Raw genomic sequence first — 57,671 nt, 5'->3', positions numbered from 1 at the left:
TCGCGAGATCAACAATCGACTCATGGAAACAGGCGACTTTATCGGTCGCAACCTGACCAATGCCGCGCTGTACGCCCGACCGGACATCGCGCCGGAGTTGGTGCCGGCCGAGGGCAGCGGTGAATCCATGGTGTTGAACGTGGCCCGCCAGCAAAACGCGCAGTTCGTGCTGTCCGGCGTGATACGCGATTTTCGGATCGAATCCACCGAGTACGTGCGCGGCACCGGCGTGTTGGCCGATCTGAAATCGTTGGTCCGCGATTTTGTCGGTCGGCGCAGCGTCGGCATCGACGTATTCGTTTACGACGGCTTTACCGGGGCGCTGTTGTTTCAGCAGCGCTACACCGACTCCATCGTCGGCGATGTCAGCCTGCCGACCGGCTACACGGTCGGTAGCGACCGCTTCAACGCGACGCCTGCCGGCCATAAGATCGATGAGATCATTACTCAGGCTTCGGAAGACATACACAAAATGTTCGGCTGTTACCCGTTCGCTACACGGGTGGCGCGGGTCGAATCCGGTCGTGTCGTGATTGCCGCCGGGGCGCAAGATAAGGTCAAGGCCGGCGACAAATTGATGGTGTATCCACTGGCCCAGAATCGGGCCGATACCGGCTTGGGTGATCCCAGCGGCATTTTGACTATCGTCGACGTTAGCGCCGCGACCGCCGTCGGTCAAATGGACGCCGGCGCCGCCATTGTCCGGCCCGGCGACTGGGTCAAGAGTTTTCAGTCGCGTTAAACGTTTTCCGCCAATAAGGCTTCGATGTCGCCGCGCAAGGTCTCCGGAGCGGTCAGTGGCGCGTAGCGTTGTTTGACGCAACCATCCCGGCCGATCAGAAATTTGGTGAAATTCCATTTGATCGCTTCCGAACCCAGCACGCCCGGCGCGCTAGCCTTCAGAAATGCGTACAACGGATGTGCGCCGTCGCCGTTGACTTCGATTTTTTCGAATATCGGGAAGTCGATTTGATAATTCATCGCGCAAAATTCGCCGATCGCCTGGCTGTCGCCGGGTTCCTGGGCGCCGAATTGATTACACGGAAAGCCCAACACCGCGAAGCCTCGGTCTCGATATTTGCGGTATAGCGCTTGCAAGCCTTGGTATTGCGGGGTGAAGCCGCAACGGCTCGCGGTATTGACGATCAACAGTACTTGGCCGCGGAAGGTGTCGAGTGCCAACGGCGCGCCGCTCAGGGTGACGGCTGAAAACCGGTAAATAGTGTCCATGGTAGCTTTGTCGATGAATGTGGCTGGCCCGGACCGGCGGGAGCCGGTCCGGGGCGTTGACCCTCAGGCCGGAAAACCGCCGGTTAGGCGTTTGTCCAGTTCGGTTTGCAACAGCGCCGCGTAATGCCGCTTCAACGCGGAGTCGGTCGGTTGCGGCGGCAATTGGGATTGTATATCGGACAGCAATTGCGTCAGTACGTGCCGTTTCAACACCGAGTCCTCGGGCAGCTGCGCTGATTTGGGTATGGGGCGGGCCGGCTGGTGGCCGGCTGCCGACGCCGGTCGCACTGCGGATGCCGTTTCGAGTGCCGCTTTTTGCATTGCGTCGTAGTGTCGGCGCAGCACGGAATCGGTGGGATAAGGTCTCGCCCGTTGCTCGCGCTCGGCGAGGCGCATCGCCAGAAAATGGCGGCGCAGCACCGAGTCTTCCGGGATCGCCGTATCGCTCGCGGTATGCGGCAAGGGCACCGCGGAGACGGCGCCGAGGTTGACAGGCGCGGCGCTCGGTTTTGCAGGCTCGGCGCATGTCGGTTCCGCCGCGGGCGGCGCGTTCAGGTGTTGTGGGTTCGCGTCGGCTGGCATTGCCGAACCAGGCGTTGCAATTTGCGCGGTTTCCAGCTGCCGGCGAAGGGCGATCTTGCGTTTGATCGCCCAGACCAACAGACCCAGCAGCAATAGCGAAAAAATGGTTGAGACGACGATAATTTGGATCATGAGCTTTCCCCTGGTTATTGTTGTTATCGATCCGGAATGGACGTCGGGCCTGCAGTGGTTTCAGGCTGAGATCGGCCCAGCGGCACGGTCCGGTTCAAAGCATCGTTGCGCTTCCGCGTTCCGTTCGTCCTGGTGCCGGCGTTACCTTGGCGGTAGCGCTTTCGGGGCGCGGCGATCGGTCGGCGGCTGGCCGGCCAATCGGGATGATTTATATCATAAATCCTTGAAAAACTTATGAAGTCTATTTAAGTGGCGTCCGCGTTACTCTATCGACGGTACGCTCACTTGGGTCTGTCGGTATGCGCTGACAAAGGGCGCGGTATAGTTGGTCGTGGCGGTCTGGTCGGACGAATGTATCGACCCGGCCGGATAGCCGCAGGGGCCGCCGGCGCATTGAGTGCTCAGGGACGGCGACGAGAACAGCAGGATTTGCGGGCTGTAATAGCTCATGATCGTGCCGAACAGGTTGTCTATGCCCCAGGCGTAGGAATATTCGAACTTGCCTTGCAAGTTGCTAAACTCCCGGTCGTGGACGTTACCGAGCGTATGGCCGATTTCGTGGGCGAAACTGCCGGTGGTGCAATAGTAATTATCCGATTCCAAGGAATACCCGTCGCCGACCACCGCATAGGCCAAGAACGGATAGGCATCGCCGCCGTTGTAAAATCCCTGGTAGGCGATGCCGCACATCTGGCCGGAGGCCAAATGGTAGAAGGGACGGAAAAATACCACCACATCGGCGCCGTAGCGGTTGCGCAGAGCCTCGACATTGGCAAACGCGCCGTTCCCCGCTCCCAAATCGTCCAATGCGGTGCTGTCGAGGTTGGTTTCGGTATAGGCGCTGGCTTCGGTATGCACCAGGCGCAGACTGGCGTGGATGCCCGAGTCCCGATAAGCCTGGTTGCTGACATCGACCAGATATTGAATGCGCTGCTTGGCGTAATCGGCGCTTTGCCCAACCGTGGTGTAGAGCACCATCACGTCGACGATGTTGGTTTCGGTGGTATTGCCGCCGCCGTTTCCGTTATTACCGTTATTTTCGGTATTGCCTCCGCCGGTCTCGTTCAGTCGGGCGGCGTAATCGGCTTCGGCTTTTTCGGCCTTGGTATTGGCCTTTTTATACGCGGCGATCTTTTTGTTGTAGGCGGACAGTGCCGATTTTTCGAATTTCTTGACCGCCTTGAGGTTGGTGTTGGCCTGTTTTTCAGCGGCTTTGGCGGCATTCAGCGCGGATTTGGCGCTGGCGACCGCCGCTTGCAAGGTTGCGTCCTTGGGTGCCGATTTCAGAGTCTGCTTTCGGCTTGCCAGCTCGGCTTTCGCGGTTGCGGTGTTTGCCTTGGCCGCGGTCAAGGCGGTTTGAGCATTGGCGACCAGTTGTTGGTTATCGGTGTAATTGCCGTACAGATTCGTGGCTTCCTGATTCAGCGCGGTGGCGTCCACCCTTAGCGATTCAGCTTTGGTTCTCAGGCTTTCGGTCGATAGGCTGGCCTTGGCCATTTCGGTTGGCGCCGGCAAACCCGACGGTTCGATATGGTCGCCGTCGAAACCGCCTGCCGTCAGGCCGGAATGCTGCAGGTCGACCAGCACGGCGGCCCCCCCGGCACCTTCGATCAAATATTCACCGTCCGGCGTGTAGAGATTGCCCATCAGTCCGGCCGCGCCGACGGACAGATTCAGCCGGTACCCCAGACCTTCGTCGACGAGATGGCCGGTCCAGGTCGATGAGCCGTCGGCATGGTCGGTGCGGCGGTCGTGTTCGACTTGGTATTGACCGATCGGCAGATCGAGAAGTGCGCGGTCGCCGGCTTTCAATTGCCGCAACTGGGCCATTGGCAGCTCGACCGGCATGGCCGAGCCGGGTTTCAGGCGGCGGTAACGTTCCGGCAGACCGTCGACCTTGCGCGGTTCGATAGCGATGCCGGCGGATGTCGGGTCTACAAGGCCGTTGTGACGGCGGCCGCTGATCAGAACCGAGTGAATCGCGCCGGGTTCGCCGACCAGCGTGTAGTTGTAATCCTCTAACAATTGCGCCAATGCCGCAGGCCAATCGGCGGCGGCCAGCTTGCGATTCAAACGGTCGGATTCCAGGCCGGCGGCGATCCGGAAGCCGAAGCCGCCGCGATTGGCGATCGATGCCGCCGCCTGGGCCAGGGTTTGATCGCGAACCACGTGATAAATCGGATGCGGTGGTTCGACCAAAGTCGCGCGCGCGCCGTCGGCCAGCGCACTGGTCGCGCCGAGCCAGACAACCAGAGAGAGGTAGCGTAAGTTTTGGTTGATTTTCATCCTCTGATAACCTTGAATGTGACGGGCTTCGCAATTTCTGATCAAGAATACCACAGCTCGGACTTCCGGAAAACCGATTGACGAAAGATTTAGTCCGTTAGGAAATAATCCGGTTAAAACCATAAAAAGCTGCAATAAATGCCCGGGCCGTGTATCGTTCCCAGGCCGAAGCCCGAAATTACCGGCCGAGGCGAGAGGAGGCCACCGGCGTGGCTGTTTTGTCTGACTTTTTGATACGGATTCACTATGTGTTTTAGCGCCGATATGTCGTTGGGCTTGGGCGTCGCGGGTTTGGCCGCGGCGACCGTGACTGTGCTGGACAAGGACGAAGCGTTTTGGGTCAGGTTGGCCCGCGCTTACGCGATTTTTCATTTTTCGCTGATGGAATTCATTCAGTTTTTCGCCTATCCGGTCGCCGACCAATGCGGCTACGGTACCAATCTGCTGCTTAGCGAATTGTCCTCGGTACATATCAGCCTGCAGGCCTTCGCGATCATGCCGGCCTTGGCGACGTATTCGAGCGACCCGGCGGCCTTGAAGAAGGCCTTCATCGCCGGGGCGAGTTTAAGCGGCTTGTTTCTGGTGTTCGGCCGGCTGCCGAACGAGTGGCAATTGTTCGGTTTGGAGCCCAATTTCATCGGTCGGATGAACTCCTGCCTGTTCATGGGCATTTATCATATCGGTTATGCCATTTCCAGCGCCTTCGGTACCTTGGTGACCCACGGTTCCTTGTTCGCGCTGGCGCTCAGCGGTTTCGTCTGGAAGCACAACTGGCGGATCGCGTCTTACCATTTCGGGATGGCGATGATGACGCTGTTCATGCCGCAATGGTTGTTCGGCGTCAGTACCGGCGAGGCGGCGGCGATGTATTGCTTTTATTCGATTCCGATCACCGCCAGTTTCATGCCGCAATTCAAAAAGTTGTTCGCGGCGCGGCCGGACGACTGGTCCGGTCGGTTCGCCAAGCAGCAATCCTGAATCGAGCCGGGCCGGGGCCCGGCTTTTTCTGGCCGCCGCCCAATTTTCAGGCGCGGCGTCCGCCTCTAACGAGCATCGCCGCCATACCGGATGCAAACAGCAGCGCGCCGGTTGGTAACGGTACCGCGACGATGCTCAGGTTGAAATCGGCGGCAATCGCCACCGGTCCCCGGTTCAAAAAAATCAGGCCTTGATTCGGATCGGCCAAATCGCCGCGTATGCCGACGATGGCGCTACCCGCCGCCAGCGCCCGAAAGTACAGCGTGGCGAGTGTGATATTTGCCGGCGTGTCGTCGGCGCTCAGTCCGGGAAAGGTCGAGCCGGCCGCGGTTAGGCCCACGGCGGCAGAATCGTCGCTAAACACCGGATTCACGCTGACGCCGGTCCATTCCAGACGTTCGTCGTCCAGATCGCCGAGGTTTAGACCGAAGGCCAGCAGCAACTCGTCCGAGTCCGCGTCGCCGAACAGGTCGTGAGCGACCACGTCGGCCGCGAAGGTATCGCCGACAGTGACGGTCGCGCTCCGCGGAATCAGGCTAAGGCTCAAGGCGGCAGCGTCCGCGGTAGGCCACAAGCCGACAGCGGTCAGAATCAAAATACAACTCAGTGTTTTCATGGCATGTTCCGGTAAATGAAAGTAAAAAGCGGCCGGTCGGCGTCATGCCGACCGGCCGTGCCGGCTTAGAGGCCGGTCGCGGCGGTTTGATACCGCTGGTAGTGGCCGTACCAAGTCCGGTAATCCGCGTAGGAAACGCAGCCGTTATTGTCGTAATCCGCTTCGCGGTTGAACGTCTGCCGGCTCGCGCATTGGCCGATTTGCGCCTTGGCCGCGGCGGCATCGGTGCTGTCCACATCGCCGTCGCTGTCCAGGTCGCCGGCCACGAATAATTGCATCAACAAGGGGTCGTGGTCGGACGAGCGATAGGCGTCGGCGGCGTAAAAGTCGGCGATCTGCCCGGCCGATTTGAACTCCTCGTTGTAATCCAGCGCCCTCGGCTCGTCGGCGTTGATGTGCCACTCCGAGACGGCCTTGACTTGCGGCGCTAGAGCGGTATTTGCCAAGGCGTGATCCAGATAGCCGGAAGCGCCGTCGAACACGTAGCTGTAGGCGGCGTGATTGCCGACCAGATTCTCCAGCAGATTGCGATAGCCGGCCGATTTTAGGGCGCTGATCGGATCTTCCTCCGCGTAGCTGTTCAAGTCGCCGACGATCAACGCGTTGGCGGAGCCGGCATGGGTGGGGTCGGTGGCGAGCCACTGGGTCAGCACCTGGGCGGCGGCGGTGCGAGTCAGATTGCAATTGCCTTGGCCATCGCCGGTATCCGGGTCGTTGACATCGTCGCAAGCCGATCCCTTGGATTTCAGGTGGTTGACCGCGACGGTCAGCAACTTGTTGGAGGTTTTGTCGCGGAAAGTCTGGGCGATGGTCGGCCGGTTCTTGGTATCGATAAATGCCGGGTCGAAGGCTGAGCTCAGAATGGCCGCCGGACCGATCGGAGAGGCCTTGGCCGGTTTGTAAATCAGACCCACGGCGATTTCGTCGCTGCCCACCGGCGAGACGCCCGGGTTGATATAGGCATAGGTGCCGGGGCCGGCGGCTTGATTTAGCCCGGCCACCAGGTCGGCGATCGCGCTGTTGGCGGCGTAGCCGTCGTTCTCGATTTCCATCAGGCCGATCACATCGGCGTTTAGGCGAGTCAGGGCCGCGACGATTTTGGCGCGTTGCTTGGCGAATTCGGCCGGGCTGTCGGCGCCGCGCGCGGTTGGGAAGCCGCCGCCGTTGCCGTCGCCGTTGAAATAATTCAAGACATTGAAGCTGGCGACGGTCAAGGATGTGCGTCGGTCCGGCGTGGGCGCCTGGTCGCGCGGGTTGTCCGCATTCAGCGTCAATGTTTGAGTCGGTTGCAAACGGTAGGCGCCGAAGTCGTACGCCAAGATCCCGGTCGCGCCGCTTACGCTGTCGCCGACCCTTAAAGTATTGGCGGCACTCAGACCGGCCGGCTCGGGGTAAATCACGGGATCGGGATTTTGCAGATTGGCGCCGTCGTCAACCAGCAGTTGATTGGCCAGGTTTTGCGCGGCGATGGCCAGGGCCGGCGCGCCGGGCTCGGCGGCTTGGGTCGGCGTTGGCAGACGGCCGCCCGACGAGAGTAGGAATTCGCCGTAGCGAGCCAGATTGTAGTTTTCGGTGACGGTCAGGGTTTGCGGCAGGGTTACCAGCATGCCTTCTCGGCTTTCCTGCCGGTTGTCCGGGCCGAACGGCAACTCGACCGCGACGGCGGCCGGCAGCGCCTGTCCGCTGGCGCAGACTTGCGGCGGCGAGACGTTTTCCAGCCGAGTCATGCCGTAGGTTTCGGCGACGTTGCCGGAAATGCGTACCCGGTCACCGACATGGATCGATGCGGACGCCGCTATGAACAGGCCTTCCGAACTGGTTGGATCGGCGTCGGTCTCGCCGTCGGCTTGCTGGACGAAGAAGCCGTTCAGTTTGGCGCCGCCGCTGAAATCGGCGGTGACGATGGCCTCTATCGTCTGGCGTGTGCCAACCAACGGACTGTCGATGTCGTTACCTTGGATCGCGCTAATCGCGGTGGCGGGATCGCCGCATTTGTCGGTCGAGTCCGGCGGCGCGGCGGCAAAGCTTTGACCAGCGTTGACGGCGCCGAAGTTGTCGTCGGATGCGCTAGCCCAAAGGAAGTCTTCGTAAACCTGACCGCTACCCTGCAATTGCAGCGAAAACCCCACCGGCGTGGCGCTGGACTCGGACACGCCGATGTCGGTGCCGGCTTGGCCGGCGGCCGGTCCGCCAACCGCGTTGAACGTGCCTTCGTAGCTTAAAAATTGTACGGCGACCTGATTGGCATCGACCAAAGCGATCCCATCCGGCGCGCCGTTTTGAATGCCATCGGTCGGAAAGCCGAAACTCAAGGTTCCGAAGCCGCTGCCCGATTGGTCGGCGATGACGCCGCTTAACGTCGCGGTTCGGTAATTGGCGCCGCCGTTGCCGTTGTAGAGCACCAACGACCAACCGCTAAGGTCGGTACCGGCCGGGCCGGCGATTTCAACGGCTTCGCCGCTGTCGGTGCCGGTGTTATCGTAATGGATTTCGTTGATGAATACCGGCGTGGCGGCTTGAGCGCCGCCGAATAAGCCCAGCGCGGCCAGCGTGGTCAGCGCCGGTTTGAAGAGGGGTCGTCTTCTGAACATGGTCGGAGTATCTCGGAAAAAAATGTAGACGCGAACGGGCGCTTGGCCCGGCTAGGCCCGACCCGGTCTGAAGCCCGGCCGAGCCGAGCCGCGCGGGTGCTTGAGCCGGCGATCATTTTGGCGTTAAAACGCCGACACTGGGTTAAGGATGCGTGACGGTTTGCTGAAGATTACGTGAAATGTAATACAGGCTTGGGTCAATGTTTGGACCCTCGCCGCGATCGCGGTCGGCCCGCCCGGCGGGATTATTGCCAGCCGGCCAGGATGTGTTGATAGAAAGCGGGGTCCTCGACTGTCGCGCCGTGCCTGCCGACCAGCGCGGACGCGAAATCCTGCGCGCGGCGTAGCGTTAGCGGTAAGGGCCAAGTGGAGGCGATGCCGTGCAGCAGCACGGCGGCGAAGGCGTCGCCGGCGCCGACCGTGTCCGCGACTTCGAGCCGGGCGTTCGGGGTGACGCCGAGTAGTTCGCCGTCGGGCGTCAGAGCTAGCGCGCCTTCTTCGCCGCAGGTGACGAAAATGCCTTGCAAATCGAATTCTCGAACGATCAGGCGCATTTTGTCGGCGATATCCTGAGTGCCGGGGAAGAGTTGGGCCAGCTCGGCGTCGTTCAGTTTCAGCCAATCGGCGCCGGCGATCAAATCGAAAATGCGGCCGGGTTGCCACCACGGTGCGCGCAAATTCACGTCTAAAAACACCGGCCCGCGCCAGGCGCTCGCTAGATCGGTCCACGTATGGCCCGAAACCTCGCCGCGTAGCGCCAAACTGCCATGATAGAGCAGGCCGTCGCCGGTCCCCGGCTGGACAGGCTGGATAAAGTCGTAAGCTTGGCGGTCGAGAATTTGGTAATCGGGTTGGTCGTCGGTTATGCTGACCGCCACGGTGCCGGTCGGCCGACTCGGGTCGATTTGCAGGTCGGACGGGTCCATATCCCAGCGGGTCATCGCGGCCAGGATGTCGTTGCCCGCCGCGTCGCCGCCGACCCGGCTGATAAAGCGGGGCCGGTCGCCGAAGGCTTGCAGATGCCAAGCGACGTTGAACGGCGCACCGCCCAGTACCCGGCTGCCGTCGGGGAAACAGTCGAACAACACTTCGCCGAATAACGTAATTTGGGCTTTATTCATTGGTTGAATCGCGGATGGTGGTACAAGTCACTTACGATAGTCAAAGCCGGCGAAATTGCCAACGTATTTGCGCCGAGTGGTCGTTTTGGGGCGAGGGTGCGCAGGGTTTGCGCCAATTTGGTGCGTTAGTCGGCCGCGTTGGGCCGTCCGGACCGGTTCGCCATCGTTTGACCGGGTTGGCATGTGGATTGCTGTAAGGAGCCTATGAAGCCACTGAATTATTTCGACGAAATGCGGACACCCGACGGCAGCGTGCGGGCGCTCTATCAACCCTTTGCGGACTGGTTGGACGGCATCGATCAGGCCCAGCTGATGCAAAAGTCCCGAGAGGCGGAGATGTTGTTCCGCCGGGTTGGCATCACCTTCAACGTCTATGGCGACGAGGCCGGCGCCGAGCGGCTGATTCCGTTCGATGTCGTGCCGAGGATTCTGGCGGCCAGCGAATGGCGGCAATTGGCCGACGGCGCGATTCAGCGGGTGAGGGCCTTGAACGCGTTTCTGAACGATCTCTACCACGACCGGGAAATCGTCAAGGCCGGCATTGTGCCCGCCGCCATGCTGGAAAACGAAATGTACCGCCCGGAGATGCAGGGCGTCGCGGCGCCGGGTGGTATCTACGCGCACATCGCCGGCATCGATATTGTGCGAACCGGCGAGAATCAATTCTACGTGCTCGAGGACAACTTGCGGACGCCGTCCGGCGTGTCCTACATGTTGGAGAACCGCAAAATGATGATGCGCTTGTTCCCGGAATTATTCCGTCGCTATGCGGTGGCGCCGGTCGAGCATTATCCGCAAGTGCTGTTGAACAATCTGCGAGCGGTGGCTCAGCCCGGCGTGCAAGATCCGACGGTGGTGTTGCTGACGCCGGGCGCCTACAACAGCGCCTATTTCGAACATGCGTTTCTGGCGCAGCAAATGGGTATCGAACTGGTCGAGGGCCAGGACTTGTTTGTCGAGGACGATCTGGTGTATATGCGCACCACCGACGGTCCCAAGCAGGTCGATGTGATTTACCGTCGTATCGACGACGACTTCATCGATCCTAAAGCCTTCCGGCCGGATTCGCTATTGGGCGTGCCGGGTATCGTCGAAGCCTATCGCAACGGCGGCGTGACGTTGGCCAACGCGATCGGTACCGGCGTTGCCGACGACAAGGCCACGTATACCTATGTCCCGGACATGGTTCGGTTCTATCTGGGCGAGGAACCGATCCTGTCCAACGTGCCGACCTACAAATTGGCGGAAGCAGACGACCGCAAGTACGTGTTGGAGCACCTGGACGAATTGGTGGTCAAGGAAGTACAGGGTTCCGGCGGTTACGGCATGTTGGTCGGTCCGACCGCTTCCAAGCAGCAAATTCTGGAGTTTCGTGATCGCATTCTGGCCGATCCGGATAATTACATTGCCCAGCCGACCCTGGCGCTGTCGACCTGCCCGACCCTGGTCGAAGCCGGCGTGGCGCCGCGCCACGTGGATCTACGGCCCTTCGTGCTGTCCGGCAAGACCGTGACCTTGGTACCCGGCGGTTTGTGCCGGGTCGCGATGCGGGAAGGGTCGCTAGTCGTGAATTCCTCGCAGGGTGGTGGGACCAAGGACACTTGGGTGTTGAACGAGGACAAACCATGCTGAGCCGCACCGCCGACCATTTGTACTGGATGGCGCGCTACATCGAGCGCGCCGAGAACATGGCCAGGGTCCTGGATGTCACCTACCGGATGTCGCTGGTCGCCAACAGTCCTTACGACGAAGCCGCGCGCTGGAAACCGCCGGTGCTGATCGCCGACGATATCGAGGTATTCGAACGCGATTACGGGACCTATACCGCCGCCAACGTGATTCGCTACATGGCGCTGGACGAACGCAATCCGTCCAGCATCGTCAGCGCGCTGGGCGCGGCGCGCGAGAACGCCCGCGCCGTGCGGGTCGCGATGTCTTCGGAAATGTGGGAAACCGTCAATGCGTTGTGGATAGAGCTAAGGCAACGCATCCGCGGTGGCTTGCCCGAAGCCGAAATCGGCGAGTTCTGCGATTGGGTCAAGTCCCGTTCGCACTTGTTTCGCGGCGTTACCTTCGGCACGATGTTGCGTGACGACGGTTACAAATTCGTGAGGATCGGTAGTTTCGTCGAACGGGCCGACAACACCGCGCGGCTGCTGGACGCCAAATTTCAACTGTTGTTGCCCGACGCCGATCAAACCACCGAAGTCGATTATTACGAATGGAGCTCCTTGCTGCGGTCGGTATCGGCGTTCGAGGCTTACCAGAAAGTGTTCCGCGATACGCTGGAGCCCTGGAAAGTCGCAGAATTGCTGGTGTTGCGCGACGACATGCCGCGTTCGCTACACGCCTGCTACGACGAATTGGCGCCGATCCTGGAACAGTTGTGCGGCCGGCGCGGTCGAGAATGTCTGCGCTTGGCCGGCGAAAACCACGCACGCCTGCATTTCGGCCGGATGAGCGACATCGTTCGCACCGGTTTGCACGCGTTTCTACAAGATTTCATCGTCCGCAACAATGCGTTGGGCGTCGAGATACAGCGTACCTTTCTGAACGGTCCGTCCTGAAAAACGCCCCTAAAAACGTCCCTAGCGGCAAGACCGGTTCGGTTAATGGATAGTTACACTCACGAGGAAATTGGATGATCAATTCACTGATCCACCCCAGGCACGGCGACAAAGCCAATTCCGCCTGGTTCGACGAATTTCTGGTCAAACTGTTGGAAAACCGCGACCGCACCGGCCTGACCGAGATGATCCGCGAGATCGACGCGATGATGATTACCGTCGAGCCGGGTTGTTCGGCCGCCTATGTCAGCGAACTGGCGCTGATGACGCCGTACCATTATTTGGTGACCTTGGAAACCGAATCGCATTGGACCCATATTTTGCGTATCGACATGAATTCGCCGGATCTGCTGGTCCGCGAAGTGCGCGATGCGGGGCGCGGCGATATTTTTCGGGCCTTGAACGAGGTCTACCCGATCGGCGCCCACAAACCCAATTCGCGCTACATGGGCGAAGTGTTTCGGGTCAGCAACCTGCACGAGGTGGTCGAACAGCAAAAGTCGCGGGAGATTCGCTTCTTTAACCAGGACCAGATCCGTAAGCTGGGTTTGCCCGGCAACATGGCCATCGTCAAGCCCTCGCCATACACCCACAATATCGTCGGCTACTGGGAACGGCCGCCCGAAGATCTGCGAGTCTACGCATTAGGTAACAGTATCATTCGCGACGACGTCAATCGCGGCTATCTGGAAGCCAAGGAAATGCAGGCCGAGCTGGGTCTGGAGCGGCTGATTCAGCCCATCGACCATCTGGCGACTCGGGTATACAGCCAGAATCGCGAAGTGGCAATCCTGGAGTATCTGACCTTGTCTAGTTACTTCTATTGGGGTTCTTACGATATCGCCAACCAGAACTCGTCGACCAACGTCACCAAAAGCATACACTATGCCGAGGAGAGTTTTAGTCCGGCCAAGGTGTTTACCGCCGCCAATCAACCCTATTTCGTCAATCATTTGGTCGGTCTGCCTTCGCCAACCGAAAATTTCGTCCGCAATTACGGGCCGCGCCTACATCACGTGGCGCTCGGCGTCGCCGACGGCGATACCGGCGGCCGGGCCAACATCGACTACGTGGTCGATGCGATTCGCGCCAAGGGCAAGGACTTTTTGCTCGACGTGATCGGCTCGCGCGAGGAAGGCTTGAAGCAGATTTTTTCCAGCGCCTCGGAACACTCGTCTCTGATTGTCGAATACGTGCAGCGCTTCGGCGATTTCGACGGCTTTTTCACCAAACAAAACGTCGCCGAGCTGACCCATGCCGCCGGCGTCGAGGAAAATCTGCGGCTGCTGCAAGCGGAAAGCGAAGCCGCCAACCCAGTGGTAACTCCATGAGCATCAAAGTCGCGATCAATCACAAGACCTGTTACCGCTACGACCAATCGATACAGCTCAGTCCGCACGTACTGCGGCTGCGGCCGGCCGCGCATTCGCGGACGCCGATCAGCGCCTATTCGCTGACCATCAAGCCGGACAAGCACTTCATTAACTGGCAACAAGACCCGTTCGGCAACTACCTGGCCAGACTGGTGTTCCCGGAAAAAACTCGCGAATTCTCGATCGAAGTCGATCTGATCGCCGAAATGACGGTGATCAATCCGTTCGACTTTTTCCTGGAGGAATACGCCGAAAAATACCCGTTCGGCTATCCCGAACAATTGGCCAAGGAATTGGCGCCGTATTTGGAAGTCAAGGACGACGGTCCGTTGTTGGGCAAATTTCTGAAAACCTTGGATCGGCGCGAACGCGGCGTCGTCGATTTTCTGGTCGATATCAATCAAGCCGTGCACAAGGCTGTGACGTATTCGATCCGGATGGAACCCGGCGTGCAGACCTGCGAGGAAACCCTGGAGCGTAAAGTAGGTTCTTGTCGGGATTCGGGCTGGCTGTTGGTGCAGGTGTTGCGGCATATGGGATTGGCGGCGCGCTTTGTGTCCGGTTATCTGGTGCAGTTGACCGCCGACGTCAAGGCGCTGGACGGACCGTCCGGCACCGAAGAAGACTTCACCGATCTGCACGCCTGGACCGAGGTGTACATCCCCGGCGCCGGCTGGATCGGTCTGGATCCGACCTCCGGCCTATTTGCCGGCGAGGGCCATATTCCGCTGGCCTGTACCGCCGACTACGTCAGCGCGGCGCCGGTCAGCGGCGGCTTCATCGGCAAGGCGGAAACGTCGTTCGAGTTTTCCAACCGGGTCAGCCGTATCTACGAAGACCCGCGCGTGACCAAACCCTATACCGACCGGCAATGGGAGGAGATCGATCTGCTCGGTGAAAAGGTCGATGCCGAATTGAGTCTCGGCGACGTCCGCTTGACGATGGGCGGCGAACCGACCTTCGTGTCCATCGACAACATGGACGCGCCGGAATGGAACACCGCCGCCGACGGTCCCGAGAAGCGCAAGCTGGCCGGCAAACTGCTCCGGCGTTTGCGCGAGGTATTCGCACCGGGGGGCATGTTATATTTCGGGCAGGGCAAATGGTATCCGGGCGAACCGTTGCCGCGCTGGCAAATGGCCTGCTTCTGGCGTAAGGACGGTGTGCCGGTATGGAAAAATCCGGCGCTGTTCGCCGATGAAACCAAGGACTACGGTTACGGTCGCGAGCAGGCCGACGCTTTTATCCGCGAATTGGCGAAACGCTTGGGTCTGCGCGGCGATTGCATCCTGCCGGGTTACGAAGATCCGTTGTACTACCTGCTGCACGAAGGATTGTTGCCGGAGAATATCGATTTCAGCCATGCCGATTTGAAGGACGATCTGGAGCGGCAACGCTTGGTCAAGGTGTTGTCCAACGATCTGGGCGCGCCGGCCGGTTACGCGTTGCCGTTGTACTGGGATTACCGCGCCGGTGTATGGTGCAGCAGTCCCTGGCGGTTCAGACGTGGCGACATGTTTCTGGTGCCTGGCGATTCGGCGATGGGTCTGCGTTTGCCGTTGAATAGTCTGCCTTGGGTGGCGGCGGCCGATCGCGATCCGTTGATCGAACGCAGCTTGTACGACGCGGTGCCGCCGCTCGGCGACATCGATTCCGAAGTCAGCCGCCGCTACAGCAAGACGGTCAAACAAGATCCGCTGCACCCGAACGAAATGGCGTCGGCCGACGACCGCGCTCCGCACGCCGGCGGCTGGACGCCGCACACCGCATTAACGGTTGAAGCTCGCGAGGGCCGGCTCTATGTGTTCCTGCCGCCGACCCAGGAGCTTGAGCATTATCTGGATATCGTTGCCTCGGTCGAAGCCGCCGCCGCCGCGCTGAAAATGCCGGTCGTTATCGAGGGCTACCAACCGCCGCACGATTTGCGCTTGTTGCGCTTGCCGGTAACCCCCGATCCGGGTGTCATCGAGGTCAATATTCATCCGGCCGCCAATTGGAAGGAACTGGTGTTCAACACCACTTCGCTTTACGAACAAGCTCGGCTGACTCGGCTCGGCACTGAAAAATTCATGCTGGACGGCCGTCACACCGGCACCGGCGGCGGTAATCACGTCACGTTGGGCGGGATCACGCCGGTGGACAGCCCGATGTTGCGCCGGCCGGATTTGCTGCGCAGCTTGATTACCTATTGGCAACATCATCCATCGCTGTCCTATTTGTTTTCCGGCTTGTTCCTAGGTCCGACCAGCCAGGCTCCTCGGGTTGACGAGGCCCGCAACGACAGCTTGTACGAGCTGGAGATCGCCTTCCAGCAAATGCCGGACGGCGAGGTGATGGCCCCGTGGCTGGTCGATCGCCTGCTGCGCAATCTGCTGGTCGATATGACCGGCAACACCCACCGTAGCGAGTTCTGTATCGATAAACTCTACGCGCCGGGCGCCGACGCCGGCCGCTTGGGTCTGCTGGAGCTGCGCGCCTTCGAAATGCCGCCGCATGCCCGGATGAGCTTGATGCAAATGTTGCTGCTGAGAACGCTGGTGGCCTGGTTTTGGCGTCAACCCTACAAAAAGCCGCTGGTGCGTTGGGGTACCCAATTGCACGACCGCTTTATGTTGCCGCATTTCGTGGCGGCCGACATTCAGGATGTGGTGCGCGATTTGCAAAGCGCCGGCTATGAGTTCAAGGCCGAATGGTTTGCGCCGTTTTTGGAGTTTCGTTTCCCGCGCATCGGCACGCTACGCGTCGGCGACTTGCATCTGGAATTGCATCAGGCCATCGAACCCTGGCACGTGCTGGGCGAGGAAATCACCAGTACCGGCACGGCCCGCTACGTCGATTCGTCGGTCGAGCGCTTGCAAGTCACGCTGAGCGGCACGATGGGCGACCGCTACGCATTGACTTGCAACGGTCGCTTGGTGCCGCTACGCGCCACCGGCAAGCAAAGCGAGATGGTGGCCGGTATCCGCTATCGCGCCTGGAATCCACCGTCGGCGCTGCATCCGACGATAGGGGTGCAAGCACCGCTGGTGTTCGACTTGATCGATACCTGGAACGGCCGGTCTATCGGCGGTTGCACCTATCACGTCAGCCATCCGGGTGGGCGCAGTTACGAGACCTTGCCGGTCAACGCCTACGAAGCCGAGGGGCGCCGGGTCAGCCGTTTCTGGCAACACGGCCATACGCCCAGCGTCGCGCCTTTCGACGTGCCGGCGGAGGATATCAACAAAGACTTTCCGTTTACGTTGGATTTGCGCTGGCAAGCCAGATAATCGGTTTTCTCATGCCCGCGCCGAATGGCCGCGGGTTAGGGAAATCCGGTGGCTGGATCGGCCGACCGGCGCGCCTCGGTGGTCGTGACGCGATTGCCGTCTTGAATCGGGCGCGAAATGGTGCTGTTGAGTTTCGAGCTTCGCGTTATCCCAGCGCTCTGCCCGGCTAAATCTTGAAACGTTGCGCGGTCTGGCGCATCGCGGTAGCAATGCCGGCCAGATTACGCGACAGCTTGGCGGTTTGTTCGGCCACATCGCTGTTTTCGTCGCTCATTCGGGCGATCTGCTCGACATGCACCGCGATTTGCTGGCTGGCTTCACCCTGCTCGCGGATCGCCCTGGAAATCGCATTGGCTTCGGCTTCGCTATCTTGGGTGCGTTCGGTGATCAATTTCACCGAATTTCCCGCGCCGTCGGCGACGGCGACGCCGGTTTCCACTAACTCGACCGCTTCGGTCATTCGGGCCGCGGCATCCTTGACGCCGGCTTGAATGGCGGTGATTTTGACGCCGATGTCGCGGGTTGCCACCGCGGTACGCTCGGCCAGCTTACGAACTTCGTCGGCCACCACCGCGAAACCGCGGCCTTGTTCGCCGGCTCGCGCCGCCTCGATCGCGGCATTCAACGCCAGCAAATTGGTTTGTTCGGCGACGTCGCGGATGACTCGAATAATTCCGGAAATTTCCTCGGAGGCGGCGCCCAGATGTTGGACCGACATCGAAGTCTGTTCGATGCGTGTGGCGATTTCCCGCATCTGCCGGATCGAATCGGCAATGACAGCGCCGCCGCTGCGGGCGGCATCGCCGGACTGGTGGGCCAGGTCGAAAGCGCGAGCGGCGTTCTCCGCCACTTGATTGATGCTAACCGTCAACTCCTCGACCGTCGCGGCCATGCTGGCGGCGGCTTCCGACTGGCGTTCCGAGCTTTGCGAGGCCAGATCGGCGGTCGTCAGCAGCCGTTCGGCATTGCTGGCGTTGTCGGCGATACCGTTCAGCAGATCGCGTAGCGCCGCTTGTATCGCGGCGGCGACCCGATTCACCGCGTCGGCGGTTTCGCCGATTTCGTCGTGCTTGTCGACGTTGGCTCGCAACGAAAAATCCAGGCGCTCGGCGATTGCCGTCGTCGTCGTATCGATATGTCTGAGCCGAGGCACGATGGCTTTGAACAACCAGGCGTTCAAGCCGATGGCGGTCAGCAACACGGCCAACGTGACGGCGACGGTCAGCGTTTGGCTGGACTCGGTCAGCGTATTGGCGTCTTGCTCGGCCTTGTCGGCATTGGCTAGACTGGCTTCGACCAAGACGTCTATCGTCGGCAGCAACTCGCGAAACGCGGAGCGGCCGGCGCCGCGAAAATAACTCAGCGCCGACTCGTATTCGCCTGCTTTGATCAAGGCTTCGAATTGCTGGTGGCTTTGCAGATAGGCTTGCAATTTATCCCGGTAGAGCCGGTGGCGGGCGATTTCGTCGGCGCCGGTCAGCAGCGGTAGCAAGGCTTGTTCGTGACTTTGCAAGTCGGCCGAATTTTTGTTCATCCGGTTTAGCGTTTCGGCAATCTCGTCGGCGGAGCGGGTCAGCAGCAGCTGGGTTTCCCGGTTGCGGTAGTCGATCAGCGCCGACTTCATCGCCTCGGTGTGGCGGATCTGCGGCAACAAAACATGGTGAGTATGTTCCAGCGTGTCGGCAATACGATTCAGCCCGACCATGCCGATACCGCCGACCACGGCGGTTAATAGGAATACCGCGACGAACGCGAAGATGAGTTTTTGCGAGATGCGCATGCCGTCTGTCCTTGGCTGAACGGAAAAAATGAGAGCTTGGCCCGCTTGGCTGGACCGGAGATCATAAGTTTAGCCAAGTTTGACGGCGGCGAAGCAATGAGGACGTCGAGGAGGGCACTTCCCGTTGTGTCGGGAATCAACTCGGGTGGCGTTTAGGCCGTCGCTTTTGCCGCCAGCGGATGAAGCCGGTGACAAACAGCGTTGGACACGCCAAACCGGTGAGAAACACCAATATCCGCCCGGTCATCCCGAAGGCCTGACCGGAATGCAGCGGCCATTGCCAATGGGTGAAGATTTCCCCGGCCGTAGCGGTCGGCAGGCTGGGGTCGTCCAGATCCAGAATCTTACCGCTGTAACGGTCGATCACCGTGCAGCGGCGTTCCAATAGGCTACCGGGCGCATCGACGCCGTCCTGGCAAACCGTGTAAGTCTGGTTTGGATTCGGCGCGCCGTAAATCCAGTGCGGCCGGCCTGTTGGGTATTGTTTCAATGCGATCGCCACCGCTTCGTCCATGCCGATGGCCGGCGCATCCGGCTTGGGCGCCGCGGATTGAAACCAATAGCGGTAGGTTACCGGCGAAAACAGCTCCAGCACTGGCACCACGTTATGCGGCAGCACCATATATATCCCGGAAAATAACACCGGCACCATCACCAGCAAGGTGTAAAAGCCGCTGATTTTATGCAGATCGTAATTGAAGCGTACTTTGCCGGCTTTGGCTTTAAACGTCAGTGCTTGCCGCCATTTGCCGGTCAGCGGCCACCAGACGATCAGGCCGGTCAAGGTCGAAATAATCAGCAGTGCTGCCGAGATGCCGACGATCACCGTACTGATGTCCTCGGACGGAATCAGCAGAGCGTAATGTAGTTCGAACATCAGGCCGATAAAGGTGTTGGGTTGCCAGTTGTCGGATCGGCCTTGCAGTAGTTTGCCGGTGACTCGCGCCGTGTAAGGGTCGACCGCCACCAGCCAGCGTTCAACGGCTCCGGCGTTTGGAAAGGCAAAGTTCAATTTGAACGCTGCCTCCGCGTTGCGCGGATAAGTGGCGAAGGTATGCTTCGCGGTTGACGGCATCGCTTGCCGGCCAACCTCGAAAATTTCCGCCAAGGGTCGATATTCGGCATGCTCCGGTGGTTGCACCGTTAACATCTCGGTGTGCAACCATTCGTCGATTTCCGCATGAAACACCAGAATACTGCCGGTGATGCCGTAAATCGACAGCAAAAACCCCAAGGTCAAACCCAACCAGAGATGGGCAGTCAGCCAGCGTTGGCGCCGAGCTTTCAAACGAGTCAGGCGTTGGCTTGGAGTATGGCGAAGAGGTATCGTCGCTAACTTATCGGCTTTGATGTCCATGGTTTTAGTCGAAAACAAATTTGGTCGTGACGGCAAAAGCATCTAGTCATCAATAGGACGTCTCAGTAAAGAAAATCCCCACGTCGATTGGCATTTGATCAATATTTGTCGGCACATCTGTCACGGTTGGGTTAAGTGGATTGGCTGCATTGAGGTCGATCTGGTATATCCCGACTTATTGAGCTGTTGAATATGCCTTGCCAAAACGGACTAAAACTCCAAGCGTACCGAACCCATGGCTGTCAGTGGCGCACCAGGGTAAATCCCAACTCGCGGCGGGGCGTTTTGAAAAGGATCGGTGGATTCGTAGTAGGTTTTATCCAGCAGATTGCGGACATTAAATTGGGTGATCAAGCGGGATTTGCCAAGCTGATAGGTGTAGCTGGCAAAGGCATCCAAGCGGGCATAGCCGGGTAATACAAAGGTATTATCGTTGTCACCTTGCCGTTGTCCCGCGGCAAACAAACCCAGGCCAAAACTCAAACCGTTCAACGGTTCGTAGTGATGAATATCGTATTTGAGCCATAAACTGCCGGAATGCTCCGGCACATTGTTAAGACGGTGGCCCTGCAGACCGGAAAAATCTTTGGTGATACGCGCATCGGTAAAGGCATAGTTGCCGATGATGCTGATCTCATCGGTCAGCCGTCCGGCCATATCCAACTCAATACCTTGACTGCGGGCTTTGCCGATAGCCGCACTGGCGAAAGGATCGGGGCTGTTGAAATCCCGGGTCATCAAGTTTTCTTTGGTTAAATGGTAATACGCCAGTGTCGTGGACAGGCGCTGGTCGAAAAACTCGGTTTTAAACCCGGCTTCGAATTGTTCGCCGATTTCCGGATTAATCGTCGCGCCGGTGGCGGTTATGCCATTGTTGGCCCCGAAAGACGTGGTCCAATTGCCGTAGATACTGGCCCAGGTCCAGGGTTGATAGAGAACACCCACCCGTGGGCTGAAACCTTCATCCCGGCGCGAAGGCAGAGCGGCGTCAGCAGTACTAGCCGAATTACCTATGCCCAAACCGGTTCTCGCCCAGTCGTAGCGACCACCACCCAAGATATGCACCTTATCCCAAAGCGTAATATGATCCTGAAAGTACGCGCCATACCAGTCATCACGAAACACGTAATGATTCGCCCCGTCATCCGAAGGGGTTGCCAACGCGTTGGCGTAATAGCTAGGATCAATACCGTATTGGGGATTATAAATATCAATTTCCAAACCGGGCACAGGGTCCTGGTAGTTGCCGTAGAACTGATAGCGTCCAACTGCGCGCAAATAATCGACGCCAATCAAGGTTTGATGATTTACGCCCAGTAATTTGAATTTTCCGGTCAAATCCAGATTGGTCGTATAGGTTTCGTTGTCGGAGGTTTGAGAAAATATATTCCGCGCATAGCGGCGATTACCCGTGCTCGGATCGAAAAACTGTTCGACGGTAAAACTGTTGGCGGGTTTGACCGAGGTGTTTTTATCGTAAATAAACGAAGCCAGGAACCGATTGCGCAAGGTCCAGTTATCGTTGAAAGCATGGCTTAGATTGAAGCCAAGGTTTACCTTGGAGTTAGTATCGATCGGATCGTTAGGGTCGATAAAGGACCGGCTAACCGGAATCGGCGCCGGGCGATTGCCGATAGCGAACAAGCCTCTATCAACCTGGTAATCCTCATGCAAGGCTTCCAGCTCCAGGGACATTTCCGTCGCGTCGCTGGGGCGCCAGGTCAAAGAGGGATTTACCAGCACCCGATCATTGAAATTAAAATCCCGAAACGATTTATTGTTTTGATAAGCGCCGGAAAAACGATAGCTCAACGACTTATCGCTGGTCATCGGTCCGGTGGCATCCCATTCGGTTCTATAAAAATCGTACGCGCCGAAACGCTGCTCCACCGAGTAATAGGCCTCGTCGCGAGGTTTTTTGGTCACTAGGTTAATTAAGCCGCCAGGCTCGATACGGCCAAACAAAACCGCCGCCGGACCTTTCAGTACTTCGACACGTTCCAGATTCGCCGAATCGAATTGAGCGCCTTCCCCAATGCCCAAACCGTTGGCGACCAGACCATTTCGATAAACTCGACCGTTCCGAAAACCACGAACGATGTAGGCATTACTCAGGCCCAAGGACGATTGCGGACGTATGCTGCTGACGTTTTCGAGCGCGTCTTTAATGGTGGTGGTTTTTTGATCGTTCATCACTGCCCTGGGCACTACCTGAATCGATACCGGGGTTTCCATGATAGGCGTATCGGTTTTTGTGGCGGCGCTGGCGCTGGTGCGGTTGTAGTCGGGATTATAAGGATCGCTGTCGGCATAGCCGGATTTGCCTGTGACCGTCACCGCCGGCATAGTCGTAGCCGTTAGGGGCTCAGCTACCGCGATTTTTTCCAATTTCACGGTATTGCCATTATTGAATTGGTAGCTTATCCCGGAACCCTTTAGCAAGCGCGTCAACGCGGCTTCCAATGAATACAGTCCGCTAACGCCCGGCGAATCGATACCCTTGACCAGTTCCGAGTTGTAAACGAATTGCACGCCGGATTGTTCGGCCAGGGCGCTGAGCGCGGCATACAGCGGTTGCGGGGCGATGCTGAAGGCGCGGGTTTCGCCGTTGACGGCGGTGCTGTCGGCTTGGCTGGGCAACGGCAGAGCCAGGGCTGCAAGGCTGAAACACAGCGACAAAGTCTTGATGCCGCGCGATCGGCCTGGCGGGGTTTTGTCGGTTCCGATGGCCGGGCTTTCTGTATTTCTCATGGATTGGGTCCTCAGTGAATGTGTTCAAGCTGAGAACGATTGGCGGCTAACAAAGCCGTACAAGTCAGCCCGCGACAAATTGTCGCAGGGCTTCGCGGCCGGCTAGGATCGTAAAAAGATCAGCGGGCCAGCACGTACCACTTTGATGGGCAGGGTTTGTTCCAGTGCTGTCAGCCAGGCGTCGATGTTTTGGATATCGACGGCGATATTGACTTCCCGCTCTGCCAATTTGTCGTCCAGCAACCGGATTTGGCTACGCCGGTAGCGGTTGATTTCGGCGATCACCTGCTTCAATGGCACGAAATTCATCAGCAGCCTGCCACGGCGCCAAGCATCCGTGCCGTTCAATTCCACGGTTTGCGGTGTGCCGAGCGGTCCGGTGCCAAAAGCCAATTGCTGGCCGGGTTGCAGCGTGGCGCTGTCGGTTTGCGCGCCGTGCGCGGAAGGCCGGCTGCTGCGCACCTTGCCTTGCAGCAGTGTCACCGCGCCGGCCTTACCGTCGTGTCGAACGATAAACCGGGTGCCCAGGGCCTCGGTCGTCGTGGTGCCAGTAGCGACACGGAACGGCCGACTGGCATCGTGCGCAACATCGAATTCGGCTTCGCCGCGCAGCAACTCGATGCGCCGCTCGTTGCCGTTGATCGAGACATCGATCGCGGTATCGGTATTCAAATGAACGATGCTGCCGTCGGCCAGTGTGATCGAGCTTTGCTCGCCAATGCGGGTGCGGTAATCGGCCAGCGGATGTTGCAGATAATCCGGATAAAAACCGGCCAGCGCCGCCAGCAATAGCGACGCGGCGGCGGTAGCGCTCCAACCGCGTCGAAGCACGCCGCTGGCCCGTCGCCGCTTGGCCGAGGCCAGACGTCGCCGGCGATCGGCCAGCAGCGGTTCCGGCAGAACTTGCCACAGTTGGGTGATGTCTTGATAGGCTTGCTCGTGCGCCGCATCCGCCCGGCGCCAGGCGGCGAACGCGGCGGCGGTTTCCGCCGAGACCGCGCCGGACGTCAGACGTACGTGCCACTCGACGGCGGTGCGGCGCGCGCGGTCTTCGAGAGTTTCGGGCGTATCGGTCATCGGCGGCTGGGCAAACGGTTTAGGGAAATCACTATAACGAATCGGCGCGGGCTAAACCATATTAGGTGTCCAGGGCTTGGCGGCATTGCAGTAGAGCGCGGGCCAATTGCTTCTCCACCCAGCTCAGGGAAATGCCCAGACGCGCGGCGATTTCGGCGTGGCTCAGCCCTTCGATCCGGCTCAGATACAAGATGTCGGCACATAAATCGGGCAATTCCGCCAGCGCGGATTCGATTTGCCGCCAGTCGTCCCGCGCTTGCGCGCTGCGCTCGGGCGACGCGGAAACATCGACTTCGGTGGCGCCGCCCAGGTAGTGGTCGAGCAAATCGTGATGGCGTTTCTCGGCGCGCAGATAATCGATCGACAGATTGGCCGCCACCGCGTAAAGCCACGCGCGCACTTCGCCTTCGCTATTCGGCGGCGGCTTCAGCAAGCGTAGTCGCAGGTAGATGTCTTGAATCAGGTCGGCGGCGGTGTCCGGGCAACGCAGGCGCTGTTGCAAAAAGCCAAGAATCCGCGGTCGGTGGTCGATAAAAATTCGATAAATGTCGTGTTCCGAGAATGCCATCCGCGACCAGCTGCCGATCCCAAGTTGCCAAACGTGGCAAATCCCAAAGCGGAATGCGTGCCAGATTCGTTGGTTTGTACGGTGGACCAGCGTTTTCGGGCGGCTCATGACGACAAAGCAGCGGCTCGGTGGTTCGAGCTCGGGTTAAAACTGTGTGATATACCTCAGCGCTAGGGCATATGCCTCACTCAGGCGCCGATCCGAAGGTGGCGGACACTATCGAACCCAGGGCGTTCGGACTCAATCGATACCGGTTCTAGGCTTGCCGCCGTCGCTTGCTTCGCGGCCCGAAAAGGCCTGGACCGAGCGGCTAAACGCTTGGAGTTGGGCGTCGATTCGGCCGTTGAAGCTATCCGCCGGATAGCGGCCTTGGTCGTCGGCGCGGCCGATGTCCGTTCCGGTCAGCAAGGCCAGTGCTTGCTCGACGCCGCCGACCGGGTATATATGAAACAGGCCGGCTTGGGCGGCATGCACCACGTCCCAACGCAGCATCAAATGCGGCACGTTGCCTGCCGGGATGATGACACCCTGCGTGCCGGTCAGGCCGCGGGCGTTGCAAATGTCGAAGAAGCCCTCGATTTTTTCGTTGACGCCACCGATGGGCTGCACCTGGCCCAACTGGTTGATCGAGCCGGTCATCGCCAAGTCCTGGCGTAACGGTACCTGCGCCAGCGACGACAAAATCGCGCACAGCTCGGCCAGCGACGCGCTATCGCCCTCGACATGGCCGTAAGACTGTTCGAACACCAGGCCGGCCGACAGCGAGAACGGCGTATCGCGGGCGTAACGGGCGGCGATGAAGTGCGACAAAATCAGCACGCCCTTGCTGTGTAGCGGGCCGCCGAGTTCGGTTTCGCGTTCGATGTCGACGATCTTGCCGTTGCCCATCCGGGTAGTCGCGGTGATGCGGGACGGCTGGCCGAACGCGAAATCGCCGACTTGCAACACCGACAAACCGTTGATTTGACCGATCACCTCGCCGTCGGTATCGATCATCAACGTGCCGCGTTGGATATTTTCGTAGAGTTTTTCGCGGATCTTGTCGAGCCGGCGGGTCTTGAGGTCGATAGCCTGTTGTACGTCGCTGTTGGCGATGGTGGTATGGCCGTTTTCGCCGGCCCAGTAATCGGCCTCGGTCAGCAAATCCTTGATCGTGCGCAGATGGGTCAGCAACTTATCGGCGTCGCCGGCCAGCCGGGCGCTGTGTTCTATCACCCGCGCCACCGCTTGCCGGCTCAATGGCCGCAGCTGTTCGCGGCGGGCTATCGTCGCCAGCAAGCGAGCGTATTCCAGCGTGTCGCCGTGCCGGTCCATGCTGCCTTCGAAATCGGCGGCGACCTTGAAATAGTCCTGAAATTCAGGATCGTAATAACCCAGCAGGTAATACAACATCGGATCGCCGAGCAAAATGATCTTGACGTCCAGCGGAATCGGTTGCGGTTCCAGCGAGGTGGTGCTGATCAGGCTCAACGCCCGTTCCAGCGACTCGATGCGTATCTCGCCGGCCTGCAAGGTACGTTTCAGCGCTTCCCAAGCGTAGGGTTGTTGCAGCAGTTTGCGAGCGTCCAGAATCAGATAGCCGCCGTTGGCCTTGTGCAGCGCGCCGGGCTTGATCATTGTGAAATCGGTGATTAGCGAACCCATCTGCGCTTGATGGTCGATGCGGCCGATCAGATTGGCGTAGTTCGGCAAATCCTCGCAAATTACCGGTGCCGAGCGTTTGCGACTGAAATCGACGATCAGATTGACCTGATAGCGCTTGAACGGCTGCGGTTCCTGCGGTATTTCCAGGAAGGACAGGGTTTTTTCGCCGTGCGGCATGAAGTCGCGGACATGCTCTACGATGTCTATTTGCACCGCGGTCAGATAGTCCAGAATCGGCTGCCACTTGGCGTATTTTTCCTTCAGCTCGTCGATCGAGTGATTGACCGCCAACTCGGCCATCTCCCGATTCAAGGCTTGCAGCTTGCGCTTGGTTTCCTTGCGCCATTGCGGAAACAGTTTGATCGCATCCTGTACCCGTTCCTGCAAGCCCATCACCGTGTCATGGTAGTGGCGTTGCTTGTCCTTGTCGAGTTTGCCGAATTGTTCCGGCGTCAGCGGTTCGTTGTTGTCGTCGGCCGGCAGAAAGGCGTAACCGGTCGGCGTTTCGGTGAAGATGATGTGCGCCTGATCGGCGTCGTCGCGGATTCGGTTCAACACGTTGAGTTCGCGCTGGCGCGATTCGTTGTCCAGTTCGCCGGCCCGCGAGCGGTATTCGTCGCCGTCGAACGCCGCCGGAATCGCCACGCTCAGTTCGTCGATCAGTTCGGCCATGTCCGACTGAAAGGCTCGACCCTGACCGGGCTCCAGGCCGATCGCCTTGGGTTTGGACGGCTGCGCGAAATTGTGCACGTAACACCAGTCCAGCGGGACCGGCTGGCGATGCGCCTCATGTTCAGCCAGTTCGCGGACGATGGTCAGCTTGCCGGTGCCGTCGGGTGCCAACGCGAAGATGTTGTAGCCGGGCTTGCGTAGCCGGACGCCGAACTTGATCGCTTCCAGGGCTCGCGTCTGGCCGACGACGATGTCCAACTCCTCCAGTTCCTCGGTGGTCGCGAACGGCAACTCCTCCAGGCTGCAGGCTTTATAAAGCAGGGTCGGCGCGAGTGCTGGGATGGTCATCGGGTAAAGTCCTTGTCGAAAGATCGCGGGTTAATGGCGTGTGGCGCGCCGGTGAACGTCAGAACGTATCGTCGGCGCCGGCTGGGTAGTCGCGCGGCGGGCAGGCGTAGCGTTGCTTGAAGACCCGGCTGAAGTGAGCCATGTCGTTAAAGCCCCAACGTAGCGCGACTGCGGTCAGATTGCGGCAGGCGGGCGGACCTGCGCGTAACTCGGCCGCGCAACGCGCCAACCGGCGTTCGCGGACGTAACGCATCAGCGAGGTATTTTCGGCGCCGAAAAGATCGTTCAAATAGCGGGCGGACAGCCCCAGTTCGCGGGCCAGGCGGGCCGCGTTCAACTCAGGGTCGGCCAAGCGCGATTCGATGTGGCGTTTGGCGCGGTCCAGCGCGGCGGCGCGGCTGGCCGACAATTCGAAGCGGGCCGGCCGCAGTTCCGCGAAAGCCTTGACCAACAAATCCTGGAGCTGCTCGGCGATCAGCGCGGTTTCGTCGGCCTTCAACGTGGCGGCTTGCGCCAGCGCGGTCCGCGCCAGGGCGCCGGCGACGGCGGCGAGCCCTTGTTCGCCCGGCAGGCGTAGCGCGGTGCAATGTTCGACGCCCGGCAGGCGGGCACGCAACAAGGGGCGCGGAATGGCCACCAGCAGCTTGGCGAAACGGTCCGGGCAGTCGATGCGGTGGGCTTGGGTGGCGTCGTATAAGGTCCAATCGCCGACTTGCGGAAAGGCCTCGCGGCCGTGCTGGCGCAAGCGGTAACGGCCGTCCAGCAGCAGTACCGCGAAATAGGCGTCTTGGCTGGCCGAATCCGGTTCGCCTGGCAAGCTGCGCAAGCCCAACGGGTTGGAGCGGATCGCCGACAGACGCAGATTGGACCAGTGATGTATCGTCATTTCGTTGAACAACGGCTGGTCGGTGGGCGGCTCGATGTCGACTCTGGCGTATTCGCGGCCGATGACTTCGCGCAACCAGGCCTGCCGGTGGGACGGCGCGATGGTCTCGGTCGAGTAAAAGTCCGCGTGTATGGGCTGGTCGTCAGTGCGTTTGGTCATGGCTGATCTGGGTTGGCGAGCGCAACATACTATTGGCGTAAGTGCCGTTTTGGTCAAGCGTCGGGGCCGATTCGGACAAGCGGGCGAGCGCCGAGCACGTTAGCATACGGCTTTTTCCTAGAGGTCCGCGATGAATTCCTTATCGAATCCGAATCCCCTATTGTTGAAAGGCGCCGGTTGCTGGCTGTTGGTCGCGCTGGTCATGGCCTGGTGTCTGGTCGGTCTGCACTTCGAGTTGGCGCCGCTCCAGGCCTTGTTTCCCGGCAAGCCGGCCCGCTTGCTGCAGGCTCATCTGGACTTTTTATTGATGAGCGCGTTGCTGCTGGGCTTTTACGGCGCTCGCTTTCCGCTGCCGGCTATTGCCTGTTGGGCCATGGTGATCGGGGCGTTCACCAACTCCAGCCTGTTTTTACTGATGGCGATGTTTCCGGTGCTCGACGACCCGGCCGCGACCGGCGTCGCGGTCGCGGTCTTCAAGCTGTATACCTTTGCCAGCATCGTCACGACCAGCTTCGGTTTTGGCCGCGCGGCTTGGGCGGCGGTCAGACACGCCGCTCAGTCGGCTTGAGGTCGGATCTCGATCAGGCTCAGACAGCGTTCGGCGATGGCTTGTGCTTGGGCGTCCGGCTCGAATCCGGCGTATTTCGCCGCGAAAGCTGAGGCCGCGGCGGCGTAGTTCGGCCGCGCGCTCAGGTCCTTGAGCAGTGCGCGGAAATTGGGCTTGAGGGTCTCGGCCGGTAGCTGGATGCCGGCACCGACTTCGACGATGCGGCGGGCGTTGATGGCTTGCTCGATCTGCATCGGCAGCACCAATTGCGGCTTGCCGGCCAATAGACAGGCCGCGCCGGTAGCGGCGCCGCCGTGGTGGACGGCTAGATCGCAAGTCCCGAGCGCCGCTTCCAGGCGTAGCGGCTGAGCGCAAATATGTAGATTGGCGCCGGCGTGTTGGTCGGCAAAGGCCGCGGACGCGCCGGGAATGTGCAGCAGGCACGACCAGCCGCTGGCGGCTAGCGCTTGCAGTAGAGGGCCCAGGGCAGGGTACTCCGGGCGCAGGTAGCCGAACAGCTTGAGTGCCGAGCCGGTCGGCCAGCGCGGTTCCGAGCCGGCGGTCGCATGCAGCGCCGGGCCCCAATAACGGGCGGAGACGCGTTGCGGATAGGCGTCCAGTTCCGGCCAAGTACACAAAAACCTTTCGGCGGTCTCGAACAAATCCGCCAAGGTCCGCAACGTCGGTGCTTCCAGCCGAGCCGCGACGGCGTTGGCTCCGGCCAGCACGCGCGCTTCGGTGTCGGCCAACTCGCGTGGCGCGGTCGGTAACCAGGGACGTAACGCGGGCAGGGGTGGCTGGCCGGCGGAATTTGAAAGCCGCCGCCGAACAGCGCCCCGGTCAGCGGCAGACCGCGCGCGGCTAATTGTGCGGTCGGCGCGTGGTCGAACACCAGCAGGTCGGGTTTCAGGTGCCGATACAGGGCGCGCCAAGCGTTTGCTCGGCTGTAGAGCGCGGTCGGGTCGGTGTAGCCGGTGTTTGCCAGTATCCCGGCGTAATTCAGCGCCGCCGGTAGCGGCCGGCCGTCCGGCCAATAGACCGGCGCTTGCAAATAGTCGAAAGCCTCGTCGCCGAGTAGCACGTCGGCGAATTGCAGATTTTTCAGCACAAAAATCACGTCGTGCCCAGCCTGTCGCAACCGTCTCGCCACCGGCAAGAACGCGGCGATATGGCCGTAACCGGCGCCCAATTCCCAACAATACAGAATACGGCTCATCGCCGGCATGCCGTTGGGCTGGAAACACTAGGGGAGGCCGGAGATTGCGCATTCCGCGATTCGTTTCGGGCCGTTCGTCCCGGCGGTTCCGCACGGGACGCGGTTTCCGCCCGCCGCTCCGGATTTCCCGCCGCGCCATTCACAGAACGCTGCCCAGCGGCTATCTTTAACGCTGTCATTTTTTTACCGTGTCATCTCGTGATGTTATTACCCTTGGCAAACCCGGATAGCGGCGCTATCCCAGCCGCCGGTCCGGCGTGTGGTAAACCAGCGTACCCGTTCAGTGTTCTCGAGCCGCGCAACGTCGCGTCCAAGCCGCTCATTTTAGCGGCCTTTGCCGCGTTGGTTTCGGCGCTGCCGGCGGTCGAAGCTTACACGCTCGATTTTTCTCCAAGCAGTTACAGCGTCGACGAGGCCGGCGGTGTCGTTGAGGTCACCGTCAATTTGGCGTTGGGGCGGAGCGATTACGGTAGTTGTTTCGTCTCCGGCGTGGTTTCCGCCAGCGGTGGTACGGCCACCGCCGGCAGCGACTTCAGCATCTCCGGAGGCGATTTCAGCTTGGATGCGGTCCAGAACGGCTCGGCGACCGTCGTGGTCAACATTAACGACGACAGCGAGGTTGAGAGTAGCGAGACGATCAATCTGACCTTACAGTATCAGCCTGACTGCGACGGTTCGATCAATGTCGGCTCCGGCGCCACGATTTCGATCGCCGATAACGATGTCGCGCCAACGCCAACCCCGGATCCGACCCCAACGCCCGATCCAACTCCGACCCCTGATCCAACGCCGACGCCTGATCCAACCCCAAATCCGACGCCCAATCTGACCAGCGACCCGGGCTTCTCGCCAAACCAACAAGCCATCTACGACGGCCTGACCTCCGCTTGCGAAAATGCCAGCGGCGCTTTGGCGGCACGTTGCGAGACCATCACCAATAACGATTTGAACCAGGTGATTCCGGATGAAGTGGCGGCTCAAGGCGCCGCCGCGATCGATTTCGGGTTCAAGCAGTTTTCGATTATTCACGGCCGTATCGTCAATTTACGAAATTCGGGGTCGCAAGGTTCGACCTTGCTCGGGTATTCGACGATCAACATCAACGGCGAGGCCCTGCCGGTTGGCAAGGCTTTGCTGGCGGCCTTGAGTCCGGCGCGCGGCGGCGCGGCCGGCGACGATCCCGCCGAAGATCCGTTTCGGGACAGTCCGCTGGGCTTTTTCATCAAGGGCCAATTCAACGTCGGTCAGCGTAACGCCAGCTACAAGGAACAGGGTTACAAGGTCGACCGCAAGGCGGTCACGCTAGGCGTCGATTACCGGTTTACCGACGAATTCGTATGGGGCGCCTCGTTCGGCTACGGCGGGGCCAACACCGATTACCAACGCAACAACGGCAAAATGGCCAACGATGCTTACGAGTTTTCGTCCTACGGCAGCTACTTTCTCCCCGCCGACTTTTATGTCGATTGGATCATGAGCTATGCATTGCACGCGTTCGAAATGGACAGGCGCTTGAATTTAAGCGACATCGATACCGTCGCGCGCAGTTCGGTCAACGGCGATCAGTACGGCATCAGCCTGGGTCTGGGCAAGGATGTCGCCATCGATAGTTTCGTGCTCAATCCCTACCTACGTTGGGAGTACATCAACACGCAAGTCGATGCCTATCGGGAAGCCGGCGGCGGAGGTCTGGGTTTGACCTACGACCGTCAGGCCATGGAGTCGGTCACCTCGACGATAGGCGCGCAAGCCAGCAAATCGGTCAGTACCCCCTGGGGGTGTTGACGCCGGGCGCTCGTTTCGAATGGGTGCATCAGTATATGAACGACAGCCGCGCGATTCGAGCCCGCTTCAGTCAGGCGGCGGCCGGTACCGGTTCGTTCAGCGTCGCCACCGAGAACCCGGACCGGGACTATTTCAATTTGGGCGGTTCGCTGGCGATGACCTTGCCGGAAGGGCGAGCCGGCTTCTTACGTTACGAATACCGCGCCGGCCAAGCCTATATTTCCGATCATACCGTCGAGCTCGGGGCCAGGATTCCGTTTTAAGCACCGGATTTTGCAGGTGCTTGGTCGCTTGCTTGGGTAATAGCGTTGACCGGACGCTATATAGCCATGCGAACCCGCCGCCGACCAAATCCGGAACTAGGGTCGATTCGGGTCTATGCTTTCTTCACGAGGCCGTTTTTTGCGTATCGGCCGCTAGCCTTCTGGGAGGGGAAATGGAAAGTTTTGCGAACTTGTCGATTCGGGTGAAAACCGCGATTCCGATTGCGTTGATGTCCTTGGTGTTGGTCGTGGTGGCCGGGCTCGGCTACAACTATCTATCGAAACTGGGCGACCACACCCGGCGCCTGGGCGAGGTCGAATTGCCGGCGCTGGCGGTGTTGCTGGAAAGCGACCGCGACATGTATCAGGCGATGCTGGCGGAACGTACCCTACAATCGCCCGGTTTGGACAGCGCGGCGGCCGACAAACTCAAGGCGTTTCACGCCGAGAACCTGCAACAGGCCCGTACTCGCTTCAGCAAGTTTCTGGCCTTGTCCGACCTGCCGAATGCCGGCCAGTACGAAGCCCGCTTCGATTCTTCCTTTCAGGCTTGGGTTAAGCAAAGTCAGGCCAATATCGCCTCGGCATTAGCCGGTAAGCCTGCCCCCTATCAAAAAGGCGAGGCGGATTTCGAGAAAGCCCGGGCGGTCATCAACGAATTGACCGAGTTGGTCAACGCTCAAGCCGACAGCTTGCGCGCGGCCGCCGGCGCGGACGTGGCGTTCAGCGTGCGGGTGTCGTTGGCGGCGCTGTCGGTGGGATTGGCCTTGGCCTTGGCCTTTGTGTGGGTCTTTCCTCGGCATATTGCCGAGTCGCTGCGACCCGCACTGGACGCGGCGCGGCGCATGGCCGACGGCGATTTGAATTTCGAGCTGAAGACCGAACGTACCGAGGAGACCGGTCAGTTGCTAAAGGCGATGGAAAGCGTCCGGCTCAGCCTGCGGGCCATGGTGGCCGATACCGAACTACTGGTGGGCGCGGTGTCCGACGGGCGACTGGAAGTCAGGGCCGACGCGGACCAGCATCGCGGCGCCTATCGCAATATCGTCGCCGGAATCAATCGGACCCTGGAAGCGATCGTCGAGCCGGTCAGCGCCGCGATCGCGGTCCTGGAAGAGGTCGAACGCGGCAAATTGACCCGAACCCTGGACGGTGACTATCGCGGCCAATTCCTGAACTTTAAAAATACCGTCAACAACACGATCAACCGTCTGGCCGAAACCATCGGTCAGGTGATGCTGGCGGCCGATGCGTTGCGTAACGCCGCCGAGCAGATCGACGCCACTTCGCAAGCCTTGGCCAGCGCCGCTAGTCAGCAGGCCAGCGGGGCCGAACAGACCAGCGCCAGCATCGAGCAAATGGCGGCCAGCATCGAACAGAACGCCGATAATGCCCGGATTACCGACGGCATGGCCGGCGAGGCCGCGCAAGAGGCAGCGACCGGCGGCGCGGCAGTTCGGCAAACCGTGACGGCGATGCAGCAGATCGCCGCCAAGATCGGCATCATCGACGATATTGCCTACCAAACCAACATGTTGGCCTTGAACGCGGCGATCGAGGCGGCGCGGGCCGGCGACCACGGCAAAGGCTTCGCGGTGGTCGCCGCCGAAGTACGCAAGTTGGCGGAGCGCAGTCAGGTCGCGGCTCGGGAAATCGGCAAACTGGCCGAAACCAGTGTCGAAACCGCCGAAAGCGCCGGTAACTTGCTGGACCATATCGTGCCGGGCATCGCCAAAACCTCGGAGTTGATTCGGGAAATCGCCGCCGCGTCGCATGAGCAGTCGATTGGCGTCAGCCAGATCAACGCGGCGATGTCGCAAATGAACCAAGCCACCCAGCAAAACGCGTCGGCCAGCGAACAGTTGGCCGCCACTGCCGGCGGCATGACTGGACAAACCGACCAACTGTTGGAATTGATGCGGTTTTTCGACATAGGCGAAGCAGCGGGGCCCGCCGCCGAAAAATCCGTGCGTCCGGACGCGCCGCGCGGACGATTCAAACGTTTTTGAATGAGGGTCGCGGCTTTTTGAACGGTTGGGGACGCTGATGACGTCACGATTTTTCAATCGCTTCTCTCTGGGCACGGCGAGTTTGGCCGGATTGGTCGGGGTCGTCGGCTTTGCGGTATTGATGGGATTTAGCCTGTGGCAGGAACGGCTACAGCGCATTGCCCACGCCCGGGTCGAAACCGAAAACATCGCTATGGTCCTGGAAGGGCACGCGCTGGCGACCGTGCAAAAAATCGATTTGATCTTGAACGACGTACTGGGCCATTTGCGGGCCGACGATATGAAGGCGCGCTTGGGCGACCAGACCGAACGCGCGTTGGAACTGCATCGTTTGCTGATGGACAAGGCCACCAGACTCAACGACGCGGCTATCATCGAAACCGGCGCGATTCAGGTGTTCGATGCCCGAGGCGATTGTCTGTACAGTTCGCTGGACAGCCAGCCGCCGATCAGTATCGCGGATCGTGAATATTTCCAACGTCATAGCGCGGACCCCAGCGTCGGTTTATCGATCTCGCCGCCGCAGATTTCCAAGACCCTGGGTCTGCGAAAAATCTCGCTGACCCGGCGCATAGACGGTCCGGACGGCCGCTTTGCCGGTGTCGTCAACGTTGTGACGCTGTTGAGTTCCTTCGAAAAGTTTTACGCGACACTGGATTTGGGCGAACACGGCGCGGTCGTGCTGCGCGACGACGCGATGCGCTTGCTGGCGCGTCATCCGATGCTGACCGAGGACGCCGCCCAACCTTTTCCCGACCACCCTGTGCTCGGTTTTGTCGCGCGCGGTAGCGATCGCGGTCATTACGTCGAAATCAGTCCGGCCGACGGCGTCAAACGCCTTTACAGCTTCCGCCGGGTGGGCCATTACCCCTTATTCGTACTGGCGGCCATCGCCGAGCAGGACTATCTGGCCGAATGGTACGAGCACCTGCGCTGGTACGGGGCCGCCGGTCTGCTGATCGCGCTGTTGTCGCTGAAATTAATGCTGACGGCCCGTTACGGTCTGCTGAAGTGGCAGAGCAACGAAAAAAAATACCGCTATATCGTCGAAAACGCGCCGATCGGCGTCTTCCAATGCGACAACCAGGGCAAACACCTGTTCGCCAACCTGACGATGGCTCGGCAGTTCGATTGCGAGTCGGTCGAAGAATTCATGGCTACTTATGGTGGCGCCGACTTTCGCTTCGCCGACTCCACTCAATTATGCAAGGCTTTGGAATCCGACCGGGAAGTCCGCGAATTCGAAACCCGCGCCGTGTTGGCCGGCGGCCATACCAAATGGTTCTCGCTGTCGGCCAGGGCCGACGCCAACGGCGTCGTCAACGGTTTTACGCTGGACGTCACCGACCGCAAGCAAACCGAGGAAAAATTGCGGATGTCCGAAGAGCGCTTGCGGCTGACGCTGGAAGCCGCGCAAATCGGCATTTTCGACTGGGATGTGGTCAGCGATCGTTTCGTGGTTTCGCCGATTTACTACAGCATGTTGGGTTACTCGCCCAAGGATGGTCAAGGCGACCGCGAAGAATGGCTGGAGCGGGTGCATCCGGACGACCGGGCGATGGTGGCCGGCAAAATCAACAGCGTGTTGGCCAAGCAAGCCGACGCCTACACCTACGAGGCGCGGATCCGCCACGCCGACGGCGAATACCGTTGGTTGAGCGCCAAGGCTTTCAACGTGGAACGCGGCGCGGACGGCGCGGTCGGACGCGTGCTCGGCATTCGGATGGATGTCACCGACCGGAAACGCAACGAAGAGGAATTGGCGCATTATCGAGATCATCTGGAGCGCTTGGTCGACGAACGCACCGCCGAACTGCTGGAAGCCCGGAAGCTGGCCGATGACGCCAACCGCGCCAAGTCGGATTTTCTGGCGAATATGAGTCACGAAATCCGCACCCCGATGAACGCCATCATCGGTTTGACCCGCTTAGCGTTGGATACCGAGCTTAGTCAACAACAACGCGATTATCTGGGCAAGGTATTGAATGCGTCGCAGGCTCTGCTGGGCATACTCAACGATATTTTGGATTATTCGAAAATCGAAGCGGGCCGGATAGACATCGAGGCGGTCGATTTTTGTTTGGAAGATATTTTGCGCGCCACCGCCGATTTGTTTTCGTTTCGGGCCGAGGAGAAAGGGATCGAATTGTTTATCGACATGGCCCCGGACGTGCCGGAGTGGCTGGTCGGCGATCCGTTGCGGCTGAGCCAGATTGTCGACAATCTGGTCGGTAACGCCATCAAATTTACCGAGCGCGGCGAAGTGCATTTGAAGGTCGAGCAAAAAGAGATCACGGCGGACGCGGTGTGCTTGCGCTTCGCGGTGCGCGATACCGGGATCGGCTTGACGGCGGATCAGGCCAACCGATTGTTCCGGCCGTTCGTGCAGGCCGAGGCCGGCATCACCCGCCGTTTTGGCGGTACCGGCCTGGGCCTGACGATTTGCAAACGCCTGGTCGAGATGATGCGCGGCCGCATCGCATTGTCCAGCGAACCGGGGCGCGGCAGTACGTTCGTGTTTACCGTGTGGCTGGGTTTGCCGGATCCGCAAAAACCGCGAGCCAAGCCCGGCCGCGGCTTGCACGACTTGCGGGCGATGCGGACGCTGGTGGTCGACGATCAGGAAACCTCTTTGCTGATTCTGCGGACCATGCTGCAAAGCTGGGGCTTTCAAGTGACGACCGCCGACTCCGGCGCCGCCGGTTTGCGGTTTTTCGAAGAGGCCGAACGCGACGGTCAACCCTACGATTTGTTGATCCTGGATTGGAAAATGCCGGCGATGAATGGGCTGGAGTTCGCTCGGGCCTTGGCCGAACTGAAGCCGGAGAATCGCCCGCCGATTACGGTAATGGTGACCGGTTTCGGCCGAGAAGAACTGGCCGCCGCCACCGACGGCGCCTTGATCGACGCGATTGTCGGCAAGCCGGTGACGCCGTCTGAAATGTTTGACGTTTTGATGGCGCTGCAACGTCAGGAGCACGTTAGGTCGAAACCGACCGCCGACGTGTTCGAAACCAGCCGGGTGTTGTTGGATGGCATACGCGGCGCCCGGATTCTATTGGTCGAGGATAACGAACTCAATCAGCAAGTGGCTAGAGAGTTTTTGACGAAAAGCGGATTGTCGGTGGAGCTGGCTAACAATGGGCAGGAGGCCGTTGATCTGGTGCAGCGCCAGCGTTTCGATGCGGTGTTGATGGATTTGCACATGCCCGTCATGGATGGCCTGGAAGCGACCCGGCGAATTCGGGCCCTGGCGGAGGGCCGGCATTTACCGATCATCGCGATGACGGCGGCGGCGATGGCGCAAGATCGCGAGGCTTGCGCGTTGGCGGGCATGAACGGCCACGTCGCCAAGCCGGTTGAGCCGCGAGAACTCGCCGAAGTGCTGGCGCGCTGGGTCAAGCAGGGCGGAGAGCGGCCGGTGACGATACTTGAGTCGGCCGGGACCGTCGATGCGGCGCCGGCCGCGGTCGATAGCGAAGCCGAAATCGCCGGATTGGCGCGGGCCTTGCCGGGCGTTTCGGTCGGGGTGGCGTTGCGACGCATGGGCGGTGATCCGCTGTTCTATCGGCGCTTGTTGGCACGCTTTGCCGAGCGTCATGGCGATGCCGGCGCGCAAATTCGGCGCTTGGCGGGCGACGGCGATAATGAAGCGCTCTATCAGCTGGCCCACAATCTGAAAGGCGAGGCCGGCAATTTGGGCCTGGATAGCATTGCCGGTCCGGCCGATCGATTAGGGCGCTTGCTGAAATCCGCCGGCGCCCAAAACTGGGCCGAGTTGGCGGCAACCCTGGCGAGCGAATGCGAGGCGATGACGGCGCGCTTGGCCGCGCTGACACTCGATGCCGCCGCTGTTCCGGCGGCGCCGAGCGGCGGTGGGGCGGGGAGTTTTGGCCGCGCCTGGCCTTGCTCGAGCAGCAGTTGCGGAGTAAAAGTTTGGAGGCCCGCCATCTGGTCGACGAACTGGAAGGAACGCTGGACGATCCCAATTTGGCGGAGCAATTCGCCAAAGTCGTCCAAGCGGTCAAACAATTGCGTTACGACGCCGCGTTGGTCGAATTGGCCACACTCGGCGAAGACCGTAGACCTTAGGAGTAGAACATGAGCGCGCAAAACAAGGCTCAACGGGTTTTGATTGTCGACGATTCGCTGAGCAATATTGAGTTACTGGACCACATCCTGGGGAGGCATTACGCCACCAGCTTCGCGACTAACGGTGCCGAGGCGCTGGAACTGGTCGACCGGTGTCCGCCGCATTTGGTGTTGCTGGACGTGGTGATGCCGGGCATCGACGGCTACGAAGTCTGCCGGCGCTTGCAAGCCGATAACGCCACCCGCGCCATTCCGGTGATTTTCTTAACTAGTCTGGACAGTCCGGTTGACGAGGAATACGGTTTGTCGTTGGGCGCCGCCGATTTCATTCACAAGCCCGTGTCGCCGCCGGTGGTGTTGGCCAGGGTGCGCAATCATCTGGCCCTGGCCGATACCACGCGAGAGCTGCGCCGGCACAACGAAAATCTGGAGCAGTTGGTGGCCGAGCGCACCGAGGAGTTATTGCAGCGCAACCGGCAGCTAATCGCGGCCCAAGGCTCGGTGATCTCGGCGTTTTGCGCGCTTGCCGAGGTCCGCGATAACGAAACCGGCAATCACATCCGTCGCACCCAAAATTATGTGCGCGAACTGGGTGAAGCCCTGCGCGGCCACCCGCGGTTCCGAAATTGCTTGAACGACGAAACCATCGAGTTGATGTACAAAACCGCGCCGCTGCACGACATCGGCAAGGTGGCGATTCCCGACGCGGTGTTGCTGAAGCCCGGTAAATTGACCGATGCCGAGTGGGTGATCATGAAACGGCATTGCGAGGCCGGTCGCGACGCGATCGTGTCGGCGGCTCGCGAATTCGGCGACGGCGAGGGGGCATTCCTGGAGTGCGCGGCCGATATTGCCTATTGCCATCACGAGCGTTGGGACGGCAACGGCTATCCGCGCGGTTTGCGCGGCGATAGCATTCCGATTAGCGCCCGGTTGATGTCGGTCGCCGACGTCTACGACGCACTGACTACCAAGCGGGTTTACAAGCCGGCCTTCAGCCATGCCGAATCGGTCAAATTGATCTGGGAGGGGCGCGGCAGTCAGTTCGATCCCGACGTCACCGATGCGATGACGGCGCTGGCAGGTCGCTTCGAGGCGATAGCGGAGCAATACCGCGACGGCGAATAAGACGCCGTCACAACCAGCCGTCCCTGGCGTGGTCGAGGATCGCGGTGACGGCCGGATGTTGCTGTTTGCGGCGTAGCGTGATCGCGTAAAAACGTTCCAGCACCGTTTCAATCCGGCCCAACACCTCGACGCCGTATTGCCGGCAAATTTCGCCGGCCACCGCGCTCGGCGCGACGAACAGGCCGGCGCCGCCGGCGCCGAAGGTCTTCAGCAGCGCGCTGTCTTCGATTTCGGCCTGAATGTTGGGACTGATCCCGTTGGCGTCGAACCATAAGTCCAACGAGCGCCGCAGCGCGGTATTGCCGGTCGGCAGCAAGAACGGCGCGCCGGTCAGCGAGCGCGGAAAGCGATCCCGATAAGTCGCCGCCAAGCCGGGACTGCCGAACACGCTGACATCGCATTCGCCCAGAAAGTGGTTGAAGGCCTTGGCGCCGCTGGCCGGGGTCAGCGGCGTATCCGACAGTACCAAATCGACGCCTTGCACGGCAATCTCGGCCAACAGCCGGTCGGCCTTGTCTTCGTAGCAATGAATCTGGACCGGTTCCGGCAAGCGGAAAACCGGTTCGATTAGCCGGTACACCGCCAACTTGGGCAATGCGTCGGATACGCCGACCGTCAAGCGCCAGGCTCGCCCGGTCGGCAGGCCTTTCAAGGTATTGGTCAGTTCCCGGCCCAGCGTGAATATCTCGTCCGCGTAATGAAACACCACCCGCCCGGTATCGGTTAGCAGCAACTTGCGGCCGCTTTTGAAGAACAACTTGTCGCCGATGGCTTGTTCGAATACCGCCAGTTGGCCGCTGACGGTCGGCTGAGCCAGATGCAATTTTTCGCAGGCCCGAGTGATGCTGGCTTCGCGGGCCACATGCCAAAAATAAAACAAATGCTGGTAATTGATGCGTTCCTGCATGGCCTTTGCATAGAAATTTTCGATGTATTTATTCTAATCTTTCTATTTAACAATACCAAAGACTAGCGTTACCCTATCGACAAAGTGGCCGGCCCGCTTTTTGCTGCTCGATGCGGTAACCGCTGACCATGATGGAGACTTAAGTGACTAAACATACCGACGATAAACAACTGCGCCGCTCGATTCGTTTGCTGAGTTCGATGTTGACCAGAGTGTTGAAACACCAAGGCCAACGCGATGTGGAGGAATCCGTCGCGCAATTGCAGCGACGCTTCGCCGCGCTGATGCGCGACAACACGCCGGCCCGGCGCAAGCCCCTGCAGGATGTCGTCGAGCGCTTGGACGCCGACGAAATCGGCCAGGTGGTCAGAGTGTTCAACCAATATTTCAGCCTGTTGAGCATCGCCGAGGAGTCGCATTCGCTAGGCCAGCGCCGCCAGCGCCAGACCGGGCATTTCTGGCCGGGCTCGTTCCACGACACCTTGTGTACCTTCAAGGAATCCGGCATCGGTGCCGAGCAAGTCCAAACCTTGTTGGCTGATTTGCTGTACTTGCCGGTGATGACGGCCCATCCGACCGAGGCCAAGCGTCGTACCGTCAAGGGCGCGTTGCGCAATCTGTTTTTGACCCACGAACAGATCGACGGCAGCCGGCAGGGTCCGGGCCGTAAGGCGGCATTGGAACGCTTGCAGGCGCAGATTCAGTTGCTGTTGCGCACCGATGAAGTGCGCGGCCGCAAGCCCGGCGTGGTCGACGAAATCGATACCGGCCTGTTTTATTTTCCGCTGTCGCTGTTCGAGGCGACCAGCAAGGTTTACCGGAATTTCGAGGAATCGATGGTCGATGTCTACGGCGAGGAAGCGGCCGCCGGCGCGCGGATTCCCAGTTTCTTGAAGTTCGGATCGTGGATAGGCGGCGATCGCGACGGCAATCCCAACGTCACCCCGGAAACCACGGTGCTGGCGCTACGGCTGCAAGCGCAAGCGATCCTGCTGGAGTATGCGCGGCGTCTCGATGCGTTGCGCGGCCAGTTGTCGCATTCCTACGGCTTGTGCGAATTGACGAGCGAATTCAGTGCCAGTCTGGAAGCCGACCGCACCGCATTGGGGCCGGCGGTGGCCGAATTGGCGCGGCCTTATCTGCAAGAGCCCTACCGCCATAAATTGACCATCGTCAAATACCGGATAGAGCAGGGCTTGGAACGCATTGCCAGGCGCTTGCGCGGCGACGCGGAACCGGCCGATTGCCACGCCTATCCCAGCGTGGCCGAATTCCTGCGCGATTTGCGTCTGATCGACCGGTCGCTGCGCAACCACGGCGACGCCAATATCGCCGAACTGGAATTGCACGACCTGATTCGCCTCGCCGATACCTTCGGCTTTCATTTGATGCATCTGGACGTGCGCCAGGAATCGACCCAGCATAGCGAGGCGGTGGCCGATATTCTCGGCGCGGCCTTGGGCATCGATTATCGGGCGATGAACGAGCACGAGCGCTTGCAATTGCTCGGCGAGGCGATCGCCGCGCCGGGCGGTTTGATGTTCGATCCGGGCGCGTTGCCGTTGGCGACCCGCGAAACCCTGGCCTTGTTCGAAGTGATGGCTAGCAGCCGGCGCGAGATCGGTCCGGACTGCTTCGGCGAATACGTGATTTCGATGACCCACCACGCCAGCCACGTCTTGGAAGTCATGTTGTTGGCCGCTCAGTGCGGCTTGGTTGGCCGGATCCGAGGTCATTGGTACTGCAACATCGGCGTCAGCCCGCTGTTCGAGACGATAGACGACTTGAACCGGATCGAGGAGGTATTGAACGACTTATTCGATTCGCCGACTTACCTGACCTTGTTGAAAGCGTCCGGTCGCCGTCAGGAAGTGATGTTGGGGTATTCGGATTCGTGCAAGGACGGCGGCATTCTGGCGTCGGCCTGGGGCTTGTATCGGGCGCAACGCCGCATCGTCGATATTTGCGATCGGCGCGGCATCCGCTGCCGCTTGTTTCACGGCCGCGGCGGCACGGTCGGCCGCGGCGGCGGTCCGACCCACGAGGCGATCTTGGCGCAACCGGCCGACAGCGTGCGCGGACAGATCAAGTTTACCGAGCAAGGCGAAGTCTTGTTCTATCGCTACAACAACATGGAAACCGCGATTTACGAGCTGACGATGGGCGTGACCGGCTTGCTGAAAGCCAGTGCCAGTCTGGTGCAACCGGTCGCCCCCGATAATCCGGACAATTTGGCGGTGATGGACGAGTTGGCACGGATCGGCGAGCAAAGTTATCGGGAATTGACCGAGCGTACGCCGGGCTTTCTGGATTATTTTTACGAATCGACGCCGGTCGGCGAAATCGGCCGCTTGAACATCGGCTCGCGGCCGTCGCATCGCAAAAAGCAGGACCGTTCGAAAGAGTCGGTGCGGGCCATTGGCTGGGTATTTGCCTGGGCCCAGTCGCGGCAAACCTTCCCGGCTTGGTACGGCGTTGGCCTTAGCGTCTCGACCTGGTGCGCCGGGCGTAGCGAGCGTTTGGAGCAACTGCGCACCATGTATCGGGATTGGCCGTTTTTCCGCAATCTGCTCAGCAACGCGCAAATGGCCTTGAGCAAGTCGGACATGGAACTGGCGCGGGAATACGCAGGTTTGTGCGTGGACCCGGAAACCGGCAAACGCGTGTACGGTTTGATCGCCGGCGAGTATCAACGTTGCGTGGAGTGGGTGTTGGATGTGGCGCAAATCGATAGGCTGTTGGCCGACAACCCTAGCTTGGCCGACTCGCTGCGCCGCCGCGACGCCTATCTGGGCCCGTTGAATTTCTTGCAGGTCTGCCTGTTGCGCAAGGTGCGAGAAGACGACACCGGCGCCGGCGACAGTCCTTGGCTGAATCCGCTGTTGCGCACGATCAACGCGATCGCCGCCGGCATGCGCAACACCGGCTAATTTCGCGGCGGCTGGCCGGCGCCGCAATAGTCGCTACGGAGGAATCATGATTGACGAAATCGTGAGTGTATCTATCGGCGCATTTGGGAACGCCTATGCGGCCGCGAAGCGCCGGTATGGCGGCCGGCGTTTGGCCTACTTCGTCGCCGCGCTGGTGATGTTGAGCTTCGGCGATACGCTGTTGCCGCTGATTGGTCACGGCGTGCACGTGGCGATAGAAATCGTCGAGTGGCTGTTGGAGCATTGGTTGGAGGCCGCCTTCGGCTTATCGCCGCGCCAAGCGGAATTCGCGGTGTTTTGGCTGGGCATCGTCGTGATCGGTTACGGATCGTGGCGGGTCGCACGGGCCGCGTATCTGGCCGCGTTGACCTGGTGGCGCGATTTGGCGGCGCGTTGGCGGGCAAACTCGGCGGGGCGGGCGTATTGGCCGGCCTTGGCGCGCTCGGCCTTGGTGTTCGGCGCACTCGGCTCAACGCTGTTGATGTTCACTTGACAGTAACGGCGGTGATGTCGCGCCGGCCATCATGAAACGTGGCTGCGGGAGTTGCCCGGCTGGATACGGTCTTGGGATCGGCGCGCGCGTTCGAACGACTTTAATGGGGCCGGCACCTGCCGATTCGTCAATCCATCAGGACTCGTGAAACGATGCGGACCTTACAAGCATTTTTGAGCCGACTGTTGGCGCTGCCGGAAACCGGACCGGTTCCGGACCCGCCGGCGAATTTGACCGAACTCGCCGACCGTTTGGGTCTGCGTCTCGAGCCGGCGGTACTCACGCCGAATGCCGCCGCCGAAACCTCGGCGCCGCAAACCCCGTTGCTGGCCGAACTGGCCGAGCGGGAGGGGTGGTTGGTGTTGTCGGGCTTTCGGGCCGGTTCGGTGCGGGTCGCGCTGATTCACGGCGACGCCGTCGAAGAGCGTTTGATCAAGCCGGCCGAGGTCGCCGGCTTGCTAGGCTTGAGCGGCGACCGTTCGACCGGGTGGTGGCTGATACAAGCCAGAGCGCCGCTGGCCAATGCGGTGAGTCCCGCCGGCCACGGCCATCTGCCGCCTTGGCGGCGGTTGGTCGAGTTAATGCGCGCCGATTTACCCGATCTTTGGCTGGTGCTGGGGCTGGCCTTGGGCTCCGGCTTGCTGGCCCTGGCATCGCCGGTCGCGGTGCAGGCACTGGTCAACACCGTGGCGATGGGCGGCATGGGTCAACCCTTGCTGGTGTTGGCGATCATCCTGTTTTTCTTTTTGACCTTTGCCGGTGCGGTTCATGTACTCGAGGCCTATCTGGTCGAAATCGTCCAGCGCCGGGTGTTCGTGCGCTTGGCCAGCGATCTGGCCCACCGCTTGCCGCGAGTGCGGCGCGAAACCGGCGACGCTCACCACGGCGCCGAATTGGTGAACCGTTTTTTCGACGTGCTGACCTTGCAAAAGGCCGGTTCGGCCTTATTGCTGGACGGCTTGAGCACGCTGGTGCAAACCGGCGTGGGTTTGCTGATGCTGGCGTTTTATCATCCGTTCCTGCTGGCCTTCGACGTGGTATTGCTGCTCCTGATCGGCTTGATCGTGTTTGTATTGGGGCGGGGCGGCGTGAAAACCGCAGTTCAGGAATCCATTACCAAGTACGCGTTGGTGGCTTGGCTGGAAACCGTGGCCGCCAATCAGCAGATTTTCAAATTTTCCGGCGGGCCACGCTGGGCGGTCCAACGGACCGATGCGTTGTCGCTGAGCTATCTGGACGCCAAGCGCGGTCACTTTCGGGTGTTGCTGCGCCAAATCGTCGGTTCGTTGGCCTTGTACGCCGTCGCCAGCACCGGCTTGTTGGCGCTGGGCGGTTATCTGGTGATCGACGGGCATTTGACCTTGGGGCAATTGGTGGCCGCCGAGTTGATCGTGTCTTCGGCATTGATTTCGTTGATCAAGTTCGGCAAGCATCTGGAAGGGTTTTACGATCTGATGGCGGGGACCGATAAAATCGGTCATTTACTGGATTTGCCGTTGGAGCGCGGCGATGGCGAAGCCTTGCCGGCGGCCGGCGCGTTGGCGGTGAACGCGACCCGGCTCGGCTTTGCCTACGGCCAGCGCCGGCCGGTTTTCAACGACTTGAGCTTCGCGATCGGCGCTGGCGAAAAAGTCGCGCTGCTGGCCGGACATGCCGCCGGCAAGACCACCTTGGTCGAACTGCTGTGCGGCTTAAGGCCGGCGGCTAGCGGCCGGATTGAAATCGGCGGCGTCGAATTGGGACGCTTGCGCTTGGAAAATTTGCGGGACCGGGTCGCGCTGGTGGGTCGGTCGGAGTGGGTGGTCGACACCTTGTTCGAGAACGTGCGGCTGGGCCGGTCGGACATCGACGCCGAGGCGGTCAGGCAGGTCTTGGAGCGCTTGGGTTGGACTCGCTTCGGCTACGACGCGGCGCTCGACGCGCTGGCCACCGAGTTGACGGTGGGCGGCGCGCCACTGTCGGCCGCGCAAGGCCATTTGGTGCTGCTGGCCAGGGCGATGGCGGGCCGGCCCGGCATTTTGATCGTGGACGGCTTGCTTGACGACATGAGCCAGGACTGGCGCGACGCGGTGTTGGCGACCTTGTGCGCCGCCGACGCGCCGTGGACTTTGATCGTGACGACCGGCGTGCCGGCGGTGGCAAGCGGTCTGGCGCGCGTCATCGAGTGGGGAGGCGAGGGCGATGGACGAATGGCATAACCGCTTGTCGGCCCTGGCGGCCGCGCATACGCCGAGGACGGTCGGGCGTTGGGCGCGGGCATGCGTCTGGGTGTTCGTGCTGACGCCGCCGGCCTTGTTGGTGACGCCCTGGCAGCAAAACATCCACGCCAGCGGGCGGGTGTCGGCGTTCGCGCCGCTGGAGCGTCAGCAAACCGTCGAGGCGCCGGTCGGCGGCCGTATCGTGGCCTGGCATGTCAAGGAAGGGGACAAGGTCAAGGCCGGCGAAGTGTTGCTGGATATCGCCGATGTCGATCCGCGATTGTTGGAGCGTCTGGCCGGCCAACGCGACGCGGCCGCCGCCAAATTGGCCGCCAAGCAAGACGAGTTGGACGCCTACCGGCTGCAGCTCGACAATCTGCAAGCCACCCGGGATTTGCAGGTGGCGACCGCGCAATATCGGCTCGATGTCGCCAAGCAACGCGCCCGCGCCGCCGCCGAGGCGATTGCCGCGGCCCGTGCCACGCTGGATGCCGCGAGTTTGCAGCGCGAGCGTCTGCAACGCTTGCTCGGCGACGGCTTGGTGTCGCAACGCGAGTTCGAACTGGCCGAGCGCGACGGCGTCGTGGCCGGGCGCGGTCTGAACAGCGCTCAAGCCAGTCTGGAAGGCGCGCTGGCCGAGCAGCGCGCCGCCGAAGCCGAGATCGGCCGGATTCGCGCCGACGCCCAGGCCCGCATCGATTCGGCCAGCGCGGCGGCCAACAAAACCCAGAGCGAACTCGAGGACGGCCGCGCCAGCTTGCTAAAGGCCGAAGTCGATGTGTCCCGCCAACAATCGCAATCGATTACCGCGCCGCGCGACGGCAGTGTGTTGCGCCTGCTCGCCAATCCGCAGAGCGACTTGGTGCGCCAGGGCGATCCGCTGTTGGTGCTGGTGCCGGACCGCGACGTCAAGGCCGTCGAATTGTGGGTGGACGGCAACGACGCGGCGTTGATCACGCCCGGCCGCCACGCCCGTTTGCAATTCGAAGGCTGGCCGGCCTTGCAATTCGCCGGTTGGCCGGAAGTGGCGGTCGGCACCTTCGGCGGCAGCGTCGCCTTCGTCGACGCCAGCGACGACGGCAAGGGCAAATTCCGGGTTCTGGTGATACCGGACCCGGCCGACCGCGAATGGCCCAGCGAGCGTTTTTTGCGCCAAGGCGTGCGGGTCAAGGGTTGGATCTTGTTGAATCGGGTGACGATGGCCTACGAATTGTGGCGCCAGCTCAATGCGTTTCCGCCGCAACTGACCGTCGAGGCACCGATCAACGATCTGGTCAGGCAGAAGCTGAAATGAACAAGCGGCGAACTCACTACCTTGGCTTGCCAAACGCCTGCCCGGCGCTACGCGGCTTAGTCTTGCTGCTCGCGCTGGGCGGCTGCGCCGGCTATTTCGATACCGCCCCGGACCGCCAATTGGCCAAACGCGTCGAGGAGCGGCTGCAAACGGATCAAGGATTGAACTTGCCGGCGCTGTCCGCCGCGCCGCCGCAAACCGTCGAACAGGCTTTGCCGCGCTTCAAGGAACGCTTGATGACCAACTTGCCCAAAGCGCCGCCCAAATCCGTGCAACTCCGACCCGAGCGGCCGGCCGCCGAGCCGGAAGCCAGCCGGCGCCTGTCGATCGCGGCGGTGCGCGGCTTGGCGCTGGAAAACAATCTGGATTTGAAAATTGCTCAAATCGATCCCAAGCTGGCGCAATTGGCGGTCAGCGAGGAGCAAGCCAAATTCGACGATTTGATCTTCGCCAAGGCCAAGTACGGCCAGAAGAACACCCCGGCCGAGAATTTGGATGTCGTGACCTTTACGCCCAGCGACGCCGATTCGCCGCTGAAAAACGAAACCGATAAATTGACCGCGATTGCCCAACGCACCGAAGGCTTGGAACTGGAGGCCGGCGTGGTGATACCGCTGCGGACCGGCGCCAAGGTCACCATTAGCGCGCCGTTCGACGCCAAGAAGCAATATCGCGGCGTGGCTTCCGACCAATACCGCAACGCGCTGCGCTTTTCGATCAGTCAGCCACTGCTGCGCGACGCCGGCATCGCCAACAATGTGGCCGGCATCCGCATCGCCCGCTACGAGCAACAAGCGGTCGACGTCAAAACCCGTTTGCAGGCGATTCGGGTGTTGGCGGCGGTCGAGCGGGCGTATTGGAGTCTCTACGTCGCCTGGGGCGAGTTGGACGTGCGCCGCCAGCAATACGAAAATGCCGCCGGCAATCTGGCGATGGTCAAAAAACGGGTCGGCGAAGGTCTGGCTGCCGCGGTCGAAATCAATCGCGCCGAGATCGGCGTCGCCGAGCGGCTGGAAACCTTGATCGTCGCCGAAACCACGCTGAAAACCCGGCAACGCCAGCTTAAGTTGCTGTTGAACGACGCCAATCTCGATTTGGATTCGCCGACGGTCTTGATCCCGGAAACCGAGCCGACCTTGTTGGAATTCGGCTTCGACCGGGAACAGTTGGCGGCGCGGGCCTTGGACGGGCGGCTGGAGTTGCTGGAACTGGAATTGAAGCTGGCCGCCGACGCCACCAAAATCGATTACCTGGAAAACCAGACCTTGCCGATGTTCATGCTGGATTATCAATATGCCGGCTTGGGGCGCGATACCGGTTCGATCAACGGCGCCTTCGATCAAACCCTGAGCGGACGCTATTCCGACTGGTCGATCGGCTTGCGGATGGAAATTCCGTTGACCAATGAATTGCGCCGCGCCCGGCTGGACAAGGCGGTGCAGGAGCGTCTGCAACGCTTGACCACCAAGCAATTGCGCGAACTCAGCGTGCGCCGGGAGATTTACGATGCGCTGGACGTGTTGGGCCAGAACTGGCGGCGCATATTGGCCGCGCGGCAAAACGTGCTGTTGGCCGGCCTGAATTACGACGCCGAACTCAAGCAATTTCGGGAAGGCTTGCGGACGATGACCGAAGTGCTGGAAACCTTGACCCGGCTGGGTGAGGCGCAATTGCGCGAGGTCAGGGCGGTCGGCGATTATCAGGTGGCGCTGGTCGATCTGGCCTTCGCGACCGGCACCGTGCTCGGCCATAGCCGGGTCGATTTCGAGCAGGCGGCGGCGCGCTAACGCCGATTGCCGGATCGCCGCCGATTTGCTTTCCCGGCCGGCATTCTCAATAATCGCAAGCTGTTTTGACTGTCACGGATTGCGATTATGTTCGAACTTTACTTAGACAGCGCCGATCTGGGCGCGATTCAAGCGCTTGCCGTCAGCTTGCCGCTGGCTGGTGTAACGACCAATCCGACCATTTTGGCCAGTAGCGGTCAAGGCTTGCAGCAATGGCTGCCGGCCCTGGCCGATATTTTCCGCGGACAGCTTCGGGTACACGTACAAGTCGTGGCGGTGACGACCGAAGCCATGGTCGCGGAAGCGCTCGAACTGGCGGCATTGCCCTACGACATTGTCGTCAAGATACCGGCGCATGCGCCTGGTCTGGCCGCGATCAAGCAAATCAAGCGGCAGCACGACATTCCGGTATTGGCGACCGCGATTTACCACGTGCAGCAAGGCTGGTTGGCGGCGCTGAACGGTGCGGACTATCTGGCGCCGTATTTGAACCGGATCGACAACCTGGGCCAGGACGGCCTCGGCGTGGTGGGCGACTTGCAAGCGCTGATCGACCGTTACCAATTGCCGAGCAAATTGTTGGTGGCCAGCTTCAAAAACGTCCAGCAGGTCTTGCAGGTCTTGAAGCTCGGCGTCGCGTCGGTAACGCTGCCGCCGGACATCGCCCGGGCCATGCTGGCCGCGCCGGCCACCGACCGGGCCGTCGAGAGCTTCTCGCTGGACTGGCGCGGCGTGCACGGCGAACGGCTGTCGTTTCAAAGTTAAGCCGGAACTACGATGCCAAGCGATGCGCACACGTCGTTCCGCTGGTGGCGGGCCGGCGATTTGGATGGCTTTTTCGGCCTGTTTGTCGATAACCTGATTCAACTGATCCTGATCGTCGTGCTGTGCGGCAATGTGTTGCAAATGCCGGGCGATCTGGTGTTTGGGCGAATTTTGCCCGGCGTCGCGGTGAGTCTGCTGGTCGGCAATGGCTTTTACGCCTGGCAGGCGCGCCGGCTAGCGTTGGCGACCGGCCAAGCACAAGTGACCGCGCTGCCCTACGGCGTCAACACCGTGTCCTTGTTCGCTCACGTGTTGTTCGTGATGAAGCCGGTGTTGGAGCAAAGCCACGACGCCGAATTGGCCTGGCGGGTTGGTTTGGCGGCCTGCCTGGGTTCCGGCGTCATTGAGCTGGCCGGCGCCTTTCTGGCCAGCTGGGTTAAGCGCATCACGCCGCGCGCGGCCCTGCTGGCGACGCTGGCCGGCATCGCAATCACGTTCATTGCCATGGATTTTTGCTTTCGGATATTCGCTCAGCCCTTGGTCGGCTTGCTGCCGCTGGCGGTGATTCTGCTGCAGTACATCGGCCGATTGCGCCTGCCCTTCGACGTGCCGGCCGGTCTGGTCGCGGTGGTGTTGGGCACCGGGTTGGCTTGGGGCTTGGGGCGGATGGATGCCACCGCGTTGAACGCCGCGTTCGCGCTGAATCCGCAATGGCCGGCGTTGTATCTCGGCGATTTGCTGGAAGCGACTTTCTCGAACTATTTGCTGCAATTTCTGCCGGTCATCGTGCCGATGGGCTTGTTCAACCTGATTGGCTCGCTGCAAAATCTGGAAAGCGCCGAGGCGGCCGGCGACCGCTTCGGCGTGCGCAGTTCGCTGGCGATGAACGGCGTCGGTACGATCGCGGCGGCCTGCTGCGGCAGCGTATTTCCGACCACGATCTACATCGGCCATCCCGGCTGGAAAAAGATGGGCGCCGGCGCCGGTTATTCGGTGGCCAACGGCGTCGCCATCACCCTGCTGTGCCTGTTGGGCTTGGTCGGCTGGGTGGCGGCGTTGGTGCCGGTCGAGGCCGGAGCGGCGATTTTGCTGTGGATAGGTATCACCATCGCCGCCCAAGCCTTTCAGGCCACGCCGGCCGACCATGCCCCGGCCGTCGTGGTCGGTTTCTTCCCGGCCCTGGCGGGTTGGGGTCTGTTGATGCTGGAAAGCGGCTTGCGTGCCGCCGGCGCCAACGTCGAAACGGTCGGCTTGACCGCGTTGACGCAACAGTTGCCCATCGGCGGCTTGATTGCGCTGGAACGCGGTTTTATTTTCACGTCGATGATTTGGTCGGCGCTGACAGTCTGTTTAATCGAAGCTCGCTACCGCGCCGCCGCTTATTGGGCGCTGGCCGCCGCCGCGATCAGCGCCACCGGCCTGATGCACGGTTACGCGATCGCCGGCGGCGCCATCGTCAACGCCTACGGCCCGGCCACGACCTGGCCCTTCGTCGCAGGCTACGCGGCGATGGCGGCGGCGTTTTGGATGGGCGGCTGGCGGGCGCCCTGCAAAAATCGGGAGTACAAATCTAGATTTGTACTCCGGCAAATTGCCTGCGTCGCTTGGCGGCTTTGAGTTGATCGCGGTATTGGTTAGGCCTCAGTCATCCGCCAAGTCTTTGCCATCAATCACTTTGCGTGGAATGACGTTGTTCGCGGCTTTTCGTCGGCAGGCTACGCGGCGATGGCGGCGGCGTTTTGGATGGGCGGCTGGCGGGCGTCCGGGGAAAATCGGGAGTACAAATCTAGATTTGTACTCCATGACACGACGCTTGCTCTGGTGGACAAAGCCGACTGACCGGGAACTCGCTAGTAGAAAAATAGCGGATTTTCCGGCGAGAGCGGCGTTTCCGAGTGCAACTCCAGATGGGGGCGTCGGCTGATAGGTTGCAAAGCTTCTGGGGTTATCGCGCCTGAGATAAGTTTTCGCCATCCGCTTAGTCCATTCTCTTAAGATGCTGGCTCGGGGTCTGGTTGTCCGTTAGCCGGAGTACAAATCTAGATTTGTACTCCAAGCACGACGCTTGCTTTGGCGGATATTACCGACTGAACTGGAAACGCGCTAGCCGAAAATTAGCGGACTTTTCGGCGAGAGCGGCGTTTCGGAGTGCAAGTCCAGTTGGGTTCGCCGGCTGATAGGTTACGAAGCTTGGCGTTTATCGCGCCTGCGATAAGTTTTCGCCATCCGCCTAGTCCACACTCTAAATATGCTGGTTCTTGGTCCGGTTGTCCGTCTCCCGTAGTACAAATATAGATTTGTACTACCGATAAATTTCGTTAGACTCGGAAGAGGACTTTCCGGGGAGTTGAAGCCGATGTTTAAGAAAGGTCGACACGCGCCGGCGCATTTACAACTCGATCGCGCGCAATATTTCGTCACTGGTGCGATTTATCGAAGGCGGCCGCTACTGCGAGACCACGACGTTAAGCAATATTTGTTGGAAACCATGCGGGATTGTCTGGCCGAAAAAGCTTGGCAACTTGAACACTGGGTGATACTCGACAACCACTACCATCTGATGGCGACCAGCGCTCTTGGGAGCGACTTGCCGAAAATCTTCCGCAAACTCCACGTGTTGTCGGCCCGCTATATCCTGGACCGCCAACATTCCGAATTACCGATTTGGTGGAACTATTGGGACTACTGCCCGCGCGACGAACGCGACTACTACGTGCGCTTGAATTATCTGCTGAACAATCCGGTTAAGCACGGTTACGCGAGCCGCTTGGAGGACTACCCGTATTCCAGTTTTGGTCAAACCTTGGCGAGTTTGGGGCGCGAGCGTTTGGCCAGGCAATTTACCGAGCACGCCGGTTATCGTAGCCTGAATTTGCCGGAAGACCGGGACGATTAGCGGGAATACAAATCCTGAGTTGCACATCCAAGCTTTGATGCCCGCTAAAAATGGATGCGGTTTGGCGGTATTAAGTCCTAATCAAGGCTGGAATTCACGACCGTTGGGTTGGCGGCAACGCATTGTCGAAAGAAGACAACAAACTCAAAGCCGGCAACCGGCGCCAGCGACTCATTGGAGTACAAATCTGGATTTGTACGCCGCCTCGGTGACTTAGTCACTGAGGGCCATTAACCCCAGCGTTACATTGGCACCGTCCGCCGCCGTCAGCCGGTATCGCGGGCATTCCGATAACTAAAAAACGGTAGGTAATGGCTATGAGAGAACTAATCTTCGGTTTTGCCGAGAGCATTTTGCACATGAATCTGCGCGATCCGCACGACATCCCGTTCGCATTGCCGCTGATGTTGGCGGCGGGTTTGGGTTTTATACTGGGTTTTATCTTCATCCAACTGCTGGGCAACGAACAACGCCAACAGCGCGACGATTAGTCGCCGCCGGTCAGCAATCCCCGCAACGCGGCGGCGTCGAGGATTTCGATGCTGCCGCGCTGCAAATTCAACCAACCCAGGCTTTCGAAGCGCTTCAAGTGTCGGGACACCACTTCCCGCACCGAACCCAATTCCAGCGCCAGTTCCTGATGGGTTTTGTGGATCGTGGGGCCGTCGGCCGCCAACAGGGTTTGCGCCAGGCGCTGGTCGATGCTGGCGAAACTCAGCGCCGCCATCCGCTTGATCACGTCGGCCAGCCGCGTCGAGAAATTGCGAAACACGAATTCGCGGAAGAACGCCGACTGCTGCAGGCAGCGGTGGAACACGTGGGCCGGAATCGCGAAGGCGCTAACGTCGGTTTCGCTGTAACCCTCGGCCGGATACTGGCTGTCGCCGAGCAGGCAGGAGGTGGTCAGCACGCAGGAGTCGCCCGGCAACACCCGGTACAATAACACCTCGCGGCCGTCGGCCGACAAAATCTGCGCCTTGACGCTGCCGGACAGCAGCAACAAATAATGCTCGCAAGTCTTGCCCGGATAAAACACCTGCTGCCCCGCCGGTACTGTCACCAGCGTCGCCGCCGCCATCAATTGTTCCACCACCGCGTCCCGGCAACCGGCGAATTCCGGGAAGCGGTCTTTCCAGGCGTTGGCATGTTTGAGCATGGCGGTCTCCGGCGGGGATTTTTTGTGGCTGGATTATAAGGGGATTTTTTGGGTGGGTGAGCGTGGGGCTGTCGCGCGCTTGGTCGGTTTGTTAGAATGGATTTGACTCGGTATATCTCGCTGTAGTGTGTGATATACAGAACTACCTAATAACTAGTTGGGCACCTAGGGAGACATGACAAAGTGAACAAGAGGCAAGTGATAGCAGGTGGCGTGGCATTTCTAGTGATCACCGCCATTGTTCTTTGGGCTACCTATTCAGCATTTCAGTGGTTTCAGTCTTTGAATGCCAGCGTCGCAGCTGCACTAATCACTGCCTCATTGGGCCTATTTGGCTTGTGGTATGCGCAATGGCAATCGAAATCACGAGATATTGCAGAAAGTCATCGCGCCAGCAAAATTGAGGTGTACAAGATTTTCTTCGATCTTGTCGAGAAGTTCCAATCAATTGAGGTTGGCGACCTCAACGAGGAAAACCTCCCTGAGTGGTTGAAAGAGGATTACCAAAAACTCAATCGTGGCTTGCTGTTATGGGCCTCGCCTGGTGTGATAACCGCGTATCTTGATTTTCGAAGAGTCTCAGGGAGTGGAGGCGACATACTTAAAGCCGTAGACGCAATGTATCGTGAAATTCGGAAAGATCTTGGCAATAGTAACTATCAACTCAAACCTGGCGATTTAATAAGAATTGGCTTGAAAGACCCAGATGAATTCCGATGATTTCTTAGCCCGCGTAGGTACGATTAGCGGTAGCGTAATCGTACGCATGTTGTTGAATTTGCCGCGACTGATTTTAATGTCGGGTCTCGGCCCGACAGCCGAGTTTCTTTCTTTTGCTTGGCCAAAAGAAAGAAACCAAAGAAAAGGCCACCCCATGCCGCTTGAATCACTCGGCACATCCTTGTGCCTCGCCCTGCGGGTGCTATCGCATGCAAATCGGCTATCCTGCCGATTTGTCCTGCGCTCCTGCGGGTTTGAGCGGGGTTTTCGGAAGGGCTATCCATAGCCCTCCGAAAACGCGCGGCATCCCTGCCGCGCCCCTGTCGGGCGAATCCGCTCAAACCCTCCGGTGCTCGGCGCGGCATCAGGGGACAACTCCCGTCGCGATTGTAACGTTGCTCAATCAGCCCGCGTAGGTACGATTAGCGGTAGCGTAATCGTACGCATGTTGTTGAATTTGCCTGCGACTGATTTTAATGTCGGGTCTCGGCCCGACAGCTGCGGAGCTTGGCGTCATGGGATCGTCGCATTGGAGTACAAATCTAGATTTGTACTCCGGCCGCGTGGCTTGGGCGGCTCCAGCCCGCGTAGGTACGATTAGCGGTAGCGTAATCGTACGTATGTTGTTGAATTTGCCGCGACTGATTTTAATGTCGGGTTTCGGCCCGACAGCCGAGTTTCTTTTTCTACGAAAACCATCTCTGGTTTTCGCCCAGCGGGCCAGCCTATCGGCTGTTCAAATTCGTTCCAGACGAATTTGTGCTTGGCCTCGGCAATTGCTCCTGCATTGCTCTACCTCCTGCATCCATGCAGTCGAAAGAAAAGTATCCAAAAGACAAATCCGCCGGGAGCGGATTTGGACGCCATTCTTCTCCGTTCCACTAGCAATGTTGCCTGTCTCGTTTTTTGTGTACGGCCATCGGTTTGGTGCAGCTAAGGTGGCCGCGGACTTCTTGAAATCGTGGTCTGCCCGCTTGCCGCAACTCATCAGTCGGCACTGGACAGCTTGTGCGAGACTTTGTTGGACTTTGTTGGACTTTGTTGGACTTTGTTGGACTTGTTGGACTTGTTGGACTTGTTGGACTTGTTGGTATTGGCGTTGGTCGAGATTCGGCCCAAACTATCCTGTCATCAAGGTCGCTGGCCATTGCTGAGATGGAAATCAAACGCCATGTCGAACGGCGACTGGCCGATTCGGCGCTGAATGCAAGCGGCATTGCCCAAGCCGTCGGACCGTCGCCGCGCTATATCAATGCCCTGTTCGAACAAGAACAGCAATCTCTGATGCGCTATGTTCTGCAGCGAGGCTTGGAGCGTTGCCATCAAGCGATCGCGCAACGGCAAACGGCGGGATTGACGATTTCGCGGATTGCCTTTCGTGGGAGCTTTAACGACTTGGCGCATTTCAGCCGGGTATTTAAAAAGCAATATGGCGTGTCGCCCAGCGCATTGAAATTAGCGGAGTAGACTTAGAACCAGATTGTTCTAGTGCAAACGTCTGTTCGATGAGGCCTCTTTGAATTGCAGGGGAGGGCAGTAAAACCCAGGTCATTGCCCGCCGACCATCTGTGCCAATCTGACCAAGGCCTGATTGACCCGTTCGTCCCAATCCACCGCGCAATTCAGGCGGATGAAATTGCGGTATTTTTGCGTCGCCGAGAACATTGGACCGGGCGCGATGCTGATGCCTCGCTCCAATGCTCGCCGGCTCAGCGCCGTCGCATCGACCGTTTCCGGCAACTCCACCCAGATCACGAAGCCGCCCTCCGGCTGGGTCATGCGGGTGCCGAGCGGAAAATAAGCGCCGATGGCCGCCGTCATTCTGTCCACCGCTTGCCGGTATTGGTTGCGCGCTTGACGCAGATGCCGTTCGTAGCCGCCTTTGGCCAGCATTTCCGCGACCGTCAATTGCGCGTGAGTCGGCGTCGCCAGATTGCCGACGTATTTCAGGTACTCGGTTTGCTCCAGGTACGGTCCCGCCACCAGCCAACCCACCCGTAAACCGGGGCACAGCGATTTGGAAAACGACGAGCAATACAACACCCGGCCTTCGCTGTCCCAGCTTTTCGCCATAGCCGGCCGTTGCGGGCCGAAACCCAAGTCGCCGTATATATCGTCTTCGATCAGCGCGATTTTATGGCGGTTGACCAACTCTACCAGCGCGCGTTTGCGTTCGTCGCTCATGCAGTAGCCCAAGGGGTTGCTGTAATTGGGCACCGCGATACACGCCTTGATCGGCCATTGCTCGCAGGCCAGTTGCAGTGCGTCCAGCGCGATGCCATCGCGCGGATGGGTCGGAATCTCGATCGCGCGCAGTGATAACGATTCGATGACTTGCAACAGCCCGTAAAAGGTCGGCGATTCGACGGCGACGATGTCTCCCGGCTTGGTAACCGCCCGCAAGGCTAGCGTCATTGCTTCCTGGCAGCCGTTGGTGATCAGGATGTCGTCGGGATCGACCGGGCAGCCCTGTTCCGACATGCGCCTGGCAATTTGCCGGCGTAATTCCGGTTCACCCGGTGGGAACTCGTAATTGGCAATGCGCTGACTGTAACGGCGGGCGACACTGGCCGACAGCTGGGCCATTTTTTGTGTCGGTAAAAATGCCGCCGCCGGCACCGCCGCGCCCAATTGCACGATCTTCGGATCGTTGGTGGCCTTGACCAGACGCAATACCCATTCCTGACCCGTCACCAGCGTTGGTTCGCGCGGCGGCGCCGACATCGTTGGTTCATGCAGCGAACTGCGTGGGCGCGGTTTGACGTAATAGCCAGAACGCTGCCTGGCTTCGAGATGGCCCTGATCCTCCAGCAAACGCAAGGCGCTGACCGCCGTCGCGGTGCTGACTTGGTGCTGCCGGCTAAGCTGGCGTACGCTGGGCAGGCGTTCCCCTGGCCGGTACAGATTCTGGGCGATGGCGTTATATAAATGTTCGGCGAGGTTTTCGTAACGAAGATTCATGGCGGCGGGCAATACAGTTTCGGCGTTTGGCAACCGATACAATTCAATTGTGGTCAAAATTGTATCGATATAATTAACTGAGTTTGCATCTGTATCGATTGCCGGATCATAGCCTAAAGTAGCGCCTCCAACCAACTCATTAGAACAGCTCAGGAGGATACGATGGTCAAGCAATCGGTAACTTGGTTGAACGGCCAACTGCTACCCACAGAACAGGCGACCGTTCCGGTCAACGACCACGGTTTGTTATACGGCGACGGCGTGTTCGAAGGCATACGCTTTTACAAGCGCCGTGCCTTCCGTCTGCAACGGCACTTGCAGCGGCTACAGCTGTCGGCGCGGGCGATTGCGCTGGCAATACCACTCTCCACCGAAGAATTGAATGCCGTGATCGAACGACTGATCGAAGCGTTTGCCGACGATGACGGCTATATCCGTTTAATGGTCACACGCGGCGCCGGACCGCTGGGCTTGAATCCCAATAGCTGTTCGCAGCCCAATGTCATCGCCATCGCCGACCAGTTGACGATGATTGCA

39 protein-coding genes and 1 pseudogene (2 of these 40 only partly in view) are annotated in these 57,671 nt (G+C 60.0%); 23 read left to right on the top strand and 17 right to left on the bottom strand.

Translation table 11 applies throughout. From position 1 onward, the window contains the following. Positions 1-742, top strand: the 3' portion of a protein-coding gene (locus tag ACP4CD_RS11620; RefSeq protein WP_313728805.1) for a flagella assembly protein FlgT middle domain-containing protein. It extends 425 nt beyond the left edge of the window; the window shows 742 of its 1,167 coding nt (coding positions 426-1,167); its start codon lies beyond the left edge, outside the window; it ends in the stop codon at positions 740-742. Here ACP4CD_RS11620 and ACP4CD_RS11615 read toward each other — a convergent pair. The 3 genes from ACP4CD_RS11615 to ACP4CD_RS11605 all read right to left on the bottom strand — a co-directional run bounded on the left by ACP4CD_RS11615 (position 739) and on the right by ACP4CD_RS11605 (position 4,230). Continuing rightward, positions 739-1,230: a glutathione peroxidase gene (locus tag ACP4CD_RS11615; protein ID WP_426994642.1), complete on the bottom strand. Its 492-nt coding sequence runs from the start codon at positions 1,228-1,230 to the stop codon at positions 739-741. The genes ACP4CD_RS11620 and ACP4CD_RS11615 overlap by 4 nt on opposite strands. 63 nt (positions 1,231-1,293) lie before the next feature. After that, positions 1,294-1,944 (bottom strand): hypothetical protein, encoded by a 651-nt coding sequence (locus tag ACP4CD_RS11610; protein WP_168031790.1) that lies wholly within the window; start codon positions 1,942-1,944, stop codon positions 1,294-1,296. A 261-nt stretch (positions 1,945-2,205) separates the two neighbouring features. After that, the gene (locus ACP4CD_RS11605) at positions 2,206-4,230 is read right to left on the bottom strand and encodes a reprolysin-like metallopeptidase (protein ID WP_426994641.1); all 2,025 of its coding nucleotides are present in this window, start codon (positions 4,228-4,230) and stop codon (positions 2,206-2,208) included. Positions 4,231-4,476: 246 nt separating this feature from the next. On the opposite strand from ACP4CD_RS11605, the gene ACP4CD_RS11600 reads away from it, so the two are divergent. Next, positions 4,477-5,208 (top strand): DUF5765 domain-containing protein, encoded by a 732-nt coding sequence (locus tag ACP4CD_RS11600; protein WP_064024157.1) that lies wholly within the window; start codon positions 4,477-4,479, stop codon positions 5,206-5,208. A 46-nt stretch (positions 5,209-5,254) separates the two neighbouring features. On the opposite strand, the gene ACP4CD_RS11595 is transcribed toward ACP4CD_RS11600, so the two are convergent. The 3 genes from ACP4CD_RS11595 to ACP4CD_RS11585 all read right to left on the bottom strand — a co-directional run bounded on the left by ACP4CD_RS11595 (position 5,255) and on the right by ACP4CD_RS11585 (position 9,536). After that, entirely contained in the window at positions 5,255-5,824 is a 570-nt protein-coding gene (locus tag ACP4CD_RS11595; protein WP_426994640.1) for a hypothetical protein, read from the bottom strand. A 65-nt stretch (positions 5,825-5,889) separates the two neighbouring features. Next, positions 5,890-8,415: an ExeM/NucH family extracellular endonuclease gene (locus ACP4CD_RS11590; RefSeq protein ID WP_426994639.1), complete on the bottom strand. Its 2,526-nt coding sequence runs from the start codon at positions 8,413-8,415 to the stop codon at positions 5,890-5,892. 245 nt (positions 8,416-8,660) lie between these two features. Beyond that, positions 8,661-9,536, bottom strand: coding sequence for a carbohydrate kinase family protein (locus tag ACP4CD_RS11585; RefSeq protein WP_313728799.1), 876 nt, complete (start codon positions 9,534-9,536; stop codon positions 8,661-8,663). 204 nt (positions 9,537-9,740) lie between these two features. On the opposite strand from ACP4CD_RS11585, the gene ACP4CD_RS11580 reads away from it, so the two are divergent. From ACP4CD_RS11580 to ACP4CD_RS11565, 4 genes are all read left to right on the top strand, one after another. Beyond that, complete coding sequence (locus tag ACP4CD_RS11580; protein WP_071154853.1) at positions 9,741-11,168, top strand: circularly permuted type 2 ATP-grasp protein; 1,428 nt, start codon at positions 9,741-9,743, stop codon at positions 11,166-11,168. Continuing rightward, positions 11,162-12,103, top strand: a complete 942-nt coding sequence (locus ACP4CD_RS11575) for an alpha-E domain-containing protein (protein ID WP_071154854.1) — start codon at positions 11,162-11,164, stop codon at positions 12,101-12,103. Before ACP4CD_RS11580 ends, ACP4CD_RS11575 begins: the two co-directional genes overlap by 7 nt. 74 nt (positions 12,104-12,177) lie before the next feature. After that, entirely contained in the window at positions 12,178-13,434 is a 1,257-nt protein-coding gene (locus tag ACP4CD_RS11570) for a hypothetical protein (RefSeq protein ID WP_064024574.1), read from the top strand. Next, on the top strand, positions 13,431-16,745 hold the full coding sequence (locus tag ACP4CD_RS11565; protein WP_281022482.1) for a DUF2126 domain-containing protein: 3,315 nt from the start codon (positions 13,431-13,433) through the stop codon (positions 16,743-16,745). The genes ACP4CD_RS11570 and ACP4CD_RS11565 overlap by 4 nt, the downstream gene beginning before the upstream one ends. A 166-nt stretch (positions 16,746-16,911) precedes the next feature. On the opposite strand, the gene ACP4CD_RS11560 is transcribed toward ACP4CD_RS11565, so the two are convergent. The 7 genes from ACP4CD_RS11560 to ACP4CD_RS11530 form a co-directional block, all read right to left on the bottom strand. Further along, on the bottom strand, positions 16,912-18,525 hold the full coding sequence (locus ACP4CD_RS11560) for a methyl-accepting chemotaxis protein (protein ID WP_426994638.1): 1,614 nt from the start codon (positions 18,523-18,525) through the stop codon (positions 16,912-16,914). A 136-nt stretch (positions 18,526-18,661) separates the two neighbouring features. After that, the gene (locus ACP4CD_RS11555) at positions 18,662-19,882 is read right to left on the bottom strand and encodes a PepSY-associated TM helix domain-containing protein (protein WP_426994637.1); all 1,221 of its coding nucleotides are present in this window, start codon (positions 19,880-19,882) and stop codon (positions 18,662-18,664) included. A 210-nt stretch (positions 19,883-20,092) separates the two neighbouring features. Next, positions 20,093-22,633 carry a TonB-dependent siderophore receptor gene (locus ACP4CD_RS11550; protein ID WP_426994636.1) on the bottom strand — a complete coding sequence of 847 codons (2,541 nt, stop codon included), beginning with the start codon at positions 22,631-22,633 and terminating at the stop codon, positions 20,093-20,095. 102 nt (positions 22,634-22,735) lie between these two features. Continuing rightward, positions 22,736-23,710: a FecR family protein gene (locus ACP4CD_RS11545; protein ID WP_426994635.1), complete on the bottom strand. Its 975-nt coding sequence runs from the start codon at positions 23,708-23,710 to the stop codon at positions 22,736-22,738. A 61-nt stretch (positions 23,711-23,771) separates the two neighbouring features. After that, entirely contained in the window at positions 23,772-24,278 is a 507-nt protein-coding gene (locus tag ACP4CD_RS11540; protein ID WP_064024584.1) for an RNA polymerase sigma factor, read from the bottom strand. Positions 24,279-24,518: 240 nt separating this feature from the next. Next, positions 24,519-26,942: a Lon protease family protein gene (locus tag ACP4CD_RS11535; protein WP_426994634.1), complete on the bottom strand. Its 2,424-nt coding sequence runs from the start codon at positions 26,940-26,942 to the stop codon at positions 24,519-24,521. A gap of 58 nt (positions 26,943-27,000) precedes the next feature. Next, positions 27,001-27,987 (bottom strand): helix-turn-helix domain-containing protein, encoded by a 987-nt coding sequence (locus ACP4CD_RS11530; protein ID WP_426994633.1) that lies wholly within the window; start codon positions 27,985-27,987, stop codon positions 27,001-27,003. Positions 27,988-28,117: 130 nt separating this feature from the next. Here ACP4CD_RS11530 and ACP4CD_RS11525 point away from each other — a divergent pair, with 130 nt between their 5' ends. Then, entirely contained in the window at positions 28,118-28,555 is a 438-nt protein-coding gene (locus ACP4CD_RS11525; protein ID WP_064024560.1) for a hypothetical protein, read from the top strand. On the opposite strand, the gene ACP4CD_RS11520 is transcribed toward ACP4CD_RS11525, so the two are convergent. Next, on the bottom strand, positions 28,543-29,283 hold the full coding sequence (locus ACP4CD_RS11520; RefSeq protein WP_426994632.1) for a glycosyltransferase: 741 nt from the start codon (positions 29,281-29,283) through the stop codon (positions 28,543-28,545). The two genes, ACP4CD_RS11525 and ACP4CD_RS11520, sit on opposite strands and share 13 nt — an antisense overlap. A gap of 419 nt (positions 29,284-29,702) precedes the next feature. On the opposite strand from ACP4CD_RS11520, the pseudogene ACP4CD_RS11515 reads away from it, so the two are divergent. The 4 genes and pseudogenes from ACP4CD_RS11515 to ACP4CD_RS11500 all read left to right on the top strand — a co-directional run bounded on the left by ACP4CD_RS11515 (position 29,703) and on the right by ACP4CD_RS11500 (position 39,027). Then, positions 29,703-31,798, top strand: a pseudogene (locus tag ACP4CD_RS11515) (autotransporter domain-containing protein). A gap of 173 nt (positions 31,799-31,971) precedes the next feature. Further along, positions 31,972-33,807 (top strand): HAMP domain-containing methyl-accepting chemotaxis protein, encoded by a 1,836-nt coding sequence (locus ACP4CD_RS11510; protein ID WP_064024556.1) that lies wholly within the window; start codon positions 31,972-31,974, stop codon positions 33,805-33,807. Positions 33,808-33,844: 37 nt separating this feature from the next. Continuing rightward, positions 33,845-37,912 (top strand): response regulator, encoded by a 4,068-nt coding sequence (locus ACP4CD_RS11505; RefSeq protein ID WP_426994631.1) that lies wholly within the window; start codon positions 33,845-33,847, stop codon positions 37,910-37,912. Further along, a complete protein-coding gene (locus tag ACP4CD_RS11500) occupies positions 37,909-39,027 on the top strand; it encodes an HD domain-containing phosphohydrolase (protein WP_071154867.1) in 1,119 nt (372 codons plus the stop codon). The genes ACP4CD_RS11505 and ACP4CD_RS11500 overlap by 4 nt, the downstream gene beginning before the upstream one ends. A 7-nt stretch (positions 39,028-39,034) precedes the next feature. On the opposite strand, the gene ACP4CD_RS11495 is transcribed toward ACP4CD_RS11500, so the two are convergent. Further along, positions 39,035-39,934: a LysR family transcriptional regulator gene (locus ACP4CD_RS11495; RefSeq protein ID WP_064024551.1), complete on the bottom strand. Its 900-nt coding sequence runs from the start codon at positions 39,932-39,934 to the stop codon at positions 39,035-39,037. 143 nt (positions 39,935-40,077) lie between these two features. On the opposite strand from ACP4CD_RS11495, the gene ppc reads away from it, so the two are divergent. The 9 genes from ppc (at position 40,078) to ACP4CD_RS11450 (ending at position 52,788) form a co-directional block, all read left to right on the top strand. Continuing rightward, positions 40,078-42,864 carry a phosphoenolpyruvate carboxylase gene (ppc, locus tag ACP4CD_RS11490; RefSeq protein WP_426994630.1) on the top strand — a complete coding sequence of 929 codons (2,787 nt, stop codon included), beginning with the start codon at positions 40,078-40,080 and terminating at the stop codon, positions 42,862-42,864. 46 nt (positions 42,865-42,910) lie between these two features. Beyond that, positions 42,911-43,357: a hypothetical protein gene (locus tag ACP4CD_RS11485; protein ID WP_426994629.1), complete on the top strand. Its 447-nt coding sequence runs from the start codon at positions 42,911-42,913 to the stop codon at positions 43,355-43,357. Between the two features lie 152 nt (positions 43,358-43,509). Then, on the top strand, positions 43,510-45,555 hold the full coding sequence (locus ACP4CD_RS11480; RefSeq protein WP_426994628.1) for an ATP-binding cassette domain-containing protein: 2,046 nt from the start codon (positions 43,510-43,512) through the stop codon (positions 45,553-45,555). Beyond that, entirely contained in the window at positions 45,539-46,849 is a 1,311-nt protein-coding gene (locus tag ACP4CD_RS11475; protein ID WP_426994627.1) for an HlyD family secretion protein, read from the top strand. The genes ACP4CD_RS11480 and ACP4CD_RS11475 overlap by 17 nt, the downstream gene beginning before the upstream one ends. Beyond that, entirely contained in the window at positions 46,846-48,636 is a 1,791-nt protein-coding gene (locus ACP4CD_RS11470) for a TolC family protein (RefSeq protein ID WP_426994626.1), read from the top strand. The genes ACP4CD_RS11475 and ACP4CD_RS11470 overlap by 4 nt, the downstream gene beginning before the upstream one ends. Before the next feature lie 87 nt (positions 48,637-48,723). Next, positions 48,724-49,401 (top strand): transaldolase family protein, encoded by a 678-nt coding sequence (locus ACP4CD_RS11465; protein WP_426994625.1) that lies wholly within the window; start codon positions 48,724-48,726, stop codon positions 49,399-49,401. Between the two features lie 12 nt (positions 49,402-49,413). Beyond that, positions 49,414-51,018 (top strand): NCS2 family permease, encoded by a 1,605-nt coding sequence (locus tag ACP4CD_RS11460; protein ID WP_426994624.1) that lies wholly within the window; start codon positions 49,414-49,416, stop codon positions 51,016-51,018. 739 nt (positions 51,019-51,757) lie between these two features. Further along, complete coding sequence (locus ACP4CD_RS11455; RefSeq protein ID WP_071154874.1) at positions 51,758-52,297, top strand: REP-associated tyrosine transposase; 540 nt, start codon at positions 51,758-51,760, stop codon at positions 52,295-52,297. Positions 52,298-52,614: 317 nt separating this feature from the next. Continuing rightward, positions 52,615-52,788, top strand: coding sequence for a hypothetical protein (locus ACP4CD_RS11450; protein ID WP_426994623.1), 174 nt, complete (start codon positions 52,615-52,617; stop codon positions 52,786-52,788). Here ACP4CD_RS11450 and ACP4CD_RS11445 read toward each other — a convergent pair. Next, entirely contained in the window at positions 52,785-53,453 is a 669-nt protein-coding gene (locus ACP4CD_RS11445; protein ID WP_064024537.1) for a Crp/Fnr family transcriptional regulator, read from the bottom strand. The genes ACP4CD_RS11450 and ACP4CD_RS11445 overlap by 4 nt on opposite strands. A 183-nt stretch (positions 53,454-53,636) precedes the next feature. Between ACP4CD_RS11445 and ACP4CD_RS11440 the strand changes: the two genes are divergently transcribed. Next, a complete protein-coding gene (locus ACP4CD_RS11440) occupies positions 53,637-54,173 on the top strand; it encodes a hypothetical protein (RefSeq protein ID WP_426994622.1) in 537 nt (178 codons plus the stop codon). A 1,038-nt stretch (positions 54,174-55,211) separates the two neighbouring features. Next, a complete protein-coding gene (locus tag ACP4CD_RS11435) occupies positions 55,212-55,640 on the top strand; it encodes a helix-turn-helix transcriptional regulator (protein ID WP_426994621.1) in 429 nt (142 codons plus the stop codon). Positions 55,641-55,721: 81 nt separating this feature from the next. On the opposite strand, the gene ACP4CD_RS11430 is transcribed toward ACP4CD_RS11435, so the two are convergent. Then, positions 55,722-57,134 (bottom strand): PLP-dependent aminotransferase family protein, encoded by a 1,413-nt coding sequence (locus ACP4CD_RS11430; protein ID WP_426994620.1) that lies wholly within the window; start codon positions 57,132-57,134, stop codon positions 55,722-55,724. Positions 57,135-57,296: 162 nt separating this feature from the next. On the opposite strand from ACP4CD_RS11430, the gene ilvE reads away from it, so the two are divergent. Further along, on the top strand, positions 57,297-57,671 hold the 5' end (the start) of the coding sequence (gene ilvE / locus ACP4CD_RS11425; RefSeq protein WP_426994619.1) for a branched-chain-amino-acid transaminase. The gene runs 504 nt beyond the window's last position; only the first 375 of its 879 coding nucleotides appear in the window; its start codon is at positions 57,297-57,299; the stop codon falls past the right edge of the window.

This window comes from Methylomonas stagni, assembly GCF_050154735.1.
Lineage (GTDB): Bacteria > Pseudomonadota > Gammaproteobacteria > Methylococcales > Methylomonadaceae > Methylomonas > Methylomonas koyamae_A.
Note: the sequence above shows the minus strand (reverse complement) of the source record. Positions and strands in the feature narration are given on the sequence as shown.

Coding starts and splice junctions, on each gene's coding strand:
- ACP4CD_RS11525 (WP_064024560.1), top strand. CDS start 28,118: ATGAATTCCTTATCGAATCCGAATCCCCTATTGTTGAAAGGCGCCGGT.
- ACP4CD_RS11615 (WP_426994642.1), bottom strand. CDS start 1,230: ATGGACACTATTTACCGGTTTTCAGCCGTCACCCTGAGCGGCGCGCCG.
- ACP4CD_RS11570 (WP_064024574.1), top strand. CDS start 12,178: ATGATCAATTCACTGATCCACCCCAGGCACGGCGACAAAGCCAATTCC.
- ACP4CD_RS11585 (WP_313728799.1), bottom strand. CDS start 9,536: ATGAATAAAGCCCAAATTACGTTATTCGGCGAAGTGTTGTTCGACTGT.
- ACP4CD_RS11575 (WP_071154854.1), top strand. CDS start 11,162: ATGCTGAGCCGCACCGCCGACCATTTGTACTGGATGGCGCGCTACATC.
- ACP4CD_RS11485 (WP_426994629.1), top strand. CDS start 42,911: ATGATTGACGAAATCGTGAGTGTATCTATCGGCGCATTTGGGAACGCC.
- ACP4CD_RS11605 (WP_426994641.1), bottom strand. CDS start 4,230: ATGAAAATCAACCAAAACTTACGCTACCTCTCTCTGGTTGTCTGGCTC.
- ACP4CD_RS11550 (WP_426994636.1), bottom strand. CDS start 22,633: ATGAGAAATACAGAAAGCCCGGCCATCGGAACCGACAAAACCCCGCCA.
- ACP4CD_RS11510 (WP_064024556.1), top strand. CDS start 31,972: ATGGAAAGTTTTGCGAACTTGTCGATTCGGGTGAAAACCGCGATTCCG.
- ACP4CD_RS11505 (WP_426994631.1), top strand. CDS start 33,845: ATGACGTCACGATTTTTCAATCGCTTCTCTCTGGGCACGGCGAGTTTG.
- ACP4CD_RS11555 (WP_426994637.1), bottom strand. CDS start 19,882: ATGGACATCAAAGCCGATAAGTTAGCGACGATACCTCTTCGCCATACT.
- ACP4CD_RS11530 (WP_426994633.1), bottom strand. CDS start 27,987: ATGACCAAACGCACTGACGACCAGCCCATACACGCGGACTTTTACTCG.
- ACP4CD_RS11580 (WP_071154853.1), top strand. CDS start 9,741: ATGAAGCCACTGAATTATTTCGACGAAATGCGGACACCCGACGGCAGC.
- ACP4CD_RS11430 (WP_426994620.1), bottom strand. CDS start 57,134: ATGAATCTTCGTTACGAAAACCTCGCCGAACATTTATATAACGCCATC.
- ACP4CD_RS11465 (WP_426994625.1), top strand. CDS start 48,724: ATGTTCGAACTTTACTTAGACAGCGCCGATCTGGGCGCGATTCAAGCG.
- ACP4CD_RS11460 (WP_426994624.1), top strand. CDS start 49,414: ATGCCAAGCGATGCGCACACGTCGTTCCGCTGGTGGCGGGCCGGCGAT.
- ACP4CD_RS11470 (WP_426994626.1), top strand. CDS start 46,846: ATGAACAAGCGGCGAACTCACTACCTTGGCTTGCCAAACGCCTGCCCG.
- ACP4CD_RS11480 (WP_426994628.1), top strand. CDS start 43,510: ATGCGGACCTTACAAGCATTTTTGAGCCGACTGTTGGCGCTGCCGGAA.
- ACP4CD_RS11610 (WP_168031790.1), bottom strand. CDS start 1,944: ATGATCCAAATTATCGTCGTCTCAACCATTTTTTCGCTATTGCTGCTG.
- ACP4CD_RS11450 (WP_426994623.1), top strand. CDS start 52,615: ATGAGAGAACTAATCTTCGGTTTTGCCGAGAGCATTTTGCACATGAAT.
- ACP4CD_RS11475 (WP_426994627.1), top strand. CDS start 45,539: ATGGACGAATGGCATAACCGCTTGTCGGCCCTGGCGGCCGCGCATACG.
- ACP4CD_RS11560 (WP_426994638.1), bottom strand. CDS start 18,525: ATGCGCATCTCGCAAAAACTCATCTTCGCGTTCGTCGCGGTATTCCTA.
- ACP4CD_RS11495 (WP_064024551.1), bottom strand. CDS start 39,934: ATGCAGGAACGCATCAATTACCAGCATTTGTTTTATTTTTGGCATGTG.
- ACP4CD_RS11540 (WP_064024584.1), bottom strand. CDS start 24,278: ATGGCATTCTCGGAACACGACATTTATCGAATTTTTATCGACCACCGA.
- ACP4CD_RS11600 (WP_064024157.1), top strand. CDS start 4,477: ATGTGTTTTAGCGCCGATATGTCGTTGGGCTTGGGCGTCGCGGGTTTG.
- ACP4CD_RS11595 (WP_426994640.1), bottom strand. CDS start 5,824: ATGAAAACACTGAGTTGTATTTTGATTCTGACCGCTGTCGGCTTGTGG.
- ACP4CD_RS11535 (WP_426994634.1), bottom strand. CDS start 26,942: ATGACCATCCCAGCACTCGCGCCGACCCTGCTTTATAAAGCCTGCAGC.
- ACP4CD_RS11455 (WP_071154874.1), top strand. CDS start 51,758: ATGTTTAAGAAAGGTCGACACGCGCCGGCGCATTTACAACTCGATCGC.
- ACP4CD_RS11565 (WP_281022482.1), top strand. CDS start 13,431: ATGAGCATCAAAGTCGCGATCAATCACAAGACCTGTTACCGCTACGAC.
- ACP4CD_RS11545 (WP_426994635.1), bottom strand. CDS start 23,710: ATGACCGATACGCCCGAAACTCTCGAAGACCGCGCGCGCCGCACCGCC.
- ACP4CD_RS11445 (WP_064024537.1), bottom strand. CDS start 53,453: ATGCTCAAACATGCCAACGCCTGGAAAGACCGCTTCCCGGAATTCGCC.
- ACP4CD_RS11500 (WP_071154867.1), top strand. CDS start 37,909: ATGAGCGCGCAAAACAAGGCTCAACGGGTTTTGATTGTCGACGATTCG.
- ACP4CD_RS11590 (WP_426994639.1), bottom strand. CDS start 8,415: ATGTTCAGAAGACGACCCCTCTTCAAACCGGCGCTGACCACGCTGGCC.